30 protein-coding genes and 3 pseudogenes are annotated in these 45,778 nt (G+C 63.7%); 19 read left to right on the forward strand and 14 right to left on the reverse strand.

The annotated features are described in order from the left end of the window. From E4Q08_RS19180 to E4Q08_RS19190, 3 genes and pseudogenes are all read right to left on the reverse strand, one after another. Positions 1–339: pseudogene (locus tag E4Q08_RS19180) on the reverse strand (ISAzo13 family transposase); the annotation flags it as partial. A gap of 171 nt (positions 340–510) precedes the next feature. Beyond that, the gene (locus E4Q08_RS19185; RefSeq protein ID WP_169071564.1) at positions 511–915 is read right to left on the reverse strand and encodes a type II toxin-antitoxin system VapC family toxin; all 405 of its coding nucleotides are present in this window, start codon (positions 913–915) and stop codon (positions 511–513) included. A 4-nt stretch (positions 916–919) separates the two neighbouring features. Beyond that, positions 920–1,177, reverse strand: coding sequence for a type II toxin-antitoxin system Phd/YefM family antitoxin (locus E4Q08_RS19190; RefSeq protein ID WP_169071542.1), 258 nt, complete (start codon positions 1,175–1,177; stop codon positions 920–922). A gap of 129 nt (positions 1,178–1,306) precedes the next feature. Here E4Q08_RS19190 and E4Q08_RS19195 point away from each other — a divergent pair. Beyond that, a pseudogene (locus E4Q08_RS19195) lies at positions 1,307–2,099 on the forward strand (NAD(P)H-dependent flavin oxidoreductase); the annotation flags it as partial. Positions 2,100–2,292: 193 nt separating this feature from the next. On the opposite strand, the gene E4Q08_RS19200 reads toward E4Q08_RS19195, so the two are convergent. Further along, positions 2,293–3,753 carry an MFS transporter gene (locus tag E4Q08_RS19200; protein ID WP_372703804.1) on the reverse strand — a complete coding sequence of 487 codons (1,461 nt, stop codon included), beginning with the start codon at positions 3,751–3,753 and terminating at the stop codon, positions 2,293–2,295. Between the two features lie 143 nt (positions 3,754–3,896). Between E4Q08_RS19200 and E4Q08_RS19205 the strand changes: the two genes are divergently transcribed. Beyond that, positions 3,897–4,832: a LysR family transcriptional regulator gene (locus tag E4Q08_RS19205; RefSeq protein WP_169071543.1), complete on the forward strand. Its 936-nt coding sequence runs from the start codon at positions 3,897–3,899 to the stop codon at positions 4,830–4,832. Between the two features lie 663 nt (positions 4,833–5,495). On the opposite strand, the gene E4Q08_RS19210 is transcribed toward E4Q08_RS19205, so the two are convergent. Beyond that, positions 5,496–7,889 (reverse strand): penicillin-binding protein 1A, encoded by a 2,394-nt coding sequence (locus tag E4Q08_RS19210; RefSeq protein WP_169071544.1) that lies wholly within the window; start codon positions 7,887–7,889, stop codon positions 5,496–5,498. A gap of 587 nt (positions 7,890–8,476) precedes the next feature. On the opposite strand from E4Q08_RS19210, the gene E4Q08_RS19215 reads away from it, so the two are divergent. From E4Q08_RS19215 to E4Q08_RS19250, 8 genes are all read left to right on the forward strand, one after another. Next, a complete protein-coding gene (locus E4Q08_RS19215; RefSeq protein WP_034911296.1) occupies positions 8,477–9,004 on the forward strand; it encodes a GNAT family N-acetyltransferase in 528 nt (175 codons plus the stop codon). A 150-nt stretch (positions 9,005–9,154) separates the two neighbouring features. Beyond that, entirely contained in the window at positions 9,155–10,435 is a 1,281-nt protein-coding gene (locus tag E4Q08_RS19220; protein ID WP_169071545.1) for a toll/interleukin-1 receptor domain-containing protein, read from the forward strand. Further along, a complete protein-coding gene (locus tag E4Q08_RS19225) occupies positions 10,428–11,411 on the forward strand; it encodes an AAA family ATPase (RefSeq protein WP_169071546.1) in 984 nt (327 codons plus the stop codon). The genes E4Q08_RS19220 and E4Q08_RS19225 overlap by 8 nt, the downstream gene beginning before the upstream one ends. Continuing rightward, positions 11,377–12,378 carry a hypothetical protein gene (locus tag E4Q08_RS19230; protein ID WP_169071547.1) on the forward strand — a complete coding sequence of 334 codons (1,002 nt, stop codon included), beginning with the start codon at positions 11,377–11,379 and terminating at the stop codon, positions 12,376–12,378. The genes E4Q08_RS19225 and E4Q08_RS19230 overlap by 35 nt, the downstream gene beginning before the upstream one ends. Further along, positions 12,375–14,519 (forward strand): toll/interleukin-1 receptor domain-containing protein, encoded by a 2,145-nt coding sequence (locus tag E4Q08_RS19235; RefSeq protein ID WP_169071548.1) that lies wholly within the window; start codon positions 12,375–12,377, stop codon positions 14,517–14,519. Before E4Q08_RS19230 ends, E4Q08_RS19235 begins: the two co-directional genes overlap by 4 nt. 93 nt (positions 14,520–14,612) lie before the next feature. After that, the gene (locus E4Q08_RS19240) at positions 14,613–15,581 is read left to right on the forward strand and encodes a CBASS cGAMP-activated phospholipase (protein ID WP_169071549.1); all 969 of its coding nucleotides are present in this window, start codon (positions 14,613–14,615) and stop codon (positions 15,579–15,581) included. Positions 15,582–15,600: 19 nt separating this feature from the next. After that, positions 15,601–17,709 carry a TIR domain-containing protein gene (locus tag E4Q08_RS19245; RefSeq protein ID WP_169071550.1) on the forward strand — a complete coding sequence of 703 codons (2,109 nt, stop codon included), beginning with the start codon at positions 15,601–15,603 and terminating at the stop codon, positions 17,707–17,709. A gap of 213 nt (positions 17,710–17,922) precedes the next feature. Further along, positions 17,923–19,011, forward strand: coding sequence for a formylglycine-generating enzyme family protein (locus E4Q08_RS19250; RefSeq protein ID WP_308240181.1), 1,089 nt, complete (start codon positions 17,923–17,925; stop codon positions 19,009–19,011). 317 nt (positions 19,012–19,328) lie between these two features. Here the strand turns inward: E4Q08_RS19250 and E4Q08_RS19255 are convergent, their stop codons facing one another. The 4 genes from E4Q08_RS19255 to E4Q08_RS19270 form a co-directional block, all read right to left on the reverse strand. Continuing rightward, the gene (locus E4Q08_RS19255; protein WP_169071551.1) at positions 19,329–22,742 is read right to left on the reverse strand and encodes an SUMF1/EgtB/PvdO family nonheme iron enzyme; all 3,414 of its coding nucleotides are present in this window, start codon (positions 22,740–22,742) and stop codon (positions 19,329–19,331) included. A gap of 3 nt (positions 22,743–22,745) precedes the next feature. Further along, on the reverse strand, positions 22,746–23,741 hold the full coding sequence (locus E4Q08_RS19260; RefSeq protein WP_169071552.1) for an AAA family ATPase: 996 nt from the start codon (positions 23,739–23,741) through the stop codon (positions 22,746–22,748). After that, positions 23,731–26,100 (reverse strand): toll/interleukin-1 receptor domain-containing protein, encoded by a 2,370-nt coding sequence (locus E4Q08_RS19265; RefSeq protein ID WP_169071553.1) that lies wholly within the window; start codon positions 26,098–26,100, stop codon positions 23,731–23,733. The genes E4Q08_RS19260 and E4Q08_RS19265 overlap by 11 nt, the downstream gene beginning before the upstream one ends. 87 nt (positions 26,101–26,187) lie before the next feature. Further along, entirely contained in the window at positions 26,188–27,357 is a 1,170-nt protein-coding gene (locus tag E4Q08_RS19270; RefSeq protein WP_034911315.1) for a DUF2934 domain-containing protein, read from the reverse strand. A gap of 267 nt (positions 27,358–27,624) precedes the next feature. On the opposite strand from E4Q08_RS19270, the gene E4Q08_RS19275 reads away from it, so the two are divergent. Then, positions 27,625–29,037: a caspase family protein gene (locus E4Q08_RS19275; protein ID WP_169071554.1), complete on the forward strand. Its 1,413-nt coding sequence runs from the start codon at positions 27,625–27,627 to the stop codon at positions 29,035–29,037. A gap of 50 nt (positions 29,038–29,087) precedes the next feature. Here the strand turns inward: E4Q08_RS19275 and E4Q08_RS19280 are convergent, their stop codons facing one another. Continuing rightward, the gene (locus tag E4Q08_RS19280) at positions 29,088–29,447 is read right to left on the reverse strand and encodes a DUF2917 domain-containing protein (RefSeq protein WP_169071555.1); all 360 of its coding nucleotides are present in this window, start codon (positions 29,445–29,447) and stop codon (positions 29,088–29,090) included. Positions 29,448–29,595: 148 nt separating this feature from the next. Between E4Q08_RS19280 and E4Q08_RS19285 the strand changes: the two genes are divergently transcribed. After that, positions 29,596–31,014, forward strand: coding sequence for an aminotransferase-like domain-containing protein (locus tag E4Q08_RS19285; protein WP_169071556.1), 1,419 nt, complete (start codon positions 29,596–29,598; stop codon positions 31,012–31,014). Between the two features lie 105 nt (positions 31,015–31,119). Here E4Q08_RS19285 and E4Q08_RS19290 read toward each other — a convergent pair whose 3' ends face one another. Beyond that, positions 31,120–32,391, reverse strand: a complete 1,272-nt coding sequence (locus E4Q08_RS19290) for a glycoside hydrolase family protein (RefSeq protein WP_169071557.1) — start codon at positions 32,389–32,391, stop codon at positions 31,120–31,122. Between the two features lie 277 nt (positions 32,392–32,668). Between E4Q08_RS19290 and E4Q08_RS19295 the strand changes: the two genes are divergently transcribed. Then, positions 32,669–33,694 (forward strand): Fe(3+) ABC transporter substrate-binding protein, encoded by a 1,026-nt coding sequence (locus E4Q08_RS19295; RefSeq protein ID WP_169071558.1) that lies wholly within the window; start codon positions 32,669–32,671, stop codon positions 33,692–33,694. Positions 33,695–33,907: 213 nt separating this feature from the next. Here the strand turns inward: E4Q08_RS19295 and E4Q08_RS19300 are convergent, their stop codons facing one another. Further along, on the reverse strand, positions 33,908–35,350 hold the full coding sequence (locus tag E4Q08_RS19300; protein WP_034909081.1) for an SPOR domain-containing protein: 1,443 nt from the start codon (positions 35,348–35,350) through the stop codon (positions 33,908–33,910). Between the two features lie 500 nt (positions 35,351–35,850). Here E4Q08_RS19300 and E4Q08_RS19305 point away from each other — a divergent pair, with 500 nt between their 5' ends. After that, positions 35,851–36,642 (forward strand): esterase/lipase family protein, encoded by a 792-nt coding sequence (locus E4Q08_RS19305; RefSeq protein WP_169071559.1) that lies wholly within the window; start codon positions 35,851–35,853, stop codon positions 36,640–36,642. 104 nt (positions 36,643–36,746) lie between these two features. Next, positions 36,747–38,165: an FkbM family methyltransferase gene (locus E4Q08_RS19310; protein WP_169071560.1), complete on the forward strand. Its 1,419-nt coding sequence runs from the start codon at positions 36,747–36,749 to the stop codon at positions 38,163–38,165. Positions 38,166–38,267: 102 nt separating this feature from the next. Here E4Q08_RS19310 and E4Q08_RS19315 read toward each other — a convergent pair whose 3' ends face one another. Further along, positions 38,268–38,747 (reverse strand): C40 family peptidase, encoded by a 480-nt coding sequence (locus tag E4Q08_RS19315; RefSeq protein WP_211203494.1) that lies wholly within the window; start codon positions 38,745–38,747, stop codon positions 38,268–38,270. 382 nt (positions 38,748–39,129) lie between these two features. On the opposite strand from E4Q08_RS19315, the gene E4Q08_RS19320 reads away from it, so the two are divergent. The 4 genes from E4Q08_RS19320 to E4Q08_RS19335 all read left to right on the forward strand — a co-directional run bounded on the left by E4Q08_RS19320 (position 39,130) and on the right by E4Q08_RS19335 (position 45,356). Further along, positions 39,130–40,125, forward strand: a complete 996-nt coding sequence (locus E4Q08_RS19320) for an oxidoreductase (RefSeq protein WP_034916083.1) — start codon at positions 39,130–39,132, stop codon at positions 40,123–40,125. 41 nt (positions 40,126–40,166) lie between these two features. Next, complete coding sequence (locus E4Q08_RS19325; protein ID WP_169071561.1) at positions 40,167–41,264, forward strand: GGDEF domain-containing response regulator; 1,098 nt, start codon at positions 40,167–40,169, stop codon at positions 41,262–41,264. 81 nt (positions 41,265–41,345) lie between these two features. Beyond that, complete coding sequence (locus tag E4Q08_RS19330; RefSeq protein ID WP_169071562.1) at positions 41,346–43,244, forward strand: propionate--CoA ligase; 1,899 nt, start codon at positions 41,346–41,348, stop codon at positions 43,242–43,244. 195 nt (positions 43,245–43,439) lie between these two features. Then, positions 43,440–45,356, forward strand: a complete 1,917-nt coding sequence (locus tag E4Q08_RS19335; protein WP_169071563.1) for a GGDEF domain-containing response regulator — start codon at positions 43,440–43,442, stop codon at positions 45,354–45,356. Positions 45,357–45,480: 124 nt separating this feature from the next. On the opposite strand, the pseudogene E4Q08_RS19340 reads toward E4Q08_RS19335, so the two are convergent. Next, positions 45,481–45,778, reverse strand: a pseudogene (locus E4Q08_RS19340) (transposase); the annotation flags it as partial.

Consider the following 45,778-nt stretch of genomic DNA (forward strand, 5'->3'; position numbering starts at 1 on the left):
CCGTAAAGGATTCTCAGGGTCTCCCCGGGTGGTCGGTTCCACCAATCTTTCCAGCGCCGAGAGCAATGTCGGCTCGTGCTCGATCAGCTTCTTGCGTCCACCCCCTGCTTTTCGGACGTGTCTACGAGAACCCGCCGGGTCGTCCTGGGCATGACCGCATTTTTCCGAATACAGCGTCATTCGCGATAGCCCCGTGGCTTTAGCGACGATGCTTTGTCCGCCGTAACCGAGCGCCTCGGCTTCCGCCAACGCCCACACACGACGCCCCCGCTCATCCAAAACCGTGGACACGCGCTCGAACTTCTTACGGATCGTTTCAACTAGCTCGTCATTACTCATGACGAGATCGTCGCCTACTCGTATAAGTTGTACAAGTTATTTCTGGACAGATACTTAGTCCAACGAGGTTTATCTGCCGCGGATACGTCTGCAGTTGAACTCGACCGGCTCGGCGCGGCAGATAAACGCTATTCGTTGCGGCGCAATCCACGTCCGCGGCGACCCGCTGGCTCAAGTCTCGAACGGGTTCAGCAGCGGCACTCCGAACGGCTTGAAGTCAGCCACGTTTCTGGTCACAACCGTGAGGCCGTGGACTTTGGCCGTCGCCGCAATCATGGCGTCCTCGTACACGGTGTCCGACCGCCTGTGCATCAACTGAGCCCACGCGCGGAAGGTCGCCGCGTCCATCGAGAGAACGTTGTATGAGCCGGCCACCATCTCAAGCCAAGCTTCGATCTCTGATGCCTTCGCCTCATCCTGCTCACGCGTGATCTCGATGCCAGACTGAATCTCGCCTATGGTCACCGCAGAAAGATGAAGCTGCGTATCTTCGAGTCCTTCAAACCATGCCAGCACGGCTCCGTGAGGCTTCGGTTTGCGCAGTTCTGAGACAATGTTGGTGTCAAGCAGGTACATCAGTTCACCTTGCTGCCGCCGGCGTGCGCCTGCGAGCTGCACCGCGCGCAGGAACAACAAGCTCGGTTCGTCCCTGATCAGAAAGCAGGAGTTGCTTGAGTGAAGGCCGCGCTGCAGCCTGGAGTCGCCGCCATTCGTCTATGGGCACCAGTACAGCGGCCGCTGCTCCTCGCTTCGTCACCATCTGTGGTCCTTCGGCTAGGCAAGTTTCGAGGAACTCACTGAACCGTGCCTTGGCGTCCTGGATAGGCCATATTTGCATTGCTCGCTCCACAATGACTAGTATGCTGACTAGTCTAGCATCATCCGACGCACGGCGCCGCCTAACGGCCATGACTTTTCCAGGCCCCCCGATCATGAAAGTCACGGCCGTTTCCCTCTCCCCCGACCCCTTTCTCCTTACTTCCGCGAGTTCGGAATCGACGCGAGCGCCATTCCCGCGGGGCCGGGGCGCGTGCCCTTCAGCACCCACCGCAGCCGCCGACGTGCTGGAGGAATTCAAGCCCGCCGTCGTGAGTTTTCATTTCGGCCTGCCTGCACCCGAACTGCTGGAGCGGGTACGCAGGTGGGGTGCGAAAATTCTTTCTTCTGCAACAACTGTCGACGAAGCGCTCTGGCTGGAGGCGCGTGGAGTTGATGCCGTCATTGCGCAAGGGCTCGAAGCGGGCGGGCATCGCGGTAACTTTCTGTCGGAGGATCTCAACACGCAGGTCGGCACGTTCGCATTGGTGCCGCAGATCGTTCGGGCGGTGAAGATCCCGGTCATCGCAGCCGGCGGCATCGCGGACGCCAAGGGTGTCGCGGCAGCCATGGCGCTCGGCGCTGCCGGGGTGCAGATCGGGACAGCCTATATGTTGTGCGCCGAAGCCACCACGAGCGCGGTGCATCGCGCGGCCCTGAAAAGCGACGCGGCTCGCGTCACGGCGCTCACCAACCTGTTCACCGGACGGCCCGCTCGCGGCATTGTGAACCGCCTGATGCGCGAAATTGGGCCCATGAGCCCCGCCGCCCCGGCTTTTCCTCTAGCGACTGCAGCCATCGCTTCCTTGCGCGTGAAGGCTGAAAGCCTGGGCAGCGGTGAGTTCTCGCCCTTGTGGGCCGGGCAAAATGCGAGCGGATGCAAAGAGGTTTCCGCAGATCTTCTTACGATAGAACTGGCGGGCGCACTCGAAGATGCACGCTAACCCGCCAATCAACACGGACCTGTGCCAGCGGCGCTGCGCACCGCAGACACAGGCTGACTAGGAACAGCGCGGCGATACGTGATTTGTCACAACTCATTCTGTTTGATGGTCGTCATTCGCCCGAGCACGGGCCGACATGCATTGGCTTCTCACCGAAGGCTTCTTGCTTGCGTTGGAACTGCGGTGGCTTGCATCATGTCGTGTCTCTCGCGAGCGATTGGCGTTTTGCGAGAGCACGGCTTCCAACCCCGATGGCGAGCGCGACGACGACCAGAATGGCCGCGACGGCGAACGTGATCCTCATACCTGCGGCAACAGCCTCGGGACGCGCCGTTGTGATGTCGGTCGTCGCGGATGCGAACACAAACACTGCACCCATAACGGATGCCCCGGTGATGAGTCCAATATTGCGCGATAGGCTGAGCAAGCCAGAAATGACGCCGCGCTGGTCTTGCCGGATACCAGCCATGACGGTGGTGTTGTTAGCGGTCTGGAACAGCGCATAGCTGGCGGTGATAATGACGAGGGGGGCGATGTAGCCAGATATGCCGAGCCACGCCGGCACTATGGATAGAATGAAGGAGCCTGTCGCTACACCGATGAGCCCGACGATGGTCATGCGATCAGAGCCAAAGCTATCCACACTGCGGCCAGAAGGAACTCCGCTCAATGCGGCGGCAAGCGGACCGACCGACATGACGAGTCCGACAAGGGTCGCATCGAGACCGAGCGCACGAGATAGATAGAACGGGCCGACCACCAGCGTCGCCATAATCACCGTCGATACGAGCGCGCTCATGGCGAGATTCGTACTCAGCATTGAATTGCCGAACATCTGCAATTGAATCAAAGGTGATGCTACTCTCGTCTCGGCACGCATGAAGAGGCCGACTCCGAATGCAGCGGCCAACAACAGAGCCAGGTTGAGAAAACCGAAACTACCGTGCCCAATTGTCATGGCGAGCGCATAAGCCAAAAGCGCCAGGGCAAGAAGCAACGTGCCCACATGATCGAAGCCGACCCGGTTGGTCTTCGGCCCTTGGCGATCAACGGGCAGGTAGCGACGCGCGAGAAGAAAAGCCAGGATACCCAGCGGTACCTTGACGAAAAAGATTGCCCGCCAACCGAATCCGGCGATCAGAACACCACCAAGCGACGGACCGAGCGCGGTACCAATCGCAGACATCGTTCCGAGCAGCCCCATGGCGCTACCGGTCTTTGCCTTTGGAACCGTCTCGCCGACAAACGCAATGGTGAGTGCCATCATGATGGCCGCGCCGAGGCCCTGCACTGCCCGGGCCGTTATCAGCAGCCAGAGCGTGGGAGCAACGCCGCACAGGACCGAGGCCACGGTGAACAGGAAGATTCCGGCGAGTAGCAGCCTCCGGCGACCGGTGATGTCACCGAGCCGTCCGACACTGACGATCAGGGTGGTGATGGCGAGAAGATAGGCGAGGACGATCCACTGGACTTCCTGGAAAGAGGCAGCGAACGCTTGTGCTAGCGTTGGCAAGGCCACATTGGCGACGCTGGTGCCAAGCGAGGACAACAACATCGATAACGAAAGGCTGGCGAGCACCCAGCGAATCGACGGTGCCTGTTCCACACTTCCAACTACTACCTCATCTTGTTCCGCAATGGTCGGATTCATCATGAACTCCTTTTCCCGACGACTCCAAAATGGAGCGGTCAGAAACTGACTCTATTCCTATGTCGGACATAGCGGAAGGCGCATTGTTTGCACTTTATTCGTGCGTTTGACGCCACATCATAACCAGGCTGTGCTATGGTCGATGCATGTCGAAACCAGATTTCAACCTGCTGGTTACTCTTGATGTGTTGCTCGCGGAAGGTAGTGTTGCACGCGCCGCCCGACGGTTACGGCTTAGCCCGTCAGCTATGAGCCGGGCGCTGGCGCGGTTGCGTGAAACGACGGGTGATCCGCTGCTGGTGAGAGCTGGACGCGGTCTCGTCTCGACGCCAAGGGCGCTCGAACTGCGCGAACGTGTCAGTCAGCTTGTGCAGGATGCTGAAGAGGTTCTACGCCCGGCAGAAAAGCTCAACCTCAAACAGCTAGTCCGAACATTTACACTGCGGACCAGCGAAGGCTTTGTGGAGAACTTCGGGCCAGTCCTTATTGCTCGCGTCGCCGAGGAAGCGCCCGGCGTGCGGCTGTGCTTCGTACAGAAGCCAAACAAAGATAGCACGTCACTTCGCGAAGGAATTGTCGATCTGGAAACAGGAGTTGTTGAGGAAAAGACGGCCCCGGAATTGCGTGTACAAGCACTATTCATAGACCGTCTCATCGGTGTTGTGCGAATCGGCCATTCGCTGTGCCAAGGCGAAATCACGACTACCCGTTATGCGGTCGGCAGGCACATCTGCGTCTCGCGACAGGGACCGGACAAGGACCCAATTGACGAGGCTCTCAAGCCATTCGGGTTGGAAAGAAAAATCGCCGTGGTCCTCGTCGGTGGCTTTTCGACCGCGCTCGCTCTGGCTAGGGCCTCCGATCTGGTTGCCAGCGTTCCTGAACGACATACTGGAAACCTTCGCGCCGGAATGCATAGTTTTCCGATTCCGGTCTCCACGCCGGAGTTTACAATTTCATTGCACTGGCACCCGCGGATGGATTCAGATCAAGCGCATCGTTGGCTGCGCGGGTGCGTTCGGAATGTATGCGCGGAAAAACTCACGGATTCGTCGATATGCAGAGAATCCGCCGCCGAGTGAAAGGACGTTACGAGATTTAACTACCTTTCTCGGCCTCTCGTCAAAATGACCCTAGTCGCCAGTGAATGTTTGTTCCTGGCGCACATCGGTCAACAAGGCAGGAGGCAAACGACCGCTTATGGGAATTTCCGTGAAGGTCCGTTCCTGGCCGACAGCACGCACACGTAATGGATCCCAAGAGCTGCCGTTGCTCTTCCCATCCATTGGCGAATTACCGCTGCCGCACAGCTTGCAGTTGCAAGCGGTTTGCCAGTGAAATCCTGGCTCAGGCGGTGGCTGCACATTGTGCGGCCGCTTTCCTGACAACTCCAGCCTGATGTCTGACGAGGTGCCAGCGGCGGCAACGGCCGAGAAGCCGACCGTCGCCACGGTGGGTTGAAGGTCGCTCCTGGTCGTTGGCGTCAACGAGGCGAACTGCAAGCGCCAGAGGCGACAGCCGGCCATTCGCCAAACACGCGACGATTCGGCGATGAAGCGTTCCGTGCCAATGAAATCGCCCCGGTCGCCTCCAATCTGCCGGATCTCAACGTCGAGGGCGCAGTCGCCGTCTCGTCTCACTCGCATACCACCGGCAAACCTGCGACACTCTGACAAGGGCCAGCCGGGTTCCAGGAAGGCCGCTCCGATGGAAAGGCAAGCATTGCGCGCCCCGCTTCACCGGGACTACTCCACCGCCGTCGCCGCTGGTGATGGATCCGTTGGCAGCCGTTCGCCTTCGTCGCTCTCTTTCATGATCTGATCGATCTTCTCCTGCAGCGGATCGCCCGAAGGTTCAGTGGGCGATACGACCGGCGCAGGCGCTGCCGGTTCCTGGGGAGGTTCCTGTTTTCGAGCGGGCTTTACGATCCGTTGCGGCTTGGGTTCGGCGACCGGTTCTTGCGACAGGAGGCTTCGGAACCAGCCCTTGATGCGCGCCCAGAGGCCGGTATCTTCCGGCGCCACGAAGCGCGCATGCGGATCGATGAGGCGAGCGCGCAAGGCGTTCCGGAAAAACTCACCGACCACCGGCAGGGCGCTGTGCGCCCCCTGACCCCAGTAGTCGCTGCGCAGCGTGACGCGGCCGTCGTTGAAACCGACCCACGCCCCGGCGACCAACTGCCGGTGCATCAGGATGAACCAGCCGTCCGCGTTGTCCTGCGTCGTGCCGGTCTTGCCGGCCACGTCGGCGCGGATGCCATAGCGGCTGCGGATGTCTCTGCCGGTGCCGCGGTTGATTGCGCCGCGCAGGTTGTCGAGCAGCGTGTAGGCAACGTCGCGTTCGAGCGCAATGTCGGGATCCTGCGGGCTGAATTCTTCGATGACCCGGCCGTCGCGGTCTTCGATGCGGCTGACCAGCAGCGGCTCGAGGTAGCCGCCACCGTTCGCGATCGTCCCGTAGGCGGCAACCATTTCCTTGAGGGTGACGGGGCTGGTGCCCAGGGCCAGCGATGGCACGGCCTCGAGCTTGCTCTGGCGCACGCCCATTTGGCGGGCGAGGCTCGCCACCTTGGCGGGGCCGACTTGCTGGATCAGTTGCGCGGTGATGGTGTTCTTCGAGTAGGCGAGCCCGTCGCCCAGGCTCATCGCCTCGCCGCTTGGTGGCGCGCCATCGGTGGGCCGCCAGACCTCGGTACCGCCGACGTCGATTTCCACCGCCTGGTCGATCAATCGGTCGTTCGGGCTGGCGCCCTGGCGGTACGCTTCGCCGTAAACAAAGGGCTTGAAGGTCGATCCGGGCTGGCGGCGCGCCTGCTGCACATGGTCGAAGGCCTCCTGCTCGAAGTCGCGGCTGCCGACCCAGGCCTTGACGTGGCCGTTGCGCGGATCGATGGCCAGGAAACCGATCTGTATCTGCGTCTTTTGCTGGCGCAGCGCGCGCATGAAGTCCTTGTCGGCCTGCAGTTCCTGCATGGCCTGGGCAGACGTCCGGCCCTTGGCGATGGCGGCGGCGTACTCCGGCGATTCGCGGATGAAGGCCTGGACCAGGCTGGAGTCGTTGCTCCACGCCGAGCGCTTTCCCCAGGCCGCGTTGGCGAGGTTCTGCAAGCTGTTGCCCTGGCGCGTCACGGCCTGGTTGGCCGCTGCCTGGAGTCGGGAATCGATGGTCGTGCGTACCACCAGCCCATCGCCGTAGATGCTGTAGTCGTTGCGGTCGGCCCAGGCAATCAGCCACTTGCGCAGTTGCCTGGCGAAATGCGGTGCCGGCCCAGGGGGCTCCGTCTGTCGCTCGAAGTCGATACGCAAGGGTTTCTTGCTGAGCGAGTCGAACTGTTTCGCGGTCAGTTTCTCGCGCTTGACCATCTGTTTCAGCACCGTGTTGCGCCGCTGCAGGGCTCTCTCGGGATTGAGCACCGGGTTGTAGTAACTGTTGCCCTTGAGCATGCCGACCAGCGTCGCGCTTTGCAGCACGTCGAGCTGGTCGGCCGAGGTATCGAAATAGGTGCGCGCCGCCATCTCGATGCCGTAGGCGTTGTAGAGGAAAGGCACGGTGTTGAGGTAGGTCTCGAGGATTTCGTCCTTGCTGTGGATGGCCTCGATCTTCAATGCCGTGATGGCTTCCTTGATCTTGCGCGTCAGCGTCGGCGCCCGGCCGATCGCCTCCGGATACAGGTTGCGGGCTAGCTGCTGCGTCAGGGTCGAACCCCCCTGGCGATCGCCCCTCAAGCTGTTGAGCGCGGCGGCGGCGGTACGTCGCCAGTCGAGACCGAAATGCGCATAAAAGCGGTGATCCTCGGTGGCGATCAGGGCGTCGATGACCTGTGGCGAAATCTCCGGGAGTGCGACCCATTCCCGGTTGGATTGCTTGAACTCGGCGAGTTTCCTGCCATCCGCCGAGAGGATCTGCGCCGGTTGTTCCGATGACGCCTTGCGGATGCTGCTGATGCTTGGCGTGAAAGGGATCAGGATCAGCACATAGAGCAGAAACAGCGCCGGCACTGCCACGAGTGTCCGGATCACCCCGCGCCGGGTGGGGTGGCGGAGGGAGTCGAGTGTGCCGGCCAAGCGGGCGGAAGGGCACGGGGCAATCCGGATCGCCGACTGTTTCAGTTCGCCGAGCAAGGAGCGTATTGATGCCATGAAAGGTTCATTTCGGGCCCGAACGGGCTGGTGCGCAAGCGTTCTTGCCAAGGTTTTTCGGGTGGGAGACGCAACTTCCACAGGACAGTGTATCGGTATGTTCTCCGCTTCGGGTATTTTTTCACGACGTCGCTGGCGTTCGCCAGGCTGGCGCCGGCGCTCTGCCATGAGCACGCGGCGGGCGAGGGTCGTGAACGGCCGGTCTCCTTCGGCAGCCGGTGCGCACGGGCTAGCGACCGGCAGGCGGTCGGCGTTTGACCTTCCCCGGAAAGGCCACCTATACTCGTGCCGATGCCGCTCAACTTCCGCTCCCCGTCTTTTGCCGCCTGCTTCCGGGCACTTGCCGCGATCCTGCTGCTTGACCAGATGGCAGCGGTCCGAGCATGCGCCGGGAATTGTACGCGGGGTACGCGGGGTACGCGGGGTACCCGCCGCGCCCCTTGCAGGAGAAGGCGGTCAGGAAATCGTGCCCGCATGGTCCGCACCGGGCACGGGCAAAGCCATGGGCAAGAAGACCACAACAGTTGGCCCCTACGACATCCGGGGATCGTCGCCCGTTATCGAGACATTTTCCAGGTCCGACCCTGATGGCCGACTATCCGCAGGGCCTGGTTCGCACGCGTGAACTGTCCGACGGCAGGGCGGTGACCATCCGTCCCATCCGCCCCGAGGACGCCGAGATCGAGCAGGATTTCGTGCGGCACCTTTCGGAAGAGTCGCGGTATTCCCGTTTCATGTCGCAGTTGCACGAGCTGTCGGCAAGCAAGCTGAAGTACTTCACCGACATCGACTACGACCGCCATCTGGCGCTGATTGCCGTTGCCGTCGAAGGCGACCGGGAAATCGAAATCGGCGTCGCGCGCTATGTCGGCCTGCCGAAACACGACCGCTGCGAGTTCGCGATCGCGGTCGACGATGCCTGGCAAGGTTCGGGCGTCGCGCGGATACTGATGACGGCGCTGATGGATGCCGCCCGCGAGCGCGGCTTCCGGAACATGCAAGGTACGGTGCTGGCGACCAACCATCGGATGCTGGGCTTCGTCCGGCGGCTCGGCTTCTCGGTGCACAGCGATGCGGAGGATCCGGGCACGGTCACGGCCGAGCGACAGCTCTGACTACGGGCGGCCTGCGCGAGCGGCATGGGCCGGTCTGGCGGGGCAGGGCATTCATTGATTTCTGATACCAGTATGTCATCATGTCGTCTCTCCTCGGAAAAAATGGGAAACCGCCGCGACGCGGCGGCCCGAGGAGGAAGGGAGATACGGGTGCGCAAGCTTTTTGTCAGTCACAGTTCCAAGACTCCCGATAACATCAAGCTGCTCCATGCCCTCTGCGCCAGGTTGGGGCAGGCCGGAACTGGTTGCGAGGTCGTCTTCGATCAGGGCGGCATGATCGTCGGCGGCGCTGACTGGTACAACACGATAAGCCGCTGGATGGCCCAGTGTCACGCAGCGGTGATCCTGTTCTCCAAGGCCGCCCTGTATGACTCGGACTGGGTCAAGAAGGAAGCCAACAATCTCGCCTGGCGCAAGGAACTCCAGAGCAACTTCTTCCTCATCCCCGTGCTTCTGGATGGACTGGAGCCGAAGGATCTCGAAGCGGAACTGACCGGAATTCTCAACATCACCGTCAACCAGTGCATCCGGGAGGTAGACGATACCGAGACTCTGGCTCAGGCGATCCTCGCTGCAATCGCCTCGCAGAGTGCGCTGGTCGGGTGCGAACCGATCGACCCATCCGAGCCCACCTTCGAGCCAAACGAGGGTTCGATCGCGCACCTGCTGCATCGGGCGGCGGGCGCAGACGACCTGGCGGAGGTGGCCGGACGGATCGGGGTGAAGCTTCCCGCCTGGCCGCCAGACGCAGGCAGGCAAGCAGCACTCGGCCTCGCGCGATATCTGCTCGAAGAGCCGAATACAGGCATCGAGCGCCTGCAGGAAGTGCTGGACAAGTTCGCGGTCTACGCCGAGAAGCTCGACAAGCGATACGCCGACGAACTTCTCCAGCACCTGCAGGCGCGATGGGTGTCGACGGAGGCCGCGCGTACGCTGCCGGCAACAGCGGTCGAGCGGCGCTTCGCAGCACTCAACGGCCAGCACCTCGGCGGCTACACAGCGTCGCGTTATGTCGAGCGAGCCTGGCCCCTGACGCGCCGCCGGGAAGTCGTCCCGGTGGCTCCGGGCAGCCGTACCTACGAGGCCATCCGCCGTGACATCGAGGACCATTTCGCGCGCGGCCGCGTCCTCACCCCGGAGGCCAGAACCGATCGGGTCAACAAGCCGACAACGCCGATCGTCGTCCTGTTGCCGACGCTATGTATCGAGGGACATTCGCCTCATCGCCTGCTCGATCGGCTGCGCGACACCTTCAAGCGGGTGATCTTTCTCATCGATGCAGGTCCGGTCGTGCCGGCGTGGTTGCCCGATGATGTGAGCTTGCTGGAACCCGCCCTCGACATTGGCACCGAGCAGTCCCAATTGGACCTGTTCGACGACGCCAGGGACTTCATCGACCATCAACTCTACGGAAGTGTCAGAAATGGGTGACGAGATCTATCAGCCAAAGCATTTCCGTCTTCCGGCAAGCAACGTCTGGCCGGGGGGCGCCGACTTCCCGCCTTATGTCTTCAACGAGGAGATCACGATCGCCGCCGACGTGGCGTTCGCCACGGGCCGGCCGCTGCTGGTATCGGGCCCGCCAGGCAGCGGCAAGAGCATGCTCGCGCCGGCACTGGCGTCGCTCAAGAGATGGCGTTATCTGCAATACACGTTTACCTCGCGCAGCCGGCTGGAGGATCTGACCGGCGATCTCGATCACCTGCGCCGGCTCAACGACGCGCAGGCCGCGACGCCCGGGCAGAGCCTGCCGCCCCGCTGGACCTATCTGCAGCCCGGTGTGCTCTGGTGGACCTTCGATCCGGCAGGGGCGGGCACGCTGGGCGCCAGCGAAAGCGAGCGGCGAAACCATGCACAGCACTTCGAAGCCCCGCGACATCCGGAAAGCGGGCGGACGCAAGGCAATGTAGTGGTTTTGCTGGACGAGATCGACAAGGCCGAGCCCGATTTGCCGAACGACCTGCTGGAGCCGCTCGATCGCCGACGATTCCAGGTGCCCCAGGGGCCCGAGGTGAAGGCAGGTGGCAGACTGAAGTATCTGGTGCTCATCACCACCAACGGCGAGCGCGAGCTGCCGCCGGCCTTCCTGCGCCGCTGCGTCTGCCTGTCGATCAAGGACCCCGACAAGGACCGGCTGCTCGCCATTGCGGCCCAGCATTTCCCGAAGGGGAACGAAGACCTGCACCGGGGCGTCGCGGAGCGGCTTCTGGAGCATCGCCGTAGCGCCAAATCGATGGATCTGCGCCCGCCGAGCACCAGCGAGTTCCTCGACGCCATCCGGGCCTGTGCGCAACTCGGCATCCAGCCCGACCCGCAGGATCGGGTATGGCAGCAGATCGCCAAGGCCACGCTGGCCAAAAGGAGCTTCGAGGATGAGCGGGAACAGGATGTCGGCACGGCGTGGTGAAATCGGGCTGGGCGATCTCGCCACCGCCCTCGCCAGGCTGGAGATCGTCTCCGAGGCACAACTGCGCGTCGTGGGCCGTTGCCTCGGGCTCGGCGGACTGTCGTTCGGATCGGTCGGCACGCTGCAAACTGCGGCGGACGCACGCCTCAAGCACCGGCGTCCGCCGCCCAGGCCCCAGGAACCGAAACCGCAGCGGCAGCTACCGCCCTTGCCTGCAGCACCGCCCGGTCCGCCGGCGGAGCGTCTGGACACCGTCATGGAGCCATTGCCGGCGGCGGTGTCCAGCGAAATCCTTCGCCCTGAATGGTTCGCACAGCCCGCCGCGGTTATCCCGAGAGAGCGTGGCGCGCCCCGGGCCGCGCTGTTTCCCCAACACACGGCACCCGGCCTCCTGAGTGCCGCGGTCGCCACGCTCCGCCCCGGCCGGTGGCCCGACATCGACCGGCTGGTGGAGCACATCATTGCCAACCGGCCGTTTCGCGAGGTACCCAGGCTGCCGGTTCCCAGTCAGTCGCGCGGCGTGCAGCTGCTACTCGACCGCAACGCGCCGATGACCCCGTTCTACGCCGACCAGGGCGATCTGGTACGTTCCTTCGCCGCGGTCGTCGGCCAGTCGCGCTGCGAGGTATGCGAATTCGTCGACGACCCGGCCGCCGCATGCGCGTACTCCTTGGCTGACCAGCCAACGGCCTGGCGCCCACAGCCAGGCCGGCCGGTGGTCGTCGTCAGCGATTTCGGCCTCGGCGAATCCTCGGGGTCCGCCCCTCGGCTCCCGCCACAGGCCTGGCGGCGTTTCGCCACCGCGCTCAAGCGGCGCGGCTGCCCGCTGATCGCCATCGTTCCTTTCCCGCCCGCCGCCTGGCCGGTGTGGGTCGAGCGTCACTTCATCGCCATCCATTGGGACCCGCGCACGCGCGCGGAGAACGTGCGTGCCCTGGTTGGCGCCGGACATCTGGTCGCGCCATGAGCTGGGTGCAGCCGCAGCCTTATGACCACCGGCTGTTCGACCAGATCGATCTCGGATCGCCCTTCGGCCGCCTGTGCCTGATCCTGGCACCGGCGCTGCGGATCGAGCCACGCCTGCTGCGCAACGCCCGCCAGCGCTATCTGCCCCGTAGCGACGCCAGCCTGGAGAATCGGCTGTGGTTCAGTCGCGTGATCGAGACCCGTAGCACACGTTCGGTGAACCTGCGGCCCGGCCTGGCGCGACGGCTGGTCGATCAACTCGCGGTCCAGGGCGGCCCGCATGGCCGCGAACGGCTGGCGAGAATCTGTGACTTCATCGCCGAGCAGACCCGCGACTGGGACCCGCTGGACCGGATCGAGCAATCCCTGCGCTGGGCGGTCAGGGACGACGACCAGGCGCGGGTCGGCGAACTCCTGCGCGAGTTGCTCCGCCGGATCGCTACCAGCAGCGAGGAGCGCAGCCGCGCCGATCTGGCCCGCTGGATCAAGGGCGCACTGCCGCCCTTGCAGGCCGTGACCGAGGCCCATCGCGAAAGCGGCTGGCTGGCGCAGTTCGCCGGTGCCGCCCTCGGCGACACCGGCATCGTCCTGCGCGGCCACGGCACGCCGCGGGAGCCGATGCCCGGCTGGCTCGCCACGCTCCTGCCGGCGAGCGCTGGCCTGACGCTCGGCCTTCGCCTGGGTCGCAGCGACGAGCGCCTGATTCTCGAATGTCTGGAACCGGAGCCCGGCCTGCCGCGTCTGGACCTGTTCACGCCGGCACCGGCACCGGTGCATATCGAGTGCGAAAATCGCGCGCAAGGCTCGCCGGGCTGGGTGTCGCTGTTCGTCGGCTGCCGCATCCCGGTTGGTCGGTCTTGCCACGCCCTGATCCTGCAGACCCTTGACGGTCGACGCTTCCGGGTGGCGAGCCGCGAGGGCAGCGAAGCGATCCGTGCCGATCATTCACCGTCAAGGAGTGTGGTTTTCGTGTGCGCGTCGGGAGACGAGAAACACGCGTTTCGCCTCGCCGACTTGCTGAAACGGCAGGGCGTTTCCGTTCGCGTCGAGCCACTCGCGGCGTCGATGCGGAAAATGCCTGACTCCGCTGCCGCGGCAGACCCCGACGAGCAACTGGTGGTGCTGTGGTCCCGGCATGCCGCCAGCGCAATGGAGAACGATCCCGAGCGGGTACGCAACGTCTTCTCGCCGGCAGCGTCCGGCGCGGCTTACCGTTTGCTCATCGGACTCGACAGGACGCCGCTTCCCGAGGGCATCGGCGCCGGCGGAGCCCCGGCGGCACGACTCGATTTCTCCGAAAGGTCGGCTGATTGGGGCAGGGACGAAGCGCAAGCCGTGCTGTCCGCCTTGTCGTCCGAACGTCCGGTGGTGCTGCAAGTCCTGCGGTCGGACCACACGCTCGAGGAATTCAGGCCGGCGCGCCTGGCCGCCGACGTTGCCGAAGTCTTGCCGGCCACCCCAGGCCGGCAGGAACGGGCGAGCGCCCTGGCACAGCAGATCGAAGCCAGCCTGCGGCGGCGCCGTCCACGTGGTGGCATCGTCGATACCGTCGAGATCGGCGGCGAAGTCGAACGGGCTCTCGTCCGCGCCGGCGAGCACGAAGCCGCCCGCGCTTACGCGGAACGTGGGCTGCGCGGCCTGAGCAGCGACCGTGGCAGAGACCCGGCCCAAACGCCCTCCGAACCCGAGCGGGAGCCCCTGGCCGAGGCGAAGAAGACCGCCGCGACCGACATCTACCTGAGCCACGCCCGCGCCGACCAGTCGGTCGCCCGTGAGCTGGCCAAGCGGCTCACCGGAGCGGGCTTGCGCGTCTTCCTCGACGTCGCCAGTGTGCGAGCAGGGGATAACTGGCATCAGAAGGTCGAGGAGGCCCGTTGTGTCGTGGTCCTGTGGACCAGCGCGGCGCGCGAAAGCGATCATGTTAAGGCGGAGGCCGCTTGGGCCATCGAGCGGAACAAGTATTTCCCGGCCGTGCTGGACGATTTCCCGAGCCCCCCGCCTTTCGCGAGCCTCCCGCCGATGTTTACGCGGTACCAAGTCGCCGACCTACGGGGTTGGCCGCGGCAGAAGGAAGCCGAAGCTGCCTTCGAGCGGTTTCTGATGGAACTCAGGGACTCCATCGCGGTACTGACAACATACTGACAAAATTATGGGAAGATTTCCCCGTGGATGGAAGCGGCTTGTCAGTCAATGCCGGACGCACTCGCAGCCGGTTTTACGCGCGGGAGATAGGCCATGTTTCGAATCCTGAGTCTTGACGGCGGCGGCATCAAGGGCGCGTTCGCCGCATCGGTACTCGCCACGCTCGAAGAAGATACGGGCTGCGCGGCAGCCGATCACTTCGATCTGATCGCCGGCACGTCCACCGGCGGCATCATCGCCATCGGACTCGGACTCGGGCTGCCGGCGAGGAAGGTCTGCGACTTCTACGCCGGGAAAGGCTCGACGATCTTTCCCGGGACCAGCCTGGTGCAGCGAACCGGGGGGCGGTTGCGACAGCTTTTCGGCCCCAAGCACTCGCAGGCAGTGCTGCGGGATGCCTTGGTGGAAGTTTTTGGCGAGCGCAAGTTTGGCGAGTCGAAATGCCGCCTGGCGATTCCCGCCTACGACGCCATCGGCGGGCGCATCTTCGTGATCAAGACGGCGCATCACGAACGCTTCCGCTACGACATCGATGCGCCGGCGGTCGATGTCGCGCTGGCGACCTCGGCAGCGCCGACCTACTTCGCCGCGGCGCCCTTTCCCACCCATGCCGATGCCAGTTACGTGGATGGCGGCGTGTGGGCGAACAGCCCGGTCATGGTGGCGGTGACCGAGGCGGTGGCCTTCCTCGGCATTCCGCTGGACGATATCGATGTGCTCAGCGTCGGCACGACAACCACCCCCTTCAACATCGCTGCGCACGTCCAATCCGGCATCGCGCAGTGGAATGCCGGTCTGGTCGAACTGATGTTCGAAGGCCAGATGGAAGCTGATCTCGCCCAGGCGAAGCTGCTGCTCAACGGGCGCCTGCACCGCATCGACGTCACGGCCCGGGAGGGCGAATTCTCCCTCGATGACGCGCGCCCCGAGAAGATCCAGCGCCTGATCAACCTCGGACGAGCTGAGGCCGTCAAGAAGAAGAACCTCGAGGCCGTCAAGGCACGCTTCCTGAACGGCGTGGCCGCCACACCCTTTAAACCGTTTCATCAGCCGGCCGGCTGAATACACAGGAGTCCGAAGCATGGATACACGTCCCCCGCTCATTCTTCATCTATTGGCTCACCCAAAGTCGGTGGCGGCCAACGAAATGGCCACGGCACTGATGCACCGCTTCGTCGAGCCGCCGGCGAGCGGCGGTTTGCGCATTCCGGTGTTTTTCACACCCGACCGGGGCGACGATCTCCCGCCGACCTTGAGCAGCACCGGCGACATCCGGCTTGCGGCAGCCCAACATACCATCGTCGTCGTGCTGGGGGACGAGCGCATGCTACGCACGCTACCGAACGGGACGGGCGATGCCTGGATCAAGTTCGTGAAAGGCGCGATCGCACGGGCGCCGCTCGATTCGAGCCCGCACCATGTCCTGCCGGTGGCATTGGATCAGGAAGGATTCCGCCTCGGCGACGCGATCCACATTCTGCCCGCGACGCTGGCGCCTGGCGTCAGCGCGAGCGACGCCAAGGAGCGTCGCCTGGCGGAGGTGTCGTTCCACATCGCGGCGCGGTCGATTCAGTTGCTGGGGCACGGCAAGGTTCCGGCGATCGCGCCGGATCGCATGCAGGCCCCGGTGCGGATCTTTCTCAGCCACGCCAAGGCCGACCTGGACAAACAACACCACGACGACCCGGTACGCCAGGTCCGCAACTTGTTGAACGAACTGCCGGTCGAGCAGTGGTTCGACGCGCAGCAGATCGCCACCGGCCAGGATTTCGCCGACGCCATCTCCGCCGGCATCCGCGATAGCTCGATCATGCTCGCTTTCCAGACCGATCACTATAGCTCGCGTCCGTGGTGCCGGCGCGAGGTGCTGGAGGCCAAGCGCTTCGGGGCGCACGTGTTGATGGTCGAAGCGCTTCAGTCGGGCGAGCCGCGCAGCTTTCCCTATGCTGGCAATGTGCCGACGGTGCGCTGGCAATTCCGTAAGGATGCGCGGGTCGATGCCCAGCGGGTGATCGACCGGGCCGTGCTGGAAGCGCTGCGCTTCAAGCACAACCGGGCAGTGCTGGACAGCACCGCCGCGCCGGACGAGTGGGTGCTGCCGGCCGCGCCCGAGGCCCTGACCTTGGCGATCGCATGCGCCGACCTGGACCACGACAAAACCTTCCTCTACCCGGATCCGCCGCTGGGCCGGGAGGAGCTGCAGGTGTTGCAGCAGCTTCGCCCCAAGGCCCGCTTCCTGACGCCGCTGAGCAAGGTCGCGCGCTGGCAGCGGCCTGCGTCTATCGACACCATTGCGGTCTCCATATCCGACAGCGATGACGCGCGCAAGTACGGCCTGTCGACCGAGCATTTCGCCACGCTGACCGACGAGATCCATCTGTACCTGCTGCTGGCGGGGCTGAAGATCGCCTACGGCGGCGCGCTCAAGGGCAGCTTCTCCGGCGCGCCCAACTTTACGGTGCGCCTGTTCGAACTGGTGCGCGCCTATTCGAAACTTGCCCAGGGGGCCGAGGCGTCGCCCCTGGAGGGTGCCGTACTCAATGTCGCTCCGTGGCCGCTGCGCTTGGACTATGGCGACGCCGAATGGAAGTTGTTCGCCGGGAAGGTCGCAAACTACGAGGAAGGTCCACGACCCGATCTGCCTTGGGGTGACGACGAGGTGTTTCCACCGTCGGCGGGTGCTCGCGTGCTCGCTTCGGATACGCCGCAGCGCCGCTATGCATGGGCGCGTGGCCTGACCGCGATGCGATCGCGCATCATGGCGCTCTCGCAGGCACGGCTGCTGACCGGCGGCAGACTGGCGGGATTCGCCGGTCTGGTGCCCGGCGTGGTGGAAGAAGCCTGCTTGTCGCTGACGCAGCAGAAACCGTTGTACGTGGCCGGCGGCTTCGGCGGTGCAGCGCGGGCCGTGAGCGATGCGCTGCTCGGCATCGAGCGGCTTGAGTTCGCGGATATGTGGTCGCGGCAGCACATCCCTGATTTCGATGCAGCACGGGGGTTCTACGCACAGGGCGGCGGCGAATTCCGCTCCCTGGCACAGATGGGCAAGGACATCGGCGCATGTGGCACAGCCGGCCTGGCGTCTGCGCTGAACAACGGACTCGACGAGGTGGAAAACCGGGAACTGATGGCTTCCACGGATCCGCAGCGAATTGCCTGGCTAGTGCTTACGGGGCTCGCGCGACTTTGACCTGAGGGGTTGAGCGCGCTCGGAAACCGCGCCCCGCTCCGGGTTGCTCGTGGTCGCTGTTTCCCGCTTGCCTGCCTCGAGAAGCCGTCCTACTATTCGCCGGTCGTCGTCTCGCACGCCAGGCGACCGGCTCGCTGGTCACTCTGGGCAGCGCGGCACCGGCTACTCGCCAGACGCCCTGAAAGCACTGCCATTGACCCACCGATCCGCCTCGTGAACCCTGATCGACCGACATCCTTCGCCGCGAGGTCGCTCGCGCGGCTCGATCACCTGCAGTGGCCGGCCGTCGTTGCGATCGGCGTCGCGCTCGGTGGCGGCGCCGGCGGGGCAGGGTTCTTCTTCGGCGAAGCGCCCGGCTGGGTGATCTTCTGGCTGGCGCTCTTCGCCGGCATTGGCTGGCTCGGTTACACGGCGGCTCCGGTCTTCGACGAGCGCCGGCCGGACGTTGCTCCGCCGCGCCCGCGCCGGGTGTGCGACGGAGATCTGCTGATGGTGGACCTGCCGGGCGGCGATTTCCGGATGGGTTCGCCGGCTTCGGACGACCTGGCCCGCGACGACGAGAAGCCGCAGCACCAGGTGACGCTGGCGCCTTTCCGGATGGCAATCACGCCGGTCACCGCCGAACTCTATTGCGAGCTCATGGGGCAGCCGTCGACCGGCGATGAACCGCGTGTGGCGCGACTGCCGGCAACCGTCGTTTCCTGGCTGGATGCCGTCGAATTCTGCAATCGGCTGTCGGTGCGCGCCGGCTATCGGCCGTGCTATTCGCGCGGACTTTTCGGCGGCTGGCGCTGCAACTGGCGCGCCGATGGCTATCGCTTGCCGACCGAAGCCGAGTGGGAATACGCCTGCCGCGCGGGCAGCACGAGCCGCTTTTGTTTCGGCGACGATCCGGCGGAGCTTGACGCCTACGCGTGGTACGAAGGCAACGCAAAGGGCGCGGCGCAGCCCGTGGCGACCCGGCGGGCGAATGCGTGGGGCTTGTACGACATGCACGGCAATGTCTGGGAGTGGTGCTGGGATTGGTATGGAAGCCACGCATCGAGACCCGAGAACAATCCACGGGGACCTATGAGGTCGAAGACCGGGAGGCGGGTTTTGCGCGGCGGCTCGTTCCAGAACGGCCTCTGGCGTGACGATTTCGGTTCCGCGGCCCGGGGCTACCTTCCGCCCGAGTACTATCGCTCCGCGCCGCGTTTTGGTGACGAGATCGAGGTCTGGGTTGGCCCCGGGAGCCTCGGGTTTCGGTGCGTGCGCGTCCCACACCAGCATGTCGACCGATCAACCCATAGAGCCTTTTGAACCCGTTCGCCTCAGCATTCGGGCTGCGCCGCTTGCCTCGCCGGCAGTCGAGCCAGGCCCACCACAACCGACTCCGATTGGCGATGCGCTGGAAGCTGCCGGCCATCAGCCTGCGCATCGAGCGATGTTGTGGGGAGTGATCGCATCGAGCAAGCGGATCGCGCGGTTGCCCATTGAGCGAGCCAGCGGATCTTCGGGCGCGGCGCGAGCTTTCCTGACCAACCGGACGCTGAAATCCCACGTGGCGGCGAAGATCGGTGCGCGTGCGTGTCCCGTTCGCATGCGCCATTGGCCGCCACTGACTCGCGAAAGATGACTCAAGGCTGGGGCGGGACGCGCACGCACCGAAACCCGACGCCCCTGACCCAGTCCCCGGGGTCGACGTCGAACCGGGGCGCGGAGCGCAGGAACGCGGGCGGGTCGTAGAACGAGCCGCCGCGCAAAACCCGCCCCCGGCCTGCTCCTTCTGGATCAACAAAGCTTCCCGACTGGTATTCGCCATACCTGTCCCGGGTCCACTCCCAGACATTGCCATGCATGTCGTACAGTCCCAGCGGGTTCGGCAGTTTCTGCTTGACTGGCTTCATTTGGCCATTGGAGTTCCCGTCAAACCAGGCACGGCGGCCAAGCTGGCTCTCATCGTCGCCGAACGACCAGGCGCCGCGGCTGCCGCCACGCGCGGCGTACTCCCACTGCGCTTCACTCGGCAGATCTCCGCCGACGCTCCGGCAAGAAGAGCGCGCCTGCTCCCAGGTCACGGTTGCGACCGGTCGCTCGTCGCGCTGCGGGTGTTCGGCGAACGATTGCGCATACTGCCAGTTGGTCGTTTCGCTGGCGGCGATCTCGAACCGCGACAAGGTGACGACGCGCGCCGGTTCGACGATCTCGTCCTGGGCGGTCATCGCATCGCCTTTACGCGAACCCATCGTGAAGCTGCCGGGACAGATCGAGACCCACTCGATGCCGTTCTCCGTCGTGGTTTCCGGCCCGCCGTAAACTCGCGCTTCACCGCGCGTCGCGAGAACGCGCCACGGCAACGGAGCCTGCGCGACCGGCTTCGCACCGGGAAAATCGACGGCACGGGCGAGGGCAGCCAGATCGCCGGCGCTGACGATTCCCCATGGGCCGGGATGATCGGCCAGCCGGCGCCCGGCGGCGGCGTGCTCGCGTCCGGGCGGCAGGATCAGCAGCACCTGCGTATTGCGGTTCAGCTCGGGACTGGGTTCCCGCCACTCGTCGAGGAGTTCTTCCCAGTCGGTGGCGACGAGCACCTGATCGGCGCTGCCTTTGTCGAGCAAGCGGATCGCCAGTTGCCGCGCGGACGGGTCGGTGTACGGCGTTGCGATGACGGCCAGCGAGCGCAGCGGCCATCCGTTGGCGCAGGCGCGGATCGGCTGCGCCAGCGAACCGGCGCGCAACAGAACGCCGCCGCCGGCCACAAGTACCGCGTTTTCGCTTTCCGCCCAGCGCCAGTCAAGCGCCACTTCCGCGCCGGCCGGGATCTGCGGCAGCGTGACGCTGGCGCGCGCGCTGCCGAGCGTGAGCTGGTAGGCGTTCGTGCCGCTGGCTTCGGCGATGCGCAGCGTCTGCGCCGCGAGCGTCGGGTGATCGTGGATCGGGTCGCTGACCAGCAGGCACGGCGGATGCTCGGCGAGCAGGCGATGCGTGGCGACCGCGCAGGCGGCCAGCGCCAGGCTGCCGAGCAGCGCCTTCGCCAGCACCAGCCGCGGCGCTTCTGGCAGCGGCTGCGGTGTGCTCAGGTAGAGATCCGCGGCAAACCCGAGTTGGCGCAGGCGATGGCGTTTCGTCACCTTCAGATCGGCGAAGGACCAGGTCAGATAGATGTGCGCGCCGTCGTCGTCGCGATCGGCCGGGCGGTGATCGGCGGCCGCGAACTCGCGCAGACGGTGCTCGATTTCCGGCCGTAATGCTTCGTCGGCGAGTTCGGTCAGCCGGTCGGCGGCGGCGTCGGGGTCGGTGTACAACTGCAGCAGCGCGTGCTCGACCTGCCAGCGCCGGCTGGCGAGCGAGTCGCGCCAGGGTAGCAGGGGGTTCTCCTGCGTCCGCTTTTCGTCGTCGGCCGCGAGGTAGCGCGCCTGCCACCAGGTCAGTGCCTGCCGCGCCAGACTGTGTACGCGCAGCGTTTCCCCGTCGCACGGCTCGCTGCGCAACAGCCAGTTGATCCGCCGGCGGCGGTCTTCGGGCTGGGCCGCCGCGGCGAGGACCGCGTCGACTCCCCAGGCGCTGGCCGGCAGAGCGAGCGCGGCGCGCAAGGTCTGCGCCGTCGCCGCGTCGGCCTCGCCGCCGCCGAGCGCGACGACCGCCGCCCACTGACGAAGCGCTGCCGGCGGACCATCTTCGGCCGTCGCGGCGGGGACTGCGGGCTTGTCGACGGCGCCGAGCCAGTCCGGCAGTTGCGGCAAGGCGACGACTTCGAGCCGCAAGTCATTCGCGGCGAACAGCGCCGCGAGTTGATCGCCGCCCGGCGAGCAGTCGACGAATGCCAGTCGCGGCCAGTGCTGCAAGGCGCCGAGCAGCCGCCGGGTCTCTTCGCGATGCAGTGGATGTTCGAGCCGGCGGCGCAAGCTCGCACCGTCCGGGAAGATCGCCACCAGCGCCTGGCGGCCCGGCCCTTCCTCGGCGAGCGGCCGATAGTCGGGCTGCTCGGGCCAGTCGATACGCTGCGGCGCGTCAGTAAAGAAACCCAGCCGGGATTCGAGGCCGGCGGCGCGCAGCGTGGCGCCCAGTTGCGCGGCGATTTCCTTGGCCGTCGGCGACGCGAGATGGCGGTCGATCCAGAACCAGATGGCGCGCTCGTAGACCGCGGGCTGGAAGCAGAAACGCATGAAGCCGCCGGCGCGGGCGCTCTGCTCGACGGTCCTCGGCAGATCGAGGCGGCGCGTCGGATCGTCGGCGACGAAGCGTTCGATGTTCCAGACGAGCTGGCGGCGGGCGCGCGCGTCGATCAGCGCGCCGTCGTCGCGCGGCGGTGGCGGCAGCGGTTGCCAGCCGAAGCCGCGGTATGCCTGAGGCGTGGCGGTGATGAGCGGAAATTCCCGGCGGTAGCGCCAGCGCAAAGCCAGCGCCAGGGCGAGCGCGAGTACGCCGAGCAGCGCCAGCGGTAGCGGGCCGAGCCGGTTCGGTACGCGGATCGCCGCTGGCGGCAAGTCGTCGATGCGCCAGGTCCAGAATCGTTCGACCGGTTGATCGGGCAGTTCCGGGTCCAGGTTTGGCTGGCCCGCTGGCGGTTCCGGTCGTACAGACAGCTCCCTGATTCTTACATCCGCCGGTGGGTCTGGCGGCCACAGCGACCAGGCCAAGGCGACGAGCAGCAGCAACGCGGCGCCGATGGCCAGCAAACGCTTCCACAAGTCCGGCGGCGGCGGGGAACGAGGCGGCGCGAAGGGTGATCGGTCGCGCTCGCGCTGGCGCGCGTCCGGCGCGGTCGCTGCCGGCGATCGCGCGTTCGCGGGTTCATCGGTCGGCCAGTCGGCGTCGTGGTCGGGGCACCAGGCGGCGAACAGGCCGTCGAAAGTCTGGCGCTGCGCTGGGGTCTTGACCAGCAGCGCGGCGAGCAGCGACCGGAGTCCGGCACGGTCGAGGCAGGGCGAACAAGCGAAGAGGTGGCGAAGGCGCTCGATCTCGCACGGACCCACCGGCACGCCGTTCAGGCGCAAGGCCGCCAGGAAGTCGCCGAGTCCGGCGAGGCGGTCGCTCGCGTCGGGCGGCATCGTTCAACGCAGCCGGGCGAGGTCGCCAGCGTCCTTGATCAGCGCGCCGAGGGCGGGCAAACTGGCGAGCGGGCAGCCATCCAGGGTCTGCGCATCGATCCGCTGCGCGCTGAGGATGCAGAGCCAGGTCAGCAGTTCGGCGGTCGACGGTTTCTTGTCCAGCCCCTGCACTTCGCGCAGTTGCCAGAAACGCCGGCGGGCGGCGGCGCGGGTGTCGGCGTCGAGATTCGGGAAACCGCTGCTGTCGATGCCGGCCATGCTCTCGACAGCGGCTTCGACGAGCTTTTCGTTCAGTTCGATGCGGTGGAAGATGCAGCGCCGCAGAAAGGCATCGGGCAGGCGGCGTTCGTCGTTGCTGGTGACGATCACGATGGGCCGCCGCCCGCTTTTCGGCTTGATCCATTGCTCGGGGTCGAAGGGGTGCGGGAAGCTGTGCTGGTCGAGTTCGTGCAAGAGATCGTTCGGGAAGTCGCGCGCGGCCTTGTCGATTTCGTCGATCAGGACGACCGCGTCGCCGTCCGTCTCGTACGCCTGCCAGAGTGCCCGTTTGTGCAGGAAACCCTGCCGTACGCCGGCGGCTTCTTCGCCGATTCCCGGTTCTTTATGGGCTTCGCGGCGAGCCGACTGGGCCCAGTGCAGATAGCCGACGGCATCGAATTCGTACATCAGGTCTTGCGCGGTCGAGGTCGATTTGACCAGGAACTTGAAGATCGGGATGCCGAAATAGGCACTCACGAAATCCGCTGCCTGCGTCTTGCCGGTGCCGGGTTCGCCGGTCAATAGCAGCGGGCTGCCGGTATGCAGCGCCATGTTCAGCGCCAGCAGCAATTCGTCGGAGGGCCGGTAACGCAAGGCTGCCGTCGGGTGGCTGCCGAGGAAGCGCGGCGCTTGCCTGCGTGCCAGCAGTTTCTTCCTGCCCGCGGGGTCGTGTGCCGCCGGGGTCGCCGGCGGCTGGGCAATCAGTTCGAACGGCGGGAACGGCAAATCGTCAGCGGGCATCGCGCAGTCTCCAGAAACTCGGGTCGTAATGCGGCGGTGGCCAGGCGCCGCTGCGGGTGAGTTCGCGCAGTTCCTCGAACAGGGTACCCCAATTGTCGGGTTCTCCGCGGCGGATGGTGCTGACCGCTTCGTCGAAAGGCATCTCCTTGCGGCTGCCGAGCAGGAGATCGGGAAAGGTCTCCCGGTAGCGGTCGTCGCAGCCGCAGATCGTCTCGTTGCGGAAGTAAGCGCGCAGGTCCTGGCGGCGAACGGCGGCCAGGGCTTCGAGTTCGGCGAAGTGAAAGCCCACGTCGGAGTCGCATTCTTCGATCAGCCGTTCGACCGTGCCGGCCAGTTCGTCGGTGTGTTCGCTTTCCAGCGCGACGATCGAGACGACGCGGACCTTGGCCTGCCATCCGTCGGCGCCGAGTTCCGCTGCCAGGCGCGTGCGGCACCAGTCGGCCACGGCATTCAGAACGTCGGCCGCGTCGCCTTGTGCTGCGCTGGCCTGCCAGCCAAGGATCAGGAAGCAGAACGTCATCCCGGCGAGCGCGGCCGGGTCGAGCAGTGCGTCGAGCAGCGGCTGGTGCGGCGTGCGGCGGTAACGACGGCGCGCGAGTTCGTCGACGTCCTGCGCGTGCCGGGTGCCTGGGGGCAGTTCGAGCGGCTGGTAGTAATAGACTTCGCGCTCGCGCGCATTGCCGACCAGGTGCTGGCGGATCATTGCCGGGAACTCGCTGGTGCGGCAGCCAGGTTTGCCGAGCGCGACGACGTGATGGATCCTGCGCCGGGGATACGAGTAAAACTCGTCGCGCGCGCCCGACAAGGCGTGGCGCTGATGGGTACGATCGAGCAGCAGGTTGACCAGGTCGGGGTTCTGCAGCCGCTTCGGCGCGTCGATCTGCCAGGTCGAGTAGCGCGTCCAGGCGCTGATCTGTCCGCTGGCGTGCTGGTGCAAGGCGACCACCGGGTCGATCTTGCGCACGAAGACCGCTTCGAGCCAGGCGAGGCCGGCCCTGGCGGCGGCGTGCGCGGTACTGCGCGGGTTGCACTGAAAGAGCACCGCTCCCTTGACGCTTTCGACCAGGAGCGATCCCTGCGGCAACACTTCTTCGCCCCCGTCACCCACCAGGTTGAGAAACAGCAGCGAGACCGAGCGCGACTGCCGCAGGCTGCTGGCCAGGTCCGGCCACGGCAGGATTTCGCCGTCGGCGCGATCCTGCAGCAGCAAGCCGTCGCGCGAGGCCGGCCCGTAGTAATACAGCAGGCGCGTCGAACCGGCTTGCAGCTCGTGGCGCAACGAATCCGCGGCGGGCGCTGCCCGTGCGGGCCCGGGGTTGTCCGGCCAGTAGCGCTGAAAGAAGCGCCGCAAGTCGTCGAAATGCGCCGCCTGGCCGCTCTGCGCCGAAGCGGCGAGCAGCACCCGGCCGGGAAAGTAGCAGAGATGGCGGGGATACTCGGGGAAACCCGGTTCGCCGCTGTTCTGGAATTCAACCGTCCAGCCGGCCTGGCTGAGCCGACGGCCCTGGTAAGCGATCGTGCTCCAGGGCAGCCGCTGCAGTTGCCCGGCGCGGGTGAGCAGCCGGACGCGCAGCGGCGCGTAGGTCGGATCGACCGGCCGGTCGCTGCCGAAGGCCAGCGCGAACAGGTTGGTGAAGGTCGCCGGCTCGCTGCCGAAGAGCAACTGGAAGAGCATCTCGCCGTCGAGACCGTAGCCGACGGTCAGCGCGGGGGCAGGGCAGTCGATGCGGGGTTTGATCGCGCCGGCTTGCGGACCCGGGAAAAACTGGTGTTGCCAGTGGTCCCGCCGGTCTTCGATGAAAATCGCCAGGTCGTGGCGCGCGGCGCTTGGCTGACGAGCCGGCGGCGACAGCGGGGTCATGTGGCGGGCGGCCCAGTCGGCGACGCGGGCATACAGCAGGTTGCGCTTACCCCGCTCGCTGATCAGGTCCAGCGGCGGCTGCGGGCCGCTGATCAGGTCCAGCGGCTGCTGCGGGCTGTTGAAGTTGTGTATTGCGGTCAGATCGACCGGGTGCATGCTGCCGTCGACCGCGACCGACAAAGCGGCCTTGGCGACGGAGCTGACGTAAATGATTCCCAGCTTCAGGGCCCCGCCTTCGTACTGGCGCAGCAGGAACGGCAGCTCGTGGCGAATGACGTAATCGGAGGTCAGGACATTTGCGCTGACGAGCAGGATCGCCAGTCGTGAATCCGCCAGCGCCTGCTGTATCGTCGGATGGAACGGGTCGCCAATGTCGATTTCTTCGCGGTCGCGCCAGACTCGCTCGCGGATGCCGGCGACCGCTTTCAGCGCTGGCAGCAGCTCGTCGCAGTACGGCTTGTCCTGGCTGCTGTAACTGATGAATATCTTGCTGTCCATCGACGGATTCTCCACGAACGACCGCTGGTATGCCTTTTCGGCGTGAGCATAGCAGGGAATCGCCGCACTTCGGACAGAGCAGCGGGGTCAGGCTGGGGCGCGATCCGCCGCTTGGAGCGGCGCACCTGATTTGAGCGCCTGCTCTGCCAGAACCCAATCGTCGGCAGGGGTGCCGTCCTTGAATTGACGCTTCTCGGCAAAATAATAGGCCGCCTCACGAATGGCTTGCTCAGGCGGGGTCTGCGGCCTGGGCTGATCCACCGTGGCTGCGATCTCAGCCATCTTGACGTCTGCCAAGCCTTCGACCTCTTGGGCCGGACCTGCTGGCTCTACGGGGTGAGCCCTGGCCTGCCGGTCTGGTGGCTCGGATTCGCTCGTCTGCGCCGGCGACTGAACCACGCCAGCAGCCTGGAGTGCACCACTGTCCTCGCGGGCTTCCGCACGGGGTATCGGCTCGCTGACGGCGTCTGCCCAGGCAGTGGACGGAGCCGCTGGCAATGCCTCGACACCCTTATCCACGCTTTCCTGGCGCCGTACCTTCTCGGAGGGTGGCGTCGCCGGCGACGACGCACGCAGCGATTGCAGATGCACTCCCCAGAGGAAATTGCCGGCAATGAGAAGCGCGATCGCGAGCGGGTCAAACACGAAGATGATGGTCAGGATCACGTACTTGACGGCCTGCTCCATGGAAACATGGAACGCCTGCGAAACGAATACGATGGGCCCGGCGTGCGTGTTGATCGTGATCTGCTCCACCTGCATTTTCGGCAACTGCGCGTTGAGTTGCTCCAGGCGCCTGTTGACCCGGTCGGATTCTGCCCGGAATGCGCTGATCAGCTTCTGACGCCCGCGGACGTTGTTCGCCGGAAGATTGCCGATCTGGGCATCGATCTCCTTCTTGCGCGCTTCCAGATTTGCCTTCTCCTCCTTGGCTGCGGCCACCAGGATCTGTTGTTGCTTCGTATCCTTGATGGCCCCCTGAAACGCCGCAGAGAGGTACCCAAACGCGCCAGCCGAGGTGATCAGCATCAATACCGCGGTCGCCAGGATCATGTAGATCCGGAGCATCACGGGTGCCGTGGTCCACTGCTTGTACAGGAAGGAAACGGTGACCACCTTGCCGACGTCGAGAGCTGCGGCCAGGGCAATGATCACCGGATTGGAACTGAAGAGGCTGGAGAGGCCAATGATCGAAATCCAGGTTCCGAGTCCCTCGATCAAGAAAGCCGAGGCAAAGGTCAGGAGTGAGAAGAACATGTGAAGATCAGGAAATCAGGTACTGCGAAAGGAGTCCGCAACGAAGCAAAGCGATGCTGTGAACAGGAGAGTTTAATCGTGGAAGACGCTGCTGCAGCACTGGTCTCCCAATTCGGATTGGGCTGAGGTTCCGCCTGTAGCCCGGATCTTACGATGTCCATCAATCCGGGTGTGGATCTTTCTGGCGGTGAAGAATCGAGACCGTCCTGCGTATCCAGCCCTGCGCGGTGTATGATTTTGCTCCTGATTGCTGCCGGGGAGTCCGTCATGCCTGCCGTCCTGCCATTTCTGCGTCTGCTGACGGCCGTGCTGGGTCTGCTCGTCTGTAGTCTTGCGGCCGCAGCGCCGAGCAAGGCGCAGGTCGCTCTGGTGGTCGGCATCGGCGCGTATCAGAATGCGCCACCATTACCGAATCCGCCCAACGACGCCCGCGCGGTGGCTGATTCACTGAAAAAGCTCGGTTTCCAGGTCGAACTCGCCGTCGATCCCGACAAGACGCGTCTCGAACAGGCGATCAAGCGCTTCGGCGATCAATTGCAGGGCGCCAGGGCCGGTCTGTTCTTCTACGCCGGGCATGGCCTGCAGGTCAGCGGCCGCAACTACCTGGTGCCGGCGGATGCCAAGATCGACAATGAACGTTCCTTGCCTTTTGCTGCCGTCGACGCTGATCTGGTGCTGACGCAGATGGAGACCTCGACTCCGGTCAGTCTGATCTTTCTTGACGCTTGCCGTGACAACCCTTTTTCACGTTCGCTGGCGCGCAGCATGGGTACCCGTTCGGCCGCGGTCGGACGTGGCCTGGCGCAAATCGCCGCTGGCGAGGGCTCGCTGATCGTTTTTGCCACACAGCCGGGCAATGTCGCCGAAGACGGACAGACCGGCCATAGTCCCTTCACCGAAGCGCTGCTCAAGAACCTCGAAGCGCCTGGACTCGAAGTGCGGCAGATGCTGACCCGCGTGCGCCTGCAGGTGAAGGAAAAGACCAATGGCAAGCAGATTCCCTGGGACCATTCCTCGCTGACACAGGACTACTTTTTCATGGGGCCGACGACGGTGATCGTGCAGCCGCAGGCGGCGCCGGCGACCGAACCGAAAGCGGCCGCTGTCGACCCGATGGCGGTGCAGCTTTCTCTCTGGGAATCGGTGCGCACCAGCCAGGACCCGGCAGATTTCGAGGACTACCTCAAACAGTACCCCGACGGTAAATTCGCCGCCATCGCCCGGCGTCGTCTGGCAGCGCTGAAAACAGCATCACTCAAGGAACGCGAGCCGGTCGCCACGCCGGCGCCGGAGAGTGAGCGGCCGCCGGGCAAGGCGGCGCCGCTGACCGCACCGCCGGCAATCACGAGGCCGCCCCCCGAGCAACTCGCGGCGTTCGAGGTGATGATGCAGGGCACCGCCACCAACCTCACCGTCGGCACCAGCGCGCAGGCGCAATTCCAGTTGCGGCGTAACGGCGAAGGCCTGACTGCAGCGATCCGCGTCTTTCCGCCCTTGTTCGCCACCGGTGTCCTGCAGGGCCAATATCGGGGCGGACAATGCCTGCTGCAGGGGCGGATGAACGAAGGTTTCATCCTGAAAATGGCCGGAGCCTGTTCGCCCACTGGTTTCTCAGGCCAGTATCAGGCTGAAGCAACGGGTCAGATCCAGCAAGGCATCTTCCGCTTTCAGTCGAACTGACCGCGCAGGGAAGTGGCGAGCAGAAGACGGGGGCGCGCATGCGGACAGGGCTACGCACTGACCTGACGGGCAGCCACGGACAAGGGGAGCGGCGACCGCCGGGCAGGCAGCGGCCAGACCGGAACGCGCCCTAGCAGCCGCTGCACCTGAGCGCGCAGGAAGGCCGGCAAGGGCTGGGCGGCTTTCTCGAAGCGGACCTGACCACTGCCGATGGCTTCCAGCAAGGCCAGGCCGTGGCCGCTAACGAGGTGACTTTCCCCTGGCCGCAGCAGAATGTCGCCGGCTTCGCCAGCGACCGTCAGCCAGACCACGCCAGCCGTGCAGTGGATGCGCACACCCCGGGCAGACAGCAACCGGATCGGTGCGTTGTGGGTAAGGCAAAGCTCGCTGTTGTAGAGGTCGATGTCCATGGCAGTCTCTCCTTGTGTTGACGAAGAGCAGTGTAGAACGTTCGGCATTCATGATACAGTTACAAGGAAGCAAAATTGTAACCAGCACAATTGGCAACTTGTCGAATTGTGCTGGTCATTGTGTGGGACAACTGTACTGGTAATGCCAATGGAAAACGAGCTTTTGCGTTACGAACGGCTGGCGGAGGATCTGGGGGGAATCATCGTCGCTGGCAACTTGCGGCCGGGCGAACGCCTGCCATCGGTGCGGCGCCTGTCGCGCGAGCGGCGGCTTTCGGTTTCAACGGTACTGCAGGCGCTGCACCAGCTGGAGGACCGTGGGCTCGTCGAAGCCAGGCCGCAGTCCGGGTACTTCGTGCGCCATGCGGCAGCGCCGCGCGCCCAACCAAACGCCCGCTCGACCCCTGAGGCGCCGGTGCCGGTCGATGTCAGTCAGCGTCTGATGCGCGTGCTGCAAACCGGCATGCAGCCAGGCGTCGTGCCGCTCGGGGCCGCACTGCCGGCGTGCACGCTGCTGCCACTGGCAGCGCTGCAGCGACTCTACGGCGGCGTCTTGCGGCGCCATCCGCGGCTGCTCGAGGGCGGCAGCCACATCAATATGGACGAACCGGCGCTGGTTCGCCAACTGGTACTGTGTTCGGTGGGCTGGGCCGGACCACTGGCAGCCAGCGAATTCGTGATCACCAATTCCTGCACCGAGGCCCTGGGACTCTGCCTGCGCGCGGTGACCCGGCCCGGCGACACGGTGGCGGTCGAATCACCGGCTTATCACCTGATGTTGCAACTACTCGAAATTCTGGGACTCAAGGCGCTGGAAATTCCCACCGATCCGCGCACCGGCCTGTCGATCGAAGCGCTTGATCTGGCCACCCGCGAAAGCCGGGTGGCAGCCTGCCTGCTGGTGCCCAATGCCAGCAACCCGCTCGGCAGCATCATGCCCGACGAGCACAAGCGCCGGCTGGCCAAGCTGACGGCCGAACGCGGCGTGGCGGTGATTGAAGACGACATCTACGGCGATCTGCATTTCAGCAGCGAGCGCCCGTGGCCGCTCAAGGCTTTCGACAAGGCCGGCAATGTGATGCTCTGTTCGTCTTTTTCCAAGTGCCTGTCGCCCGCCTTGCGGATCGGTTTCGTGGCCGCCGGCCGCTACCGGGCGCAAGTCGCCCTGCACAAGACGATCACCAGCGGCGGCACCAATCCGGTCACCCAGCAGGTCCTCGCGGAGTACCTCGAATCGGGTGCCTACGCGCGCCACATGCGCGGGCTGCGGCGCACCTACGAGCGCCAGGTCGACGCCATGCGCGCGTCGGTGGCCCGGCACTTCCCCGCCGCCACGCGCATCACCGAACCACAGGGCGGCTTCGTATTATGGGTCGAACTGCCCGAAGGGGTGGACACCACAGCGCTCTACGACCGCGCCATCGCAGCCGGCGTTGCTTATGTCCCGGGCGAACTCTTTTCGGCCAGCGGCATGTACCGAAACTGTCTGCGGCTCAACTGCGGCAACCCGCACACGCCCGAGGTCGAGGACGCCGTGCGGCGACTCGGCGGCTTGATGGCGGGCTGACTTTCGGCAGCGACACACGGCTATTCAAGCCCTGCGGCGTTTCCTGTGTTCCTGCCTCCACTCGGCGGGATGCTCTCCAGGAGCTGGCAGATCGATCCGGACCAGCTATTCCCCGGTACGGATGTCGATGACGCTCAAATCCTCGTCGGCAGGCTGGACCCTGGGAATCGGCAGGCCTTCGAAGTACAACTGAATCTCGCGTTCGCGGCGCGTCTTCAGACCAGCATGCTCCATGCCGTTGGCTTTGATCCAGCGCCGCAACTGGAACGGCACACGCTCATGCTCGCCAGCATTGACCGCTTTCAGCAAGGTCGATTTCTGCAACTTGCTCGCGCCGACGTTGTAGGTGAAATCACAAAGCGCTGCGTACTGCCCGTCGCTGAGCGCCGTCGTAACCATGCCCATCACCGCCAGTTGTGCCCGCCGCAGATCCTGGACCAGCAGCGATTCACCTCGCGGCTCGCCGAGGCCACGCCGGAACTCGGGAGGTTCTTTGCCATCGCAGGGGGCCTTCTTGACCAGGTGGCCGTAAGCGATGCTGCAGTAGCGTGCGGCATCGTTATACAGGCGCGGCACGAAGCCCTCCGACACCTTGGTCAGGCGGATGCCCTTGTCGTAAACCGCGCGCGGCCGAATGCCCTTGGGCAGGCTCACTTCGTCTTCCAGCAGGATCCCCGGCGTGAGCTTGTCTTCGAACTCAGTGGGCGCGCCAGGTGTGCTCGCCGCGTCGCAGGGACCACTGCTCGCGCACACCATTCCGTACGCCATGCCGCCGAGCAGCGGCGCGGCACGCGGTAGCGCTGCGAAACTCTTCGCCGCCAGTTGCCTGAGCTGGCTGCGGCTGGCAGCGGAAAGGCGCGCGAACGGTTCCTGCATCGCGCCCTGCTCGTCACGTTCGCCGGTCCCGTTCTGGTAGAAGTCCAGTGGCTCCTTGCTGAGGAAAGCCGTCACCAGCGTTACGCCGTAAGGCGGGGTGGCCTTCAGATCGAACTTCATCTGCGCGGTCGGAATCGTGAATGGCCCGGCGGCAACGCGGTTGTCGGGGTGATGCTGGTTGGGAAAGAGCACGGTCGGCAGGTCATCGGGGCCGACGCTGAGCACATTGAGGTAACCCTCGCGCGGAATATCGACGGTAAACACCAGCGGTTCGCCCTCGCGATGAAAGGTCTTGTTCAGTTGCACCGACAGGCCGCCGGCAAGTGTGGCGGCATCCTCGGTGACTCTCCGGAAAGACTGGCGGCTGGCTGCAGGCGCCAGCGCAGCGGCGGCGGTGCTCTGTGGCGGCGGAACGTTCTGCCCGAACGCCGCCCCGATGCCCAGAGTCAGTGACCCGAGGATCGACCAGACCATCGCCCGGTCAGTGACACTGCTTCTCATGATGCTCTCCCCTTCCAAGCCGCAAGCCGTTCGGACACTCCGGCGCAAATGGCTATGGTATCAGTGTGCAACGCATCCGGCGCGATTTCAGCCTGTACCACCTCGTTCCGGGCGGCGTGGAGGCGGGCGGCGCACACGGGCGGGCGAGCGCAATCCCAGCCAATGGCCAGTGATTGTTGCCTATTATCGACAACGATTCGCATTTACAAACAGCAAGACAGCGGCTATCATGCGGCCGACGAAACCAAACCGCATTGATCTGCCTGGAGCCATAGCCATGAACTTTTCCCTTTCCCGTACGCTGATCAGCCTGCTGCTCGCCGCTGCACCCCTTGTGAGTGCGCAGGCTCAGGAGAAGGTGCTGAACCTGTACTCGGCCCGCCATTACCAGACCGATGAAGCCCTGTACAACGGCTTCACACAGCAGACCGGAATCACCATCAAGCGTATCGAGGGCAAGGAAGACGAGTTGCTCGAACGGATCCGCAACGAGGGCGCCAACAGTCCAGCGGATGTCCTGTTGACGGTCGATGCCGCGCGTCTGGCGGCAGCACACGAGATGGGATTGTTTGCACCGTTGCGGTCGCCGCTGCTGGAGGCCCGCATTCCCGCGCATTTGCGCACGGGTGACTGGTTCTCGTTTTCCATCCGCGCGCGCGTCATCATCTACGCCAAAGGTGCCGTGAAGCCCGAGGAGTTGCAGACTTACAGCGATCTTGCCAATCCTCGACTGAAGGGCAAGGTCTGCTCCCGCTCGGGTTCCCACCCCTACAACCTGTCGCTGATGGCCTCGATCATTGCCCATCAGGGGGAGGCGAAAGCCGAGGAGTGGGCAAGAGGGGTGGTTGCCAACTTCGCCCGCCCGCCCAAAGGTGGCGATACCGATCAAATCCGGGCGGTGGCTGCCGGCGAGTGCGCTGTAGCCCTCTCCAACACCTACTATCTGGCGCGCCTGATGCGTTCGGACAAGCCCGAGGATCGCCAGACGATGGAGAGGATCGTTATCGTCTGGCCTGACCAGAAGGACAGCGGTGCCCATATCAATGTTTCCGGTGGTGGCGTCCTGAAAAACGCCCCACACCGGGAGGCAGCGGTCAAGTTCCTGGAGTACCTGGCCAGTGACGGAGCACAACGCTATTTTGCCGACGGCAACAATGAATGGCCGGTGGTAGCAGGCGTCAAGGTGAGCAACCCGGCACTGGAAGCCCTCGGAAAGTTCAAGGCCGATACCTTGCCGGTCGGATCGCTGGCGATGTATCGCGCCAAGGCACAAATGATTTTCGACCGCGCCGGCTACCGCTGACCGATCCGGTCAGCGGATCCTGCGAACCTCCTGGCCGCTGGCCATGTTCAGCGCGCGTGCGGAATCGGCCCGCTCCGCACCGTGCGTTACTATGAAAGTCGCGAGCGACTCTCGAATCTCCCCTCCCCCCTCGCGGGGGAGGGGTTGGGGGGAGAGGGGAAACGGTCATGACTTTCATCATCGGGGGTGTCTTGCAAAGTCATGACCGTTTGGTCAGCGCAAGGAATCCTGCACTGACTGGAACTGGCGCACCCAGGGTCCGTTGGCACGCAATTCAGGCGGCAGAGCTGCGATGGCGGCGCGCGCCTGCGTGACTGTTCTGAATACACCGAAGAACAGGTTGTAGTTCGTGCGCTGGTCGCGCTCGGTAATGGAAAAGGCCAGTGAATCCAGGGCAAGCTGCTTCACGTTGCGGTCGATGAAGCGCGCCATGTCGGCCTGGCTGGGAGATGTCACCAACTGCACGGTGTAGGCCTTGGGGTATTGCTGGAGTATCCACTGACTGTCATGCACCACCCCGGCGCCCGCACTTTGCACTTGTAGATTCCGCACCACGGCACGGAGATCGCTGAGGCTTTTCTCGAGACCCGAAACCTGTCCCGAGACCTGGTCAATGCTCGCCTGCTGGCGCGCATCGGTCTCCTGGCGGGCCGTTTCTCGCGCGGAGAGGATAGCCACCTGGCCGCTGACTTCGCTGATCTGGGCCCGGTTTTGCGCCATCGCCAACTCGGAGCTTGCGGGGGCGAAGGCTGGCACCCACTTGACCAGGGCGAAGCCCGCTACGGTCAGCAACAGCAGGCCGGCGATCGCCAGATGGGTCCACTTGAACTGGTCGCGAGTGTCACCCTGATGGTCTGCCAGTACGGTAGCGACCTTGCCGATTTCCTCGTCCAGGCGCCGAGTCTCCGACTGCAGGACGCCGACCAGCCCCTGCAAGGTCTGAAACTCGGCATGGTGCTCGCGCTGCAAGGCGCTCAAACCCTCGATCCGCGCTTCGACGATCGCGTGCTGCTTTTCGGCTTGTTCCCGCACCGCTTCGATGCGACTCTTGTTGCCGCGCGTCGCGGTATCCAGCAATTGATAGGTGAGATCAAACTGATCCAGGCGCACGCGTTGCTCGGCGATGATTTGCTCCTGCGCCGTGAACAGCGCTTGCAGCGAACCCAGCCCGGCATCGAGTTGCGCCAGATCCGAACTGATGCGCGCGTTGTTACCCGCAAGCCGGGTGTCCCAGCGCTGCTCCGAGTCGGCCAGCCAGGCGCGAGCTTCTTCGCGTACCGTATCGATGCGTTGTCCCGTGGCTGCGGCATGTCCGGCCAAGGACCGGCTCTGTTGCTGCAAATCGGCGCCGAGCTGATGCACCAGGCTTGATACTGCACCGCCGGACTGGCGGATTTCGGCCAACTCGCTGTCGATACGGCGATTGTTTTCGGCGTAGAGCGCGGTCAGTTCGTCGTAGTCGCGCAGCAGACGGTCAAGTTGCGCATTGATTTCCTTCGGCATCAGGCTGGAACCGCTGGCCTGCGTAAGTTCCAGCAACTGGGCCATCCTGGGTTCAATGCCAGGAATCTCGGTCGTCGACGCGTCCAGTGGCTCGGTGGGTACGGTCTCAGGCTGCACATCGTTTGGAAGCGCCAGTTCTGCGGTTTGGGTCATGGTCGGGCCTCTTTAATGGATTTACAGGTTTGCGTCTGCGTATGTAAGCCATACTCGCGCGCATCGTATCGGCAGTTGACCGATTCTCGTCCTTTCCTGAATGCCTGGAAGGATACAAAATCCGACACCACAGGGCAGTATATGTTCCTCCATCAACCGTGGTCAATCGTGGACAGCGTACGCGTGGTGCAGGGCAGTGGGCGGCAAGAAGCACGGATGCCTTTAGGGATGCGGCAGCCGAACAGTTCGAATCCTATTTGACCTGTAGCGAAGGAATCATGCAAGATGACCGGAAAATGCGAGCAAGAGCGTTTGTGTGCCGTACGAGACGTCGTCGTGACCTGCGAGCATGCTGGCAACCGGTCCCATCGGAATGCGCCGACCTCTTGACTTCCGTCCAGGATCTTCCTGAGGAGACGTGGCTGTTCCTGCTCGACAGCCGTTATTGCCAAACCGATCAACTGTCCGCCAAGGCCTGGCAGGAATGGAGGAGGACAAGTATGTACGAACCCCACCAGTGGTATGACCTCGGCCTCCTGCGCTCGCCCGGCTGGGTGCGGCTGGCGCTGGAGATGCGCGTTGGCTGGGAATATGGTGCAAGCATCGCAGCGACGCCGTTGCTGAGCCTGGCGCCGCGCGGCGACGGGCATCCGGTACTGGTTTTTCCCGGTCTGATCACCGGCGACCTGTCGACACTGCCGCTGCGCAATTACCTGGAGAGTCGCGGCTACGCAGTCTACCCCTGGGGGCAGGGAATCAATCGCGGGCCACGCGAGGGCGTCATCAATGCATGCCTCGATCTCCTTGACCGGCTCTCCCGCGAGCACGGCCGCTCGCTCAGTCTGATCGGCTGGAGTTTGGGCGGCATCTATGCGCGCGAACTGGCCAAGATGCGGCCCGATGTCGTTCGCCAGGTGATCACCATGGGAACTCCGTTTACCGGTCATCCGAAAGCGACCAACGCCTGGCGCATCTACGAGTGGGCAACCGGCCACAAGATCGGCGCTCCCGACCTCCACGAACCGCTGCGCACGCCGCCACCGGTGCCGACGACCTCGATCTTCAGCCGCAGTGACGGCGTCGTCGCCTGGCAGTGCAGCCTCGAACGCGAGAGTCCGCATACCGACAACATCGAGGTGCAGGCCAGTCACCTCGGCATGGGCCTCAATCCGACCACACTGTATGCAATTGCCGATCGCCTCGCGCAGGCTGAAGGCGAGTGGCGCCCATTCGATCGATCGGGGTTTCGAAGCTATCTCTATCCCGACCCGCGCCGTCGCGCCAGCTATTGATCCGTGTGACGCTGCGCGCACAGGGCGCATGACTGATTCGCCACTTCGCTTCTGTCGGTGCGAAGCGGTATGGTTATTAACTTTTCTTGAATGGTCCAATATCGATGACTTACACCACTACGCTCACTTTGTTTGACGGGGTCAGGATCGTCACGCCTGACTCGTTGGAACTGATTACCCCGTATGTCTTGCGCGAGCAGCAGGACTGGTTCGAGGACGAAATCAAGTTTCTTCGCCGTTTGCTGCAAGCGGGCCAGCAGGTCATCGACATCGGCGCCAACTACGGTGTTTACGCCCTGTGCATGGCAAACACGGTGGGGCCGACAGGGCACGTCTGGGCCTTCGAGCCAGCATCCGACACGGCACATCTTCTTGCGGAAGGGATTGCCGCCAACGGTTTCGCGCAGATCACCCTTGCACAATGCGCGCTTTCGTCCGCAAGTGGCACTGCCCAACTATCGCTGAGCGAACACTCGGAGTTGAACGCACTGGTGCATGGCCCCGCCGCTGCAACGAGCGCGACCGAGACAGTCTCTCTGGTGACGCTTGACGAATGCCTGGAGACCTATGGCTGGCAGGATATCGAGTTTGTCAAGATCGACGCCGAGGGTGAAGAGGCCAATATCCTGAAGGGCGGCGAACACTTTTTCTCGCGGCTGTCACCGCTGGTCCAGTACGAAATCAAGGCGGGCGCCGAGCTGCACATGCACCTGGTAGAAGCCTTCGCAGCACTTGGCTACGCATCCTATCGGCTGGTTCCCGGACTCGACCTGCTGGTACCCTTCAACCCTGAGGCACAGGTGGATGGGTTCCTGCTCAATTTGTTCTGCTGCAAGCCTGATCGCGCCGCACGACTTGCTGCACGCGGTGTTCTGCTGGATTCAGCCGAACTGGGAAGCGCGGAGGAGGAGATCAGACGTCTTCTCGATACGGATGACGGTCGACATGTCCATGGCTGGCAGCAAGCCATTGTCGGATTACCTTATGGCGCACAACTCGCGGATGAATGGGAAGTGACGATGAATTCCGGGGGCAGTGCAGAGGTGGCGCATGCCTTGTCCCTCCATGCCCTCAGCCGGGATCCGTCCTTGTCGGCGACGACGCGTTTCCTTGCGCTCGAAGCCTGTTTTCGCTGCTTCGAGAAGCTCTGCGAGCATCAGTCTTCGCACTTGCGACTGGCCAGCCTGGCGCGAGCAGCCAGGGAGTACGGCGCCAGATCCATTGCCGTAAACGCACTGACACAACTGTGCACGACGATCCTTCAGCAGCAGCAGGTGGACACCAGCGAACCATTTCTCGCACCGGGCGAACACTTCGATTCCGTCGTCCCTGGTGAGGCCATCGGCAACTGGGTACTGGCAGCCGCTCTGGAAGAACTGGAGCGGATCGGCTCTTTTTCTTCTTTCTACACTGGCGCCTCAGCGCTGCAGCGCCTGCAAATCATCCGAGAGCTGGGGTTTGGCAGCAGCGAGATGGAGCGCCGTTTGCGCTTGTTACAGGAGCGACTGGGGCTGCCTGCGTAGTATCGCAGCGCACTTTTGCTGTATCGGGACATGCAGGACACGGTGATTCTGGTGCACGACTAAGCAACGCGTCGTTTCCTGGGCCAACGAAAGAGGTTCTTCTTAACGCGTCAGCAGGCGACGCGCCCCGTTATAACGCTGGATCCAGTAGCTCTGACGCATGTCTTCGACGCGAACTTCAGCGCCCGTGCGCGGCGCATGCATGAAGCGGTTATCGCCAAGATAGATACCGACATGCGAGAATGCATGTCGCATGGTGTTGAAGAAGACGAGGTCGCCGGGCTTCAGCTCATGCGGAGCGATGACCGCACCCACCTCGCTTTGCTCGCGAGCGCTGCGCGGCAGCAGAATGCCGATTGCCTCCTTGAAAACGAGCTGCACGAAACCGCTGCAGTCGAGACCGGTATCCGGATTGGTGCCGCCGAAGCGATAGTTGATCCCGATCAGTTCGAAGCCCTTGAGGATCAGATCCTGCGCGCTGCTGGTATAACGTTCAAGCAGCGAAGGCTCTTCTACAGACTGTTGCTGTTCGCTTGCTTGGGCCAGGCCAACCCCTGAAAGAGCAATCAGGGCGGCGCTCAAAAGCGAGGTAAGAGTGTTTTTTTCTAGGCATGGGAACGAAATTTATGTGAAAAATGTCACAATGTAAACCCTCAGTTGAACTGCTGTTGCAGCAGAAAACAGTTGAAGCAATCCATGTAACACGTTAATTTAAATTTAAAAAACTGCAAAAAATTGCGCATCAACCCGATGCTGCACTGCACATGGGATTGCCTGACGGAACACGGTATAGTCTGCGGGCGCGGCGTTTTTTCCCTTCAGCAACCCGCTTCGGCAGGGTGGGGGAGGACCGTTCTGATACTCAAAAGTACCGGGGTTTGTGTTTATAATCGGCGGCCGTTGCTGACACGGGAGCTTGTCCGCCGCTGTCGTTGTGCCATACGATCCACCACATGGAGTGTGCATGAGTCCTTTCAAGGCTTATCTGATCGAGGAACAGGAAGGTCTGACGCGAGCAGGCTTTGTCGCCATGGACGAGTCGCAACTGGACCCGGGCGAGGTCACCATCAAGGTTGCCTACTCCAGCGTGAATTACAAGGATGCGCTGGCGGCCACCGGTGCCGGCCGAATCATCCGCCGTTACCCCTGCGTCGGCGGCATCGACCTCTCGGGTACCGTCACAAACAGCAGCGACCTTCGCTTCCGGACGGGTGATGCCGTGATTGCGACGAGCTTCGATATTGGCGTCGCCCACCATGGTGGCTATGCCGAGTACGCCAGGGTGCCCGCAGACTGGGTGGTCCCGCTCCCTTCCGGACTGTCGCTGCATGCGGCCATGGCCCTGGGAACGGCCGGGTTTACCGCCGCTCTGGGGGTCGTGCGCATGGAAGAAAATGGCCTCAACCCGAGCAAGGGCCCGCTTATCGTCACCGGTGCGACCGGTGGCGTCGGTAGCCTGGCAGTGGACATGCTGGCCACGCGGGGCTATCAGGTCACCGCCCTGACCGGCAAGGAAAATGAAGCCGATTATCTGAAGGGCCTCGGCGCGAAGGCGGTGATGTTCCGCTCGGCACTCGATCTGACGCGCATTCGGCCACTCGACAAGGCACTCTGGGCAGGAGCCGTTGACAACCTCGGTGGAGAGGTCCTGGCGTGGATCGTCAGCACCATGAAACAGGGAGGAACGATCGCCAGCATCGGTCTTGCTGCCAGTCACACACTCAACACCACGGTCATGCCCTTCATCCTGCGCGGCGCCTGCCTGCTCGGGATTGACTCGGGCTACATCGGCGAGCCGTATCGCAACGGCGTCTGGCAACGCCTGGCCGGCGATCTGCGGCCACAACATCTACAGGATATGGCGCGTACCATCCCTTTCGATGATTTACCAGGAGTCTTCGACGATTACCTCAAGGGTCGTGTTCGCGGTCGTGTTGTGGTCGAAATTGCCGGCGCCTGAATGGCGCCGAGCACGAAGCCTGAAACGAATCCCGAGAATCGATGGACAACCCGAAGCAGCGGCCTCGCATCCTGATTGTCGATGAATCGCGGATGGCGCGTGCGACCCTCATCAAGCAGGTCCGCGAGTGCTACGATTTCCGCGAGGAAGTCAACGGCGAAGCTGGTTGGCAGGCGCTGGTTCTCGACCATTCCATCCAGTTGGTGATCTGCGCCTTGTCGATGCCGATGCTCGATGGCGACGGTCTGCTGGCGAGAATTCGCGCATCCCGGCTTGCCCGCCTGCGTCAGATGCCGGTGTTGATGATCGCTGGCGACAATGAAGAGGTACATCAGCGTGCCAGGGAACTGGGGGCCTCCGACTTCATCCGCAGGGAAATTGGCGCCACCGAACTACTCGCTCGTATCGCTTCGCTACTGCAGTTGGTACATGCGCAGAACAACCTCCGGGATAGCCCCGGACTCCATCCGGATACCGGACTGCCGACTCGCCAGCACGTCGACATGCAGGCGATGCATGCCCTGTCATATACGCAGCGGCACGGAGTACCGGCAAGCCTGCTGGTGATGGCCTTCGATCGCTTCGACGTGCTGCGCGAGGCACATGGTGACGAACTGGTCAAAGAACTGCAGAAACGTTTCGTGAGCATGCTGGCGCAAAAGGTGCGGACGGAAGACTGCCTGGGCCACTATTCCGATAGCGAGCTGGCGGTAGTCTCGCTGGGTACACCCTATCCTGCCTGCAAGGCCTTCGCCAATCGCCTGCGCGAAGCCTTTGCGGTCGCCAAGATTGCCGTGCACGGGCATCGCCTCGAGCTATCGATCAGCATTGGCGTCGCCAATACTCCGGTCGATCGGGTAGCCTCCGCAGCGTCGCTGCTCAGCCTCGCAGGTGAGCGCCTCAAGATTGCACAACAGGCCGGCGGCAACCGCGTCGTCGCCTGTGTCGAGAAACCATTGACCGAGATCCCGGTACCCAGGCTTGGCCATGCCATCGACCTGATCAGGACGGGCCGTGCGAGGGCGGTGATCCCGCATCTCGTCCATCTCGGCAAAGAGGTACTACCCTTTCTGGAACTGCTGGAAGGGGAGTTGAAGTTGGGCCTGCCTATGGCAGATATTCGAAAAAAAGATCCTTGACCGGGAGCACGAGGTCCAAGACACTCGGCAAGCGTAGTTTCCACCAGTGCAGGTGGATCACATTTTTGAAGAGGGAGTCTCATGACGACAATCCAAGAGTTTCACAAAAAATCAATCGAACAACCGGACGCCTTCTGGGGTGAAGAGGCCAAAAGCATCGACTGGCACAAGCCGTTTACTCAGGTTCTCGACTTTTCCCGCCCGCCGTTCGCCAAGTGGTTTGTGGGCGGCGAGACCAATCTTTGCTACAACGCGGTCGATCGTCACGCCGCCAAGCGCCCGAATGACCGCGCGCTGGTCTTCATCTCGACTGAAACCGACCAGGAAGTCGTTTATTCCTTTATCGAACTCAAGCAGGAAGTCATGCGCATGGCGGCGGTCATGCAGAGCCTCGGTGTCGGCAAGGGCGACCGCGTCCTGGTCTACATGCCGATGATCGCCGAAGCGATGTTCGCCATGCTTGCCTGCGCACGCATCGGCGCCATCCACTCGGTGGTCTTCGGCGGTTTCGCTTCCGGATCGCTGGCCACGCGTATCGACGATGCAACACCGAAACTGGTGGTCTCGTCGGACGCCGGCATGCGCGGTGGCAGGGCCGTACCCTACAAGGACCTGCTCGACGAAGCGATCTCCCTGGCGGAACACAAGCCAGGCAAAGTGCTGATGGTCGACCGGGGTCTGGATAAGGGTTTCAACAAGGTCGAAGGCCGCGACGTCGACTACGCAACGCTGCGTGCCCAGTTCATGGACGCCGAAGTACCGGTTACCTGGCTGGAGTCCTCGGAACCGTCGTACATCCTCTATACCTCCGGCACCACAGGCAAACCCAAGGGGGTGCAGCGGGACACCGGTGGCTACGCAGTGGCGCTGGCCTCGACACTGAAGTACATCTTTTGCGGCAACGAGGGCGAGACCTATTTCGCCACCTCCGACATCGGCTGGGTCGTCGGCCACTCGTACATCATTTATGGCCCGCTGATCGGCGGCATGTGCACGATCATGTACGAAGGCACGCCGCTGCGCCCCGATCCGGGCATCTGGTGGCAGATCGTCGAGAAGTACAAAGTCAACGTCATGTTCTCGGCCCCGACCGCGGCGCGCGTCCTCAAGAAACACGACAACTCGTACATGCACAAGTATGATCTGTCGAGTCTCAAGCACCTGTTCCTCGCCGGTGAACCACTCGACCAGCCGACGCACGAGTGGATCATGGGCGAACTCGGCCTGCCGGTGATCGACAACTATTGGCAGACCGAAACCGGCTGGCCGATCCTGTCGGCAATGCCGGGGGTCGAAAAGACCGAGATCCGCTTCGGCACGCCGAGCTTCCCGGTCTATGGTTACAACCTCAAGATCTTCCGCGAGGACGGCACGATCTGTGACCCGGACGAAAAAGGGATCGTCGGCATCCTGCCGCCGCTGCCACCGGGTTGCCTGTCCACCGTCTGGGGCGACGATGCGCGCTTTGTCTCGACCTACTTCACGCTGTTCCGCGAACCGCAGGTCTACTCCTCGTTCGACTGGGGTATCAAGGACAAGGACGGCTATCACTACATCCTCGGCCGCACCGACGACGTGATCAACGTTGCCGGCCACCGTCTCGGGACTCGTGAAATCGAGGAGGCCATCCAGGGACATTCGGCGATTGCCGAAGTGGCCGTGGTCGGCGTTGCCGACCAGCTCAAGGGTCAAATGCCAATGGCTTTTGCGGTGGTGAAGAACGCCGACAGCATCGCCACACCGGAACTGGCGGCAGCGCTCGAAAAGGCGGTCATGAAGCAGGTGGACGAGAGCCTCGGCGCAATCGCTCGCCCGAGCCGCGTACACTTCGTGACGGTACTGCCCAAAACCCGTTCCGGCAAGCTGCTGCGCCGCTCGATCCAGGCGCTCGCCGAAGGCCGCGATCCGGGTGATCTGACGACCATCGAGGATCCCAAGGCCCTCGAGCAGTTGCAGCTTGCGCTGGGCAGCAAGACCTGATCGAAACCCTGTAAGAACTGGCGACCAGTTGCCAGGATTTGCCTGCCGCCTGCACGGGCGGCAGGCTTTTTTTTTTGTGCAGATGCTGTGCAACGGCAGTCGGTACGGGAACTCGGGCAAGAGGCAAAACCCGCTCCGCCAATGGCCGGGCTTTTTGTAGCATAATCGCCTGGAAACTTTGAACCTGAGGCCTTCTTGATCAAATTTGTCGACCCCGACCGCTATCGCTCGATGAAGGCAACGGGCAAGTTGCCATCACCGAAAGGTGTTGCCTTTTCGATCATCAAGCTCTTGCAGCGGGATGATTTCCGGGTCTCCGACCTGGTGCGACTGGTTCAGTCCGACCCCGCCATCGCCGGGCGTCTGCTCAAGTTTGCCAATGCCGCCGCATTCGGCCGTACGCGACCGATTGTCTCGCTGCAGCGCGCCATCGTCGCCCTCGGCGCTTTCCGGGTGCGTGACCTGGTGATCGGCCTGTCGGTGATGCATAGCCATACCAGCGGTCAATGCGCTGAGTTTGATTACGCGGGTTTCTGGGGACGTTCCCTGGCCACCGCCATTGCCTGCCAGGAACTCGCGCATTATGCACAGATTTCGAGCGAGGAGCTGTTCACCATCGGACTCCTGGCGCGGGTCGGCGAGCTCGCCATGGCTTCGCTGTACCCCGGCGAGTACGCCATCGTGCTGCTCAAGGCCAGGGAAAGGAATGGCCAGCTAGCGGACCTTGAGCGCGAATCTTTCAACATGGACTATCATCAGCTAGGCGCCACGATGCTCGCCGAGTGGGGCCTGCCCGACATGCTGATTCAGGCCGCCTACCATCATGAGCAACCGGATCTCGCCGGCTTTCGCGATGGCTCACGGGTGCTGACGCTCACCCACTCGCTGAACTTTGCGCGTTCGCTCTCGGAAGTCTGCATGGCCAACGAAGAGGCGCGCTGGAGTCTCCTGCCCGGCCTGCTGACGCGCGCCGCACGCCTGGGTATCAGCGGTGATGCACTCAACGATGTGGTCGATCGGATGGTCCGCCGCTGGCGTGAGTGGGGTGCGATGCTGCAGGTTCGCACCCAGGAGATCCCGCCTTTCGCCGAGATTCTTGCTGCCAGTCCGCCAAGCCTGCGTGTCAGCTCCTCCAGCCCCGAACAGAACGGCAAGCTCGCTTCGCCGCGCCTGCAGGTGCAGCTAGTCGGCATTCCGCAGACGGAACTGCCTAATCTGACCGAACAGATCGAAAGTCTGGGTCATCAGCCAACGCCGGTCGACCATAGCCCTGAAGGACTGAAGCAAGCCCTGCGCCAGCCGGCCCAGATCGTGATTGCCGACATGGCCATGCCCGGTCTGAAACCGGCAGCTTTCTGCCGCCTGCTGCGTCAGACCTCGGCTGGCAAGGAGAGCTATGCGCTGCTGCTGGCGTCGCCGGGAAGTGAGAGGCTGATTCTCGAAGCCATCGATGCTGGTGCCGACGACGTGCTCGTCAAACCACTGAGTATCCAGACCCTGCGCGTCCGCCTCAATACCGCAACGCGGATGCTGCTGCTGCGCGAAGAAATCCAGCGCGAACGCCGCGGCATCATGCGCTCGACCGACGAGTTTGCAGTCACCCACAAGCGCCTGCTGCAGGAAGCCCTCACCGACCCCCTGACGCAGCTTCCCAACCGCCGCCACGGCCTTGATTTTCTCGCCTCGGAGTGGGCTTTTGCCCAATCCAACAGCCTGCCGATGGCCTGCCTGCTGCTCGACATCGACCACTTCAAACGCATCAACGACACGCACGGTCATGCCGCGGGCGATGCCGTCCTGCGCCAGCTCGCCGACCTGCTCAAACGCACCTCACGCGTCGAGGATCTGGTCTTTCGTTATGGCGGCGAGGAATTTGCCGCCGTTCTCCCCAATGCCAGTATCCGCGCAGCGGTCCAGATCGCCGAACGGATCCGCAGCGTCGTCGAAAAGTACAGCTTTCTCTGGGAGAATCAAACGATTCCGGTCACCCTGAGCATCGGCGTCGCCCACCTCAATGGCGGGGAAAAAAGACAGTCAGGCGTTGATCGAGACCGCCGACGCCGCGCTCTACCAGGCCAAGAAGAGCGGTCGCAACCGCGTCGTCGCAGCTAGTTGACGAATGGTCGATCAGCACAGCAGCAAACGGCTACCCACTTAATGTGAAATTCGCGTATGCGACTCACAAATCTCCCCTCCCCCTCGCGGGGGAGCAACTGTGTTCCCAGTCAAGCTTTTTTTAGGCGCATTTTGCATGCTCTGGATTCCACGGAATACCCGATTTGACTATGGCGTTCATGATCGTCAGCATCTTGTGCATGCAAGCGACCAGCGCGACTTTTTTTGAGTTTTCCGTTAGCAAGCAAACGTTCATAAAAGGTCTTGATGACGGGGTTGTAACGTATGGCACTTAAGGCCGCCATGTATAAAGCGGTACGGACCGTCGCTCGACCACCCCAGGTGATGCGCTTACCCTTGTGGCGACCACTGTCCCGCGTTTAATGGAGCGACTCCGACCAACTTGCCAATCTGCGCAT

Source organism: Candidatus Accumulibacter contiguus, from assembly GCF_012940005.1.
Classification (GTDB): domain Bacteria; phylum Pseudomonadota; class Gammaproteobacteria; order Burkholderiales; family Rhodocyclaceae; genus Accumulibacter; species Accumulibacter contiguus.

Bases quoted from the DNA above. Each gene is read 5' to 3' on its own strand.
- E4Q08_RS19185 (WP_169071564.1), bottom strand. From the start codon at position 915: ATGTACCTGCTTGACACCAACATTGTCTCAGAACTGCGCAAACCGAAG.
- E4Q08_RS19190 (WP_169071542.1), bottom strand. From the start codon at position 1,177: ATGCAAATATGGCCTATCCAGGACGCCAAGGCACGGTTCAGTGAGTTC.
- E4Q08_RS19200 (WP_372703804.1), bottom strand. From the start codon at position 3,753: ATGATGAATCCGACCATTGCGGAACAAGATGAGGTAGTAGTTGGAAGT.
- E4Q08_RS19205 (WP_169071543.1), top strand. From the start codon at position 3,897: ATGTCGAAACCAGATTTCAACCTGCTGGTTACTCTTGATGTGTTGCTC.
- E4Q08_RS19210 (WP_169071544.1), bottom strand. From the start codon at position 7,889: ATGGCATCAATACGCTCCTTGCTCGGCGAACTGAAACAGTCGGCGATC.
- E4Q08_RS19215 (WP_034911296.1), top strand. From the start codon at position 8,477: ATGGCCGACTATCCGCAGGGCCTGGTTCGCACGCGTGAACTGTCCGAC.
- E4Q08_RS19225 (WP_169071546.1), top strand. From the start codon at position 10,428: ATGGGTGACGAGATCTATCAGCCAAAGCATTTCCGTCTTCCGGCAAGC.
- E4Q08_RS19230 (WP_169071547.1), top strand. From the start codon at position 11,377: ATGAGCGGGAACAGGATGTCGGCACGGCGTGGTGAAATCGGGCTGGGC.
- E4Q08_RS19235 (WP_169071548.1), top strand. From the start codon at position 12,375: ATGAGCTGGGTGCAGCCGCAGCCTTATGACCACCGGCTGTTCGACCAG.
- E4Q08_RS19240 (WP_169071549.1), top strand. From the start codon at position 14,613: ATGTTTCGAATCCTGAGTCTTGACGGCGGCGGCATCAAGGGCGCGTTC.
- E4Q08_RS19245 (WP_169071550.1), top strand. From the start codon at position 15,601: ATGGATACACGTCCCCCGCTCATTCTTCATCTATTGGCTCACCCAAAG.
- E4Q08_RS19255 (WP_169071551.1), bottom strand. From the start codon at position 22,742: ATGCCGCCCGACGCGAGCGACCGCCTCGCCGGACTCGGCGACTTCCTG.
- E4Q08_RS19260 (WP_169071552.1), bottom strand. From the start codon at position 23,741: ATGCCCGCTGACGATTTGCCGTTCCCGCCGTTCGAACTGATTGCCCAG.
- E4Q08_RS19265 (WP_169071553.1), bottom strand. From the start codon at position 26,100: ATGGACAGCAAGATATTCATCAGTTACAGCAGCCAGGACAAGCCGTAC.
- E4Q08_RS19270 (WP_034911315.1), bottom strand. From the start codon at position 27,357: ATGTTCTTCTCACTCCTGACCTTTGCCTCGGCTTTCTTGATCGAGGGA.
- E4Q08_RS19275 (WP_169071554.1), top strand. From the start codon at position 27,625: ATGCCTGCCGTCCTGCCATTTCTGCGTCTGCTGACGGCCGTGCTGGGT.
- E4Q08_RS19280 (WP_169071555.1), bottom strand. From the start codon at position 29,447: ATGGACATCGACCTCTACAACAGCGAGCTTTGCCTTACCCACAACGCA.
- E4Q08_RS19285 (WP_169071556.1), top strand. From the start codon at position 29,596: ATGGAAAACGAGCTTTTGCGTTACGAACGGCTGGCGGAGGATCTGGGG.
- E4Q08_RS19290 (WP_169071557.1), bottom strand. From the start codon at position 32,391: ATGAGAAGCAGTGTCACTGACCGGGCGATGGTCTGGTCGATCCTCGGG.
- E4Q08_RS19295 (WP_169071558.1), top strand. From the start codon at position 32,669: ATGAACTTTTCCCTTTCCCGTACGCTGATCAGCCTGCTGCTCGCCGCT.
- E4Q08_RS19300 (WP_034909081.1), bottom strand. From the start codon at position 35,350: ATGACCCAAACCGCAGAACTGGCGCTTCCAAACGATGTGCAGCCTGAG.
- E4Q08_RS19305 (WP_169071559.1), top strand. From the start codon at position 35,851: ATGTACGAACCCCACCAGTGGTATGACCTCGGCCTCCTGCGCTCGCCC.
- E4Q08_RS19310 (WP_169071560.1), top strand. From the start codon at position 36,747: ATGACTTACACCACTACGCTCACTTTGTTTGACGGGGTCAGGATCGTC.
- E4Q08_RS19320 (WP_034916083.1), top strand. From the start codon at position 39,130: ATGAGTCCTTTCAAGGCTTATCTGATCGAGGAACAGGAAGGTCTGACG.
- E4Q08_RS19325 (WP_169071561.1), top strand. From the start codon at position 40,167: ATGGACAACCCGAAGCAGCGGCCTCGCATCCTGATTGTCGATGAATCG.
- E4Q08_RS19330 (WP_169071562.1), top strand. From the start codon at position 41,346: ATGACGACAATCCAAGAGTTTCACAAAAAATCAATCGAACAACCGGAC.